The following is a 57,671-nucleotide window of genomic DNA, read 5'->3' on the forward strand; positions in this document are numbered from 1 at the left end:
AGATCCGTCGCCGACATCGACCCCACCACACGCACATCAGCCTCAGCATCGACAAACGAGAACATCGACACCTCCCCTGAAGCCGACCGGCGAAAACCTGATGACCACAGACTATCGGCACCCACCGACAAAACCGGCCCGCACCAGCCGCCCCGACGGATCGGTCAGACATCGGTCGCGGTTTCCGAGAGTAATGTCTACCGATTGCACCGGGACACTGGAGATCCCAGACGGACGGCATCGACCCGGCCGCTACCGCCGAGCCCTCGCCGCCGCGGCCGTCACACCCGCGGCTGCCAGGCCCACGCCGGCGAGCACGCGGCCGCGGTGCATCGTCGCCCAGGTCTGGGGGCTGAAGTGCAGGGACCGGTCGTCGAAGTCGCCGTGCGCACCGTGGTCGCCCGCCACCGGCTCGTACAGGTTGTCCGCGAATTGGGGGTTCGGGTCGGAGTCGGTTTGCTGCGCAGAGAATCCCGTACGCCCGAGGTAGCGGTCGAGCAGACCTGCGACGACCCGGTTACCCAAGATGGTGCCAACTGTGCTCTCCCCCACCCACATCCGTGGGCGCGGGTGCTCGGCCGCGTACACCACGGCCCGCGCGGCGACCTCCGGCTGATAGATGGGCGGCACCGGTTGCGGGTGTTGTGGCAACTTCGAGCGGACCCAGCTGAACTGCAAGGTGTTCATCGCCGGCATATGCACCATGCATATCTTGACCCGGCTGTGGTCGTGGAGCAGCTCGGTCAGCACGCTCTCGTGAAAGCCGACCACCGCGTGTTTGGAACCGCAGTACGCCGACTGCAGGGGAATGCCCCGGTAGGCCAGCGCCGATCCCACCGAGACGACGACGCCGCGGTCTCGCGGCTTCATGCGCCGCAGCGCCGCGCGGGTGCCGTTGACCTGCCCGAAGTAGGTGGTCTGCGTGGCGCGCGTGAAGTCCGCCGGCGACACCTCGAGGAACGGCGCGAAGATGCCACCCATCGCGTTGTTGATCCACACCGTGATGGGGCCGAGGATCCGTTCGATCTGTTCGGCCGCGGCGTCGACCTGCTCGTTCTCACCGACGTCGCAGACAATTCCCATACCTCGGCGGCCGGCGCGGCGAACATCGTCGACCGCCCCCACCAGCCCGTCGTGCCCTCGTGCAAGAACCGCCACGTCATAGCCGGCGTCGGCGAAGCCGCGGGTGATCGCTCGGCCGAGGCCGGCCGAACCACCGGTGACGACGGCGATGCCCCTGCTCGATGGGGCGGCAGTTGTCTCCGCGATGGCCTCGGCAGCGAACTGTGTCATGGCACCCTCCACGTCGAACACGCGGCCGCGAACGTCGAGGCCGTTGGGTTCGACTACCCAGGAAGCGCGCACCTGAATCGTCGGGTGCACCACCGACCTACTGGGCGACCACCGACTTACTGGGCACTCACCGACTTACTGGGCCGGCCCGATCGGCTCGTCGCCGCGCAGGGTGATGCGGTGCATGACGCGGCGGTTGTCGCCGTAGTCGCGGTTGGCGTAATGCAAGGTGTTGCGGTTGTCCCACAGCACCAGGTCACCCAGACGCCAGCGATGCCGCACGATGTGCTCGGGCTTGGTGAGGTGTGCGTAGAGCAGATCCAGGATTCCGCGGCTCTCCGCGTCGGAGACGCCGTCGATGTGGGAGGTGAAGCCCGGGTTGACGAACAGCGACTTGCGGCCTGTCTCCGGATGCACCCGCACGACCGGATGGCTCACCGGCGGGAGTTCGGTGACTTCTTTTCCGTCCCAAAGGTTTCCGTGACCACCGCGGCGCTGCTTGAGGTAGTAGCCGAATTCGCGGCTGCCGTCGTGGACGGCGGTCAGCTTCTCGACGAGTTCTCGTACCGGCGCCGACAGCGATGCGTAGGCGAGTTCGGCGTCGGCCCAGTTGGTGTCACCGCCGTTGCGGGGCAACACAATCGGACGCAGGATCGAGCCCATCGGAGGGCGCGGCATAAAGGTGACGTCGGTGTGCCAGACGTCGGCGAAACCGTTGTCGGTGCTGTCGAGCGAGTAGACCTCGGCGGGTACGTCGCCACTGTTCCACACGGGGTGTCCGGCGGTCACATCGCCGAGGCGGCGGCCGAATTCGATGTGCGCGGCGTCGTCGAGGTTCTGGCCGCGCAGCACGATCACCTTGTAATCGATCAGGGCCGCGCGGATGGCGCGGACCTCGTCATCGGTCGCCGCGGCGACGTCGACGCCACGAATCTCGGCACCGAAATTCGGCCCGAACTCGTCGATGTCGAATTCGACGCCGGAGGCGACGGTCCCGGCGGGGATCGCCGAGACGGCGGTGTGCTCAGACGGGTCAGTCTGCTCAGAGGTGGTGGTGCCGTGGGTGGAGATGGTCATCGGTGTTCCTACTCGGATCGTGGTGAAGGGTGCGGGTTCCGAGGGTCACCGGCGGCGAACCGTGATGCGAACCGTCCGAGAAGCTCAGCGACCGGCCGGCGAGGTCACTCCGGCGGGGTCGTGCTGCGGCGGTTGCGGTCATCACTCCTGTGTAGTCGCCGCCCGACGACTCACCCAGGGTTTTCCGCACCGTGAGTTGAAGGCCCGATGGGTTGCGGCAAAGGATGCGAGGAGCGTCGTCGGGGGGGTTACGACGCCAAGTCTGCGGGAGACGCGCCGACCGCCGCCGCTTTCACCGCCGAGGCGATCTGGCTACGGAGGACGGTGAACTCGGGCGAGTCGCGCACCTCCTCCGGACCGATCCCGGTCCTCGGTATCGGGGAGGTGATGTCGAGGGCGACCCGGCCAGGCCGTGCGGTGAGCACGACGATGCGCGATCCCAGAAATGCCGCCTCGTCGGCGCTGTGGGTGACGAAGACGTTGGTCCGGCCCAGTTCCGTGCTCACCGAACGCAGATCTTCCTGCAATGTCTCGCGGGTGAGCGCGTCGAGGGCGGCGAACGGCTCGTCGAGCAACAGCAACGACGACTCCCCGGCCAGGGCGCGGGCGATGGCCACCCGCTGCTGCTGTCCGCCGGAGATCTCCCAGATGCGGCGCTTGGCGACGTCGCCGAGCCCCACCCGGCGCAGCAAGGCATCCCGTCGCGCGGGCCGCTCGCCCTTGGGCACGCCGGCGTACTTCAGCGCCAGATCCACGTTCCCGCCGACGGTGCGCCACGGGAACAGGCGGGGCTGCTGGAACACCACCCCGGAGCTTCGCCCGGGGATCGGTTCGTGACCGGCCACCGCGACCTGACCGGCGCTCGGTGACTCGAATCCGGCGATCAGCCGCAGCAGGGTGGACTTGCCGCATCCGGACGCGCCGACCAGAACGAGGAACTCACCCGGCTCGACCTCGAGATCGACGGGTCCGACTGCCGTGATTCGGTCGGCCTTGGACCCGTAGGTCTGCACCACGCCGGCCAGCAAGATCGCCGCCGTCGACGCCGGGCGCCCGGCACCCGGGTCCAAGTCGACGCCCGAATCCCCGTCTACGCCCGACTCACTGTGCGGTGAGGACACCGGGCAGTCCCTTCGTGTAGACGGCCTGCTGGAAGGTCGAGGGCGGCGGCGCGCTCGGGATCTGCTGCTGCTCGGCGAGGAACACCGCTGCGCTGTGCAGGTTCTCGGCGACGTTGCCCGGCTGCCCGTCGGTGCCCAGCCAGGTGGGTGAGCTGATCTCGGCAGCGGTCAGGTAGGTGCCCTGCCGGAGCTGGTTGGCGGCATCCTCCGGTGTCGTACCGAGCTGCGCGGCAACGGCTTTCGCGGCGGCCTGCGGGTCGTCGTGAATCAGTGCGAGGGCCCGCGCCTGCGCCTTGCGCCAGGTGTCGACGACGGTGGGGTTGTCCTTGGCGAACTGCGTCGAGACCACGCCGAGGTCGAGTGTCGGCTTACCGGCGGTGGCGAGCTGGCGGCTTGCGATCAACGTCTTGCCGTCCTTGCGCAGTTGGTCGAGAGTCGGCAGCCAGGTGTAGACGGCGTCGACGTCACCGCGCTGCCATGCGGCCAGCGACGCCTGCGGCTGCAGGTCGACGATGTCGACGTCCTTGGGATCGACATGCGCCTGCGCGAGCGCGGCGAGCAGGCTGTAGTGAGCCGTCGACGCGAATGCGGTGGCCACGCGCTTGCCCCGCAGGTCGGCGACCGTGTTGATCCCGGTGCCGTTGCGGGCGACGAGGGCCTCGTTGTCACCGGCGACGTCGAGGACGAACGCCACCTGATACGGAATGTTCAGCGGCGCCGAGAGACCGCGCGCGACCGGGCTGGAGCCGATGGCACCGAAGTCGATCTGCTTGGCGATGAACGCGGTGTTGATATCGGCGCCCGAATCGAACTTGGTCCACTTGATGTTGTAGTTCGGCAGCGCGTCCTCGAGCCACCGATTGTTCTTCACGATCAGGTCACCACTCGGAAATGACTGGTAGGCAAGGCGAATGGTCGGCTTGCTCGAATCCTGTCCGGACCGATCGACCGAGCAGCCGGCCATCATGAGCACTGCCGGGATGAGGGCGGCGAGCAGGACCAGCAGTGCCCGCACCGGTCTGTGGTGACGAGAGGGTCTGCGATTGCGAGGGGATGTCATGGGATTTCAGGCCTTTCCACGCCACGGCACCGTACGGTGCTCGATGATCCGCAGGATCCCGTCGATGATCAGACCGGAGATGCCGATCAGCGCGATTCCGACGAGTACCACGGGAGTGTTGTTGTAATTGCTTGCATCCTTGACGACACCGCCGATTCCGGGGATGCCGTTGAAAAGTTCGGCTGCCACCACCGACGAGTAGGCGATACCTACCGAAAGCCGGATACCGGTGAAGGTTTCGGGCAACGCCGCCGGGATCACGACGTCGCGCAGCACATCTACGCGGCCGGCACCGAGCGCGCGGGCGGCCTCGACGAGCGCGACGGGGGCGGCCCCGACCGCGGCGGTGGTGGCCACCGCAGCCGGCGGAAGCGCCGCAAGCGCCAGCAGCGTGATCTTCGGCGCCTCGTCGATTCCCAGCCAGATCACCAGCAGGAAGAAGTACGCCAGCGGCGGCAGGGCGCGCAGGAACGTCAGCCACGGCTCGAGCACTCGCCGTACCGACGGGATCGACCCCATCACCAGACCCAGGACCACGCCGGCCGCGACTCCGAGGACCACACCGACGAGTACCCGGCGCAACGTCATGTACAGGTGTTCCCACCAGTAGTAGCCCGCATACCCGATGACGCCGTCGTGGGTGGTCGACATGCCCACGAAGGCTTTCCACACCGTGCCGAGTCGCGGGACGAACACCTCGCTCCACACGCCGCTGACCGCCGCCAGCTGCCAGAGCCCGAGGAAGACGATCAGCGACAGCAGCGGCAGACCCACCTGCAGACCCAGAGTCCGCAGCCGCGATCTGCCGGCGGCCTTCGCAGTGCCGGGGTCACCCTCCTGCTCGGGGGCGGAGGTGATGTCGACGAACAATGTCACCGGGAGTTTGTAGCGATCCAGACATCGATCACGCCACAGTTATCCTCACCGTGAAACAAAGTGCGCCCAGTTCTTGCGGAACATCAGCCCCGTATGCCGAGCCACACCGCCAGCCCCAGCCCGGCGATGCCGACCGCGATCCGCAGCGGACCCGCGGGCAGACGTTTGACGACGGGCGGGCCGCACCAGCCGCCGGCGAGGCAGCCGAGGGTCATCGCGATCGCGGCCATCCAGTGCACCGGCCCGAAGATGGCGAACCCGATCGCGGCCACCAGGTTCGCGATACCGAGGAACAACGATTTCGACAGCGTTGCCCGCCACAGTGGTTCGCTGGTGAAGACCAGCGCCAATGCCAGCATCATGATGCCGGCGCCGGCTCCGAAGTAGCCGCCGTAGATCGAGATGATGCCCAGGCCGACATACCAGATCCATGGCTTGTCAACATGTTTGGACGCGAGGTCGCGCAGCCGCGGCTGGGCGAGCAGTGCAACCGACGCGATCACCACGAGGTAGGGCACCGTCGCCTTGAAGCTGTCGGGTGGCGCGACGAGCAGGATGACGGCACCGACGATGCCGCCGATGAGCGCGGCCACCCCGCCCTTGGCGAGTCGCCTGCGGTCACCGTCGAGCAGGATGCGCCCGGACTGACCGACGCTGCCGACGCCGACCGACACCAGCGCAACGGTATTGGTGACGTTCGCCGCGATCGGACTCAACCCGACGGCAAGCAACGCCGGATAGGTCACGATCGAGGCCATACCGGTGATGTAGCCGATGAGGCCGCCACCGAATCCCGCGACGATGAGCAGAAAGAATTCGAGGACACTCATCGGCCCGCGCGCCCACTCGGCGGGCCGGCGGTCGCGGTGTCAGTGCGCGAAATGCCGCGCACCGGTGAGGTAAAGGGTGATGCCTGCCTCGTTGGCGGCCTCGATGACCTCGTTGTCACGGATGGATCCACCGGGCTGCACGACGGCGCTCACACCGCCGGCGATGAGGACCTGCAAACCGTCGGAGAACGGGAAGTACGCATCGGAGGCCCCCACGCTCCCGCCGGCCCGCTCGCCGGCCCGCTGCACGGCGAGGCGAGCCGAGTCGACCCGATTGACCTGTCCCATCCCGACACCCACGGATGCCCCGTCCTTGGCGAGCAGGATGGCATTGGATTTCACCGAACGGCAAGCACGCCAGGCGAATTCGAGGTCTGCGAGGGTGTCGGCGTCAGCGGGTGCGCCGGCGGCGAGAGTCCAGGCGCTCGGGGTGTCGCCGGCGGCGTCGATGATGTCGCGGTCCTGCATCAGCAATCCCCCGGTGATGGGGCGGGTCTCGATGCCGCCGCGCACCGGCGGCACCGCACGCAGGATGCGGATGTTCTTCTTGCGCTGCAGCACCGGCAGTGCGCCGTCGGCGAAGCCGGGCGCGATGAGTACCTCGGTGAAGATCTCGGCGACCTGCTCGGCCATCTCGACGGTGATCACCCGATTGGCCGCGATCACGCCACCGTAGGCGCTGACCGGGTCGCACGCATGGGCTTTGCGATGGGCCTCGCCGATATCGGCGCCGACGGCAATACCACAAGGGTTGGCGTGCTTGATGATTGCGACGGCGGGCTCGTCGAAGTCGTGTGCGCTGCGCCACGCGGCGTCGGAGTCGGTGTAGTTGTTGTAGCTCATCTCCTTGCCGTGCAACTGCTCTGCCGACGCGAGACCTTCGGGACTCGACGCCGACAAGTACAGCGCCGCAGCCTGATGCGGATTCTCGCCGTAACGCAGGACCGACGAGCGGCGCCACGTCGCGCCCGCCCATTCGGGGAACTCGGTGCCCGTGGGCTCGTGCTCACCCTCGGCGATCGAAGCCGGCGGCGCCACCACGCTCGACATCCACGATGCCACGGCCACATCATAATCGGCAGTGTGCCGGAAAGCCTTGGCTGCCAACTGCTGTCGTTGCGACAGATCGAATCCGCCGGCCGCCACGGCAGCGATGACCGCCTCGTAGTCGTCCGGGTCGACCACGACGGCCACACTCGGATGGTTCTTGGCCGCACCGCGAACCATCGACGGACCGCCGATGTCGATCTGCTCGATGCACTCGTCCGGGGCGGCGCCCGACGCGACGGTCTCGGTGAACGGATAGAGATTGACGATGACGAGGTCGAAGGCCGCAACACCCAACTCGGTCAGCTGGTCGACGTGCGAGGCCTTGCGGGTGTCGGCGAGGATGCCTGCGTGCACCTTCGGGTGCAGGGTCTTCACCCGCCCGTCGAGGCATTCCGGGAAGCCGGTCAGCTCCGACACCTCGATCACCGGAACGCCTTGTGCGGCGATGGTCTTGGCTGTCGATCCGGTCGACACGATCTCGACCCCGGCCCCGTCGAGTGCAATGGCCAGCTCCGCGAGTCCGTTCTTGTCGTAGACGCTGATCAGGGCCCGGCGGATGGGGCGGCGGGAGGCGGCGGTGCTCGGTGCGTTCACGGAATGTGGGCCTTTCGTCCGTCGATGACAACTCCTCGGGTGACGAGATCCGTCACCACGTCGGCGAGCAGCACACGCTCCACCGATTTGATGCGTTCGTGCAGTGTGTCCTCGGTGTCGCCGTCCTCGACGACGACGGGAATCTGGGCGAGGACCGGTCCGGTGTCGACGCCCGCGTCGACGAGATGCACCGTCGTCCCGGTCACCTTGACGCCGTAGGCGATCGCCTCGGCGACCCCATGCGCGCCGGCAAACGCCGGCAGCAACGCGGGATGCGAATTGACGATCCGGCCACCGAATCGTCGAAGAAATTGCGGGCCAAGAATTTTCATGAATCCGGCGGTGACGATCCATGCTGGTTCGACCGCAGCCACCTGCTCGCTCAGCGCGGCATCCCACGCGGCGCGGTCGGCGTATCCGCCGATCGTGCACACGATCAGCGGAATGCCCTCGCGGCTCGCGATCTCGGCCGCCCGGCAGTCACGGTCGACGACGACCGCGGCGACGGTGAACGGTGCGTCGGGCGCGGCGGCGCGGGCGAGCAGCGCCTCGAGCAGTGAACCGGTCCCCGAGGCCATCACCACGATCGCCGCACGACCTGCGGTCGAGGCGTCGGGGGCAGCGGCAGTCACACGTGCGAGCCTAGTTGGCGGGCTCGGCGCCGACCTCGTCGGGGCCGCGGTCAGTGATTCGCCCGGGACCCAGATCCGGGGTCGGCGAATGACCAAGTGCCCTCGTCGACGTCGTCCGGATCGACCCGCGCCGCCGGCGCCCGGCGCCGCGTCGTGCCGTGCCGCTCCTCGGTGGCCGGTTCGACGGCATCGCCATCGGACGCGGCAACGAGATCGGGTTCATCGAGATCGTCATCGCCGTACTCGTACTCGCCGTCGGCCTCGAGATCCTCGAGGTCGCCGTCGTCCTCGAGGTCGTCGAGGTCGGCGGCGAGATGATCATCGTCGTTGGCGGCGTCTGACTCGACCTCGACGTCCAAGCCGGTCTCGTACTCGGCGTCGAAGTCGGTCTCGTTCTCGGCGTCGAGCCAGTCGTCGGCGGTGCGTGCGGTATCAGCTCGCCGGGAACCGGATGTGCGGGTCCGCATCGACGGGAGGAAGTGCTGGACCAGCCACACCGCAAGTCCCAGCGCCGCAATCCACCCGAGCGTGAACACACCCGCAGTGACCAGCGTGATCCCGGTGGTGCCGATCTCGCCGAGCGTTCCCCCGGCCAGCCAGCCGAAGATCACCATGGTGGTGGCAGCAACCGCCGCGGCCATCCCGATCGAACGCGCGTAGTTGAGGGGGTCGGCGGTACGGCACCGCCAGGCCACCCATCCCGCGATCAGTGCGGGCACGAGCAGACCCCACGCCGCCCACCAGACGGAGTGGGCCGGGAGGACGGCAAGTGCCGGTAGCGGTGGCACCGGAGCTCCGCGCACGGCGAACAGATCTGCCGACGCCGGTCCGACGTGTACTTCGGAACCGACGAGTACGGCGGCCGCGCCGACCATCAGGTTGGGCAGGTAGAGGATCGAGAGCAGCGTCAGTCCCAGGTAGCCGTCGAAGTCGTATCCGCCGGCGACGAGGTCGCCGAGCGCGTCGAACCGCAGGATGAGCCGGAGCAGAATCAGCAGTCCGCCCGCGGCGACAAGCCCCAGCACCGCGACGAATCCGTAGCGGATGCCGCGCCGATCGGTGACGCTCAGTCGTGACGCCAGCAGTTCGGACCGACCGATCACCACACCGGCCGCGGCGGCCAGGCCCTGGACGACAAAGGTGAGGCCGAATGCAGCCAGCGCGTTGGGGCTCTGGATCGGCAAGACCGATGAGCCGTCCATCACCACGGCCAGCGCGATGGCGGTGACCAGTAGGGCACCGGCGATCGCCGAGCACACGACTGCCACGAACTCCGAGATCGTGTGCCGCGCTCGGCAACTCGACGCCACCACGGCTGCGGTACCGCCGGCCACCAGCAGGGTCGGCAACATCGGCAGGACGCCGATGGTGACGCCTGCGACGGTGATCGGCACCTGGTTGATCGCGAGCCAGCACGCGGCGACGGCGCTTGCGACTCCGGAGAGCCCACTGCCGGCCATGAGCAGGACCGCCAAGACGACCACCAGCGCGAGGACGACCGTGACCACGGGTACGGCGAACGCGACGAGGATCAGTTCGCGCGGACCGCGTTCGGGCCGCTCATGATGGGCACGACGGGCCTGCCGAGCGTCGCGAAGTCTGGTCGCGAGGTTGTCGGTGGAGGCAACGGTTCTCAACGTGGGCATTGGTTCGAGCGTGGCACGTGGGGTCCCTGAGGTGTAGGAGACGCGCCGCAGCCGCCCGCAGAAAGTACCCGAAACCACATGGCCGGTGCGACCTCCTCAACGAGGTCGCACCGGCCATGGGTCAGCAGTGTGTGGCGGTTCAGCCGTTGGCCTGCGGCGGCTCCGGCTTCTGGAAGATCGACGTGGCATTCTCCGAACCGGACACCGGCTCGGAACCCGGCGAACCCGACTGCGGATTCGCCGAGGCGCCCGGGGTGGACGGCGACGACGGCGCGGCATGCGCACCCTGGCCGTATCCCGTGTAGGCCGACGGCTCGTAGGTCGGCGGCTGGTAGGTCGGCGCGGCGCCGGACGGCTGGACACCGGCCGACGACTGCGCGCCGGGCTGCGACGTGGCGGCCGGGTAGGCGGTGGTCGCCTGGGTGGCACCCGGGAACGCCGAGGTCGCCTGCGGCTGCGAGACCGCGCCCTGCGGCTGCGACACCGCGCCCTGCGCCGCCGAACCGTAGCCGTATGCCGACTGGTCGGCAGCAGAGCCGTAGGCCGACGACTGGTCGGCAGAAGTGGTGTCGGTGTCGGCCTTCGACGTCGACGCCGGGCTCTGCGCGGTCTTGACGAGGCCGAGGTCGATGACCAGCCACGCCACGGCGATCAGGAAGATCAGAATCGAGAGGACCAAAAGGATGATGGCACCCGCGCCGTGCCCGACCGAATAGTTCGACGAGGAGGGCGTCTCGAACCCGGCATAGCTGACGATGGTGACCAGCACCCCCGCAGTTGCCCCGGCGGCGACGAGCGGCGCCACCCGGTAGGACTTGATCAGACCGGTGAAAGCGATGAAGCCGGTGGCCACCACAAGGACGTAGGCCCCGACGAACTCGGTCTGGAAAAGTCGCTGCGAAGTCGCGACGGCGCTCGGCCCGCTGATCGTCCAGCCGGCCGCGAATCCACAGAAGAGCAGGACGACGCCGAGGAAACCGATGGTGGCGGCGAGGACGGGCGCCACGATCGGCGGCAGCTCGAACGGCTGTGCGGGAGCTGCGGGGGCCCCGTAACCCTGCTGGCCGTAGCCCTGCTGGCCGTAGCCCTGCTGGCCGTAGCCCTGCTGCCCATAACCTTGCTGGCCGTACTCCTGCTGGCCGTAGCCTTGCTGGCCATAGCCCTGCTGACCGTAATCCTGCTGACCGTAGCCCTGCTGGGCAGCGCCTTGGTCCGGCTGACCGTAACCCTGCCCGTAGGACTGCGCAGAGCCCTGCTGGGCCGGCTCCTGCTGGGCCGGATCCTGCTGGCCGTAGCCCTGCCCGTAGGAGGGTTGCTGCCCGTATCCCTGCTGCCCGTATCCCTGCGGTGAGGACGTCTGCCCTGGCTGCGGATATCCCGCGGCCGGCTGACCGTAGGGCTGTCCCGGCTCGGGCTGCTGCCCGTAGCCGGAACTTCCTGGCTGGTAGGTCATGAGATTCTCCTGCCGATTACGTGTAGGTCGCTGGTCCCCGGGCGCGCACACAATTGCTCACACCCCCGAGCACACTCCGGGACCACGCTAATACATTGCGCGATCCAGCCACAGGGGTCGGTGTATTCGGCTGTGTACCCGGCAGCCACGGAGCCGGGCGCGCGTCATCCGGCTGAACGACGCACACAGCGCGCTCACCAGGTGTGTGCCGCACCTTGTTTCTCGTACCAGGTGATCAGCGCGGGGTCGTCGACCGAACGCGGGTCGATGTCGACGGGCCGGCCGGCCAGGACCGAGGTGACCGGCACCTCGAGCTTCTTACCGGTCCGGGTGTGCGGGATGCCGGGGGCCTCGACGAGTTCGTCGGGAACGTGCCGGGGCGACAGTCGCGCGCGGATCTGCGCGACCACCCGCCGGCGTAGGTCGTCGTCGAGTACGGCCCCGGGGACGAGCGTGACGAACAACGGCATCCAGTAGGCACCGGCGGGCCCGTCGACGCCGAGAACGAACGCCTCGGCGATGTCGTCGATGCTCTCGACGACCTCGTAGATGTCGGCCGATCCCATCCGGATTCCGTGCCGGTTCAGGGTTGCGTCGCTGCGGCCGTGGATGATCAGCGATCCGCGGTCGGTGACGGTCACCCAGTCTCCGTGCCGCCAGACGGGCGCGGTCGGGCCGACCCCGCTCCACTCATGTTCGAAATACGCGGCACGGTAACGAGACCCGTCGGGATCGCGCCAGAATTCCACGGGCATCGACGGCATCGGCGCGGTGATCACCATCTCCCCCACCTCCTCGGTCAGCGGCGTACCGTCGGGCGCCCAACTTTCCAGCGCCACACCGAGATAGCGAACCGACAACTCACCCGGCACCACCTCGACGCCCACCGAGCCACCGGCGAACGCCGACACCACGTCGGTACCACCACTGATCGAGGACACCGGGAGCCCGTGCGCCACATTGCTTTCGATCCAGTCGAACAGGTCACCGGCCAAGGCCGAGCCGGTACTGCCGATGGTGCGCAACGCCGAGAGACCGTGATCACGGCCAGGGGTCAGTTCGACCTTGCGTGAGGCCTGCAACTGCCCGGGGCTGGTGCCGAAGTAGGTCACCCGCTCGTCGGCGACGATCTGCCACAACCGATCCGCGTCCGGATACAGCGGGGAGCCGCTGTAGCAGACGATCGTCGAGCCGCACAGCAATCCGGCGACCTGGAAGTTCCACATCATCCAGCTCAGCGCCGTCTGCCAGAAGAACACGTCGGCGTCGCCGAGGTCTGCATGCAGCGCACCGGCTTTGAGGTGTTCGAGGACGACGCCGCCATGGCCGTGCACGATGCCCTTCGGCCGCCCGGTGGTGCCGGAACTGAACAGCACCCACAACGGGTGATCGAAGGCAACCTGCACCGGCTCGACGGCCGTCCCGACGGCGATGGCCTGTTCGAAAGCGATGTTCTCGGCACTCGATTGCAGGAGGCGCGTGGCGTCACCGACGACGATGTGCCCGGCCAGGTCCGGCAGCGCGGCGGCGAGCTCGGCACTGTCGGCGCCCTTGTCGATGTCCTTGCCGCCGTAACGGTAACCGGTGGTGGAGAACAGCACCTTCGGATGCAGCTGACCCAGGCGGCCCGCGGCCCCCTCGGGCGCATAGTCCTGGCCACACCCGGACCAGATGGCGCCGAGCGACGCAGTGGCGAGAAAAGCGACGACGGACTCCGGGACATCGGGCAGATACGCGGCGACCACGTCACCTTGCCCGACGCCGAGGCCGGCGAGCGTCCCGGCCAACGCCCCGACCATCCGGGGCAGCTCCGACCAGGTGATCACCGACCGGCTGCCTGCCTCGTCGACTCCGACGATCGCCGGGCGGTCGGGCTCGTCGCGTAGCGCGATCGTGCGCGCGTGCCGCATCACCTGATCCACGTAATTCAGCCGGACGTCGGGAAACCAACGCGTACCGGGCATATCGACAGATGCCAGGACCGCCGCGTCGCCGTCACCGAGTGGCGTGGCGATCTCGTCGAGCCCGAAGAAGTCCCAGACCGAGCGCCAGAACGCGGCCGGCTCCGCCGTCGACCACGCCCACAACGCCGGGTAGGAGTCGCCCACCTCGATGCCGTATCGACGTGACACCATGTCGGCGAAACGTGCCATCTGCGTGCGACGTTCAGACGGCACGACCGCGCCCACCTCGTCGGTCACCGCAGCGAACCGAGGATCTCGACGGATTCCTCCCGCATCGCCACCTTGCGCACCTTGCCGGTGACCGTCATCGGGAACTCCTTGACGACGTGCACGTATTTCGGGATCTTGTGCCGGGCGATCTGACCGGTGGCGAATTCGCGAACGTCGGCGGCGGTCAGCTCGGATGCGCTCTCACGCAAGCGAATCCAGGCCATCAGTTCCTCTCCGTACGTGTCGTCGGGGACGCCGATGACCTGTGCGTCGAGGATGTCGGGATGGGTGTAGAGGAATTCCTCGATCTCACGCGGATAGATGTTCTCCCCGCCCCGGATCACCATGTCCTTGATGCGCCCGGTGATGCGGACGTAGCCATTCAAATCCATCACCGCGAGATCGCCGGTGCGCATCCACGGCGGCCCCGACGGGTCGGCCGGATCGGCGACGAGCACCTCCGCGGACTTGTCGGGCTGATTCCAGTATCCACTCATGACGCTGTAACCACGGGTGCAGAATTCGCCGGTCTCGCCGCGCGGCAACGTTTCTCCGGATACCGGATCGATCACCTTGATCTGCAGATGCGGCCCCACCCGCCCGACGGTGCCGACCCGCAGCTCCAGCGGATCGTCGACGCGCGTCTGCGTCGACACCGGTGACGTCTCGGTCATGCCGTAACAGATCGACACCTGATCCATGTGCATCCGGTCGACGACCTGCCGCATGACATGCTCGGGGCACGGCGATCCCGCCATGATGCCGGTGCGCAGGCTGGACAGATCGAACTCGGCACCCGAATCGAGCAGGGCGAGTTCGGCGATGAACATGGTCGGCACCCCGTACAGGCTGGTGCAGCCGTACTCGGCGACGGCGCGCAGAGCCGCGGCCGGCTCGAAGGTCGGTGACGGGATCACCATGGCCGCACCGTGACTCGTGGCCGCGAGATTGCCCATCACCATCCCGAAGCAGTGATAGAAGGGCACCGGCAGGCAGATCCGGTCGTCGGCGGTGTAGCCGACCAACTCTCCGACCATGTACCCGTTGTTGCCGATGTTGCGATGCGAGAGGGTGGCACCCTTCGGGAAACCGGTTGTCCCCGAGGTGTACTGGATGTTGATGGGGTCGTCGGGGTCGAGACCCGCCGCACGCTCGGCGACCGCCGCGAGCTCGTCGGCGCCGGGTTCGGCCGTCAGCTCGGCCCAGGCGTCGCTCTCGAACAAGATGACCTCGCGCAACCGGGGCGTGTTCGGTCGCGCGGCGGCGAGCATCTCCGCGTAGTCCGAATCCTTGTACCTGTCGGCGGCGAGCACCACGCAGGTCTCCGAATGGCCCAACGCGAACTCGATCTCCTGCTGGCGGTAGGCCGGGTTGAGATTGACCAGGATCGCACCGATCTCGGCGGCCGCGTATTGCGTCAGGACCCATTCGGCGCGGTTGGGCGACCACAATCCGACCCGGTCACCGGCGCCGACCCCGCGCCGCAGCAGCCCGGCCGCGAGCGCGAGGACGTCGCGCCGGAACTGCGTGTAGGTCCACTGCCGTGCCGACGGCGCGTCGATCAGCGCGATCCGGTCACCATGGCGCGCGGTGATCGACGCGAGCGTCGCACCGATGGTGCCGGTCAACAGTGGCGGCTCGAATTCGCCTTGGGCGTAGGACAATTCGGTCATGGTGGTTACTCTTCCGTGCTCGGTTGCGAATCTGGCGGTCGGGTCGATGCCGCGGCGCGGGCGAGCACTGCCTCGGCCTGCCGGAACACCGGTCCGTCGATCATCTGTCCTTCGATGCTGAACACCCCGCCGCCGAACTCCTCGGAGCCCTCGATGACGCGGCGCGCCCAGTCGATCTCGTCCTCGCCCGGCGTGTAGCCGGCGCGGATGGTGGCCACCTGCGCGGGGTGGATGCAGGCGGTGGCGGCATAGCCGAGCGCGACCGCGTCGGTCACCTCGGCCGCCAGTCCTTCGTCGTCCCGGAAGTCCAGGTGCACGGCGTCGACGGCGAACTTGCCGTTGGCGGCGGCCGCCAGCCGGACCGCGGAGCGGGTGAATCGGACGACGTCGCGGTAGGTCCCCGGACGCAGTTCCCCCGGCCCGAACCGGCTCGACTTGCCGCCGAGTCCGGCGACCAGATCCTCGGCCCCCCACATCAGGCCGATGCAGTTCACCGCGGCGGCGATCTCGTTGACCCGCACGGCGCCGGCCGGCGTCTCGATCAACGCGATGGTCTGCAGGCCCGTCTCGGTGATCGATTCCACCGATTCGGTCTTCGCCTGCATCACCACCCGATAGTTCGTCTCCGACAGCGCCGCCAGGTCACGCCGATGGTCGCCGGTGCCGGTCGGGTTGATGCGCACCACGACCCGGTCGGGATCGAGCGGATTGGCGATCATGGCCTCCCGGGCGTCGGCACGGTTCTCCGGCGACACCGCGTCCTCGAGGTCGAGGATGACGACGTCGGCCCGGTCGAAAGCCTTGCGGTAACGTTCCGGGCGGTCGGCGGGACAGAAAAGCATCGCGGGTCCCGCTGGGGCCCAGGCATTTCCGAATGGCTGCGGGGTGGGTGCGGTCATGGTCTCGTCACAACTCCTCGGTCGACGATGTCGGTTGCGGGGTCGGCCTCGGCGTACTCAGTCCACCGGGCGCCTCCGTACCAGTGTTGCGCGCGCCGCCCGCGCCACCACCACCCCGTCCTGGTTGCGTCCGATGTGGAGCAGGCTGACCACGCCCTCGCCGGGACGCGAACGCGACTCGCGTTTGCCCGTGCACTCGGTCTCGGCATAGATAGTGTCACCGGCGAACAGCGGGGCCGGGAAGGCGATGTCGGAGAACCCGAGATTGGCCACCAGCGTGCCCTGGGTGAGTTGGGAGACCGACAGTCCGACGATCGTGGACAGCGTGAACATCGAGTTGACGAGCCGCTGCCCGCCGAATCCGGGCTGGGTCGCCGACCACGCCGCGTCGAGATGCAGCGCCTGCGTGTTCATCGTCAGGGTGGTGAACAGGACGTTGTCGGCCTCGGTGACCGTCCGCCCGGGGCGGTGCTCGTAGAGCGTCCCCTCGGCGAACTCCTCGAACCAGAGTCCGCGTTGGACCACCCGATTCGTCATCTGCCCGGTGGCGGGCTCGGTACTCATGAGAATCCCAATTCGCGGGCGATCAGCATGAGCTGCACCTCGGTGGTGCCCTCACCGATCTCGAGGATCTTCGAATCCCGGTAGTGCCGGGCCACCGGATACTCGTTCATGAATCCGTAGCCACCGTGGATCTGGGTGGCCACCCGCGCGTTGTCCATCGCGGCCTCGCTCGCGATCATCTTGGCGATGGCGGCCTCCTTCTTGAACGGCTTGCCTGCCAGCATCTTTGCGGCCGCGTCGTAGTAGGCGGTGCGGGCGACGTGGGCGCGCGCCTCCATCCGGGCGATCGCGAACGACACCGACTGGTACTCGCCGATCGGTTTGCCGAAGGACTGACGTTCCTTGGCGTACTTCACGCTCTCGTCGACGCAGCCCTGCGCCACGCCGGTGGCGAGCGCCGCAATCGCGATGCGCCCCTCGTCGAGGATGGACAAGAAGTTGGCAAAGCCGCGCCCGCGCGTACCGAGCAGATTCTCCTTGGGGACACGCACATCGGTGAAGGTCAGCGGATGGGTGTCCGAGGCGTTCCACCCAACCTTGTTGTAAGCGGGTTCGGCGGTGAAGCCGGGGGTTCCGGCGGGAACGATGATGGTCGAGATCTCCTTGCGGCCACCATCTCTGGTGCCCGTCACCGCGGTGACCGTCACCAGTGAGGTGATGTCGGTTCCGGAGTTGGTGATGAACTGCTTGGAGCCGTTGATGATCCACGTGTCGCCGTCATCCACGGCTGTGGTGGCGGTGGCCCCGGCATCGGACCCGGCACCCGGCTCGGTCAGCCCGAAGCCGGCGAGCGCGCGGCCCGCGACGAGATCGGGCAACCACCGCTGTTGCTGCTCAGGCGTGCCGAACTTGTGAATCGGCATGGCGCCCAGGCCGACCCCGGCTTCGAGGGTGATGGCCACCGACTGGTCGACCTTGCCGAGTTCCTCGAGTGCCAGCGCGAGGGCGAAGTAGTCACCGCCCATACCGCCGTGTTCTTCGGGGAAGGGCAGTCCGAACAACCCCATCTTGCCCATCTGCGATACCACGTCGTACGGGAAGCTGTGCTCGGCATCGTGTTCGGCCGAGACCGGCGCCACCACCGACTGCGCGAAGTCGCGCACCGTGTGGATGAGGTCGGTGTATTCCTGGGTCAATTCCATGCGTGAAGGCCCTTTCCCGAGGACGTCGGAAGTGAAAGATGAATGGGCATATCGGGGTGCATCATGATGCGTCCCGCTCTTGCGGTGGATCGATGTGGGCCAGTGTCGCCCCGGCGGCGACCTTGTCTCCCACCGATACCGAGATCATTGCTGTCCCGTCGATCGGAGCGCTCAGCGCGTGTTCCATCTTCATCGCCTCGACCACCACGATCGGTGCGCCCGCGGCGACCGGCTCGCCGGGGGTCGCGGGTATCGCGACGACGGTGCCGGGCATCGGGCTGACAATGGTGCCTGCGGCCTCGCCGGCATCGACGTCGAGGACTGTCCGGGTGAGTTCGACCACCCAGGTGCCCGGCGGACCGGATACCCACCACTGATCACCGATCCGGGCGATGGACCATTGCGCACTGATGCCGTCGACGATCAGGCGCGCCGTCCGGCCCGCGGACGTCGCCTGCTGCGCAAGGTATTCCACGCGAGCAGTCCACGGCGATGCCGACTCGTCGGCGGCGGCCGTGGCGTCATCTCCTTGTGCGGTGATGGTGACGTCGGCGCTCACCCACCGCTCGTCGGCGCCACGGACCTCTGCCGACACGGTGCTCCGGTGCTCACCCGCCGAGAGCCGGCTGATGACCGGGGCGTGGGCGCCGAGACGGAACCCGACGGCACTGTCCCAGACGTCGTCGGTGCACCGGTTGCCGACGCGGGCCAGGCCGACCAGCGCGAGCGCCTCCGGAACCGGCTCGGGCGCAGCATAATCAGCGGCCAGGCGGTCGAGCAGTTCGGTGTCGAGCCGGGCCTCGATGACCTCCGGACGCGCCAGCACGAAGCGGCAGAAGTCGATGTTGGTGACCACACCGAGTACCCGGGTCTCGCTGAGGGCGTGATCGAGTCGCTCGATCGCCTCACCGCGGTCGGCACCATGGGCGATGACCTTGGCGAGCATCGGATCGTAGTCACTGCCGACGACGAGTCCGGGCAGCATCGCCGAATCGAGCCGAATCCCTTGCCCGGTGGCCGTATCGGGCTCGAGCAGCGACACGATCTCGCCGCCGGTCGGCAGGAATCCCCGCGCGGGGTCCTCGGCGTACACACGTGCCTCGATCGCGTGTCCGCGCATCTGCACATCCTGCTGTGCGATCGCGAGGACTTCGCCGCGGGCGACGCGAATCTGCTGTTCCACCAGGTCGATTCCGGTCACCATCTCGGTCACCGGGTGCTCGACCTGGAGCCGGGTGTTCATCTCCATGAAGAAGAACTCGTGCGGGCGGTGTGCGGAGACGATGAACTCGACGGTGCCGGCGCCGGTGTAACCGACACTGCGCGCCGCATCGCAGGCGGATCGACCGATGCGCTCGCGGGTCGTGGTGTCCAGTAGCGCCGACGGCGCCTCCTCGATGACCTTCTGGTGCCGGCGCTGCAGGGAGCACTCACGCTCACCGAGATGAATGACGTTGCCGTGGTTGTCGGCGAGCACCTGCACCTCGATGTGGCGGGGGGTGTCGACGAAGTGCTCCAGGAACAAGGCGTCGTCGCCGAACGCGGCCGACGCCTCGCGCCGGGCGGCCGCCAGTGCGTCGGGCAGTCCGGCGGGATCGTCGACGCGGTGCATCCCCTTGCCGCCACCACCGGCGCTGGGCTTGATCAGCACCGGGAATCCGATCTCGGGTGCGGCGGCGACGAGGTCGGCGTCGGTCAGGCCGGGCCGGGACAGCCCCGGCACCACCGGCACCCCGCGCTCGGTGACCGCGGCGCGCGCGGTGATCTTGTCGCCCATCGTCGCGATCGCGGAAGCGGGCGGGCCGATGAAGGTGATCCCCGCCTGGGTCAGCGTGTCGGCGAATCTCTGGTTCTCCGAAAGGAATCCGTAGCCGGGGTGCACCGCGTCGGCGCCGGCGGCCTGCGCCGCACGCACCACCGCGGCAATGTCGAGATAGTTGCCGGGGCTGCGCGCGGCCGATCCCAGATGTACGGCGGTGTCGGCCTCGCGGACGTGCCGGGCGTGCGCGTCGGGGTCGGTGTAGACGGCGACACTGCGCAGCCCCAGGCGGCGCAGCGTGGCGATCACGCGGCACGCGATCTCACCGCGGTTGGCGACCAGGACGGTACGGATGGGCCGCGGTGTCGGCGGCATGGGTTGCCGGTCGACGGAATCGGTGGCCGACGCATCACTTGTGGTGGCGGCCGAACCCAGGTCAGGAGTAAGTGTCATGTCGCCTCACATCCGGAAGACGCCGTAGCGCGGTTCGGGCATCGGGGCATACCGGCACGTCTCCAGGGCCAGTCCGAGCACGGTCCGGGTGTCGGCCGGGTCGATGATGCCGTCGTCCCACAGGCGTGCGGTCGAGTAGTACGCGTCGGATTGCCGGTCGAACTGATCGCGGATCGGCTCTTTGAAGGTCTCTTCGTCGCCGGTCGTCCATTCGCCGCCGGAGCGTTCGATCTGGTTGCGCCGCACCGTGGCGAGGGTGTCGGCGGCCTGTGGGCCGCCCATCACCGAGATCCGGGCGTTGGGCCAACTCCACAGGAAGCGGGGCGAATACGCTCGTCCGCACATCGAGTAGTTGCCTGCCCCGAACGAACCGCCGATCATCACGGTGAGCTTCGGCACGCGCGCACATGCCACCGCGTTGACCATCTTGGCGCCGCTCTTGGCGATGCCGCCCTCCTCGTACGCGCGTCCCACCATGAAGCCGGTGATGTTCTGCAAGAACACGAGTGGGATGCGGCGCTGGTCGCAGAGCTCGATGAAATGCGCTCCCTTGAGAGCGGATTCGCTGAACAGCACACCGTTGTTGGCGATGATGCCCACCGGGTGCCCGTGCAGATGGGCGAACGTCGTCACCAGGGTGGTGCCGTAGTTCTCCTTGAACTCGGTGTGCTCACCGCCGTCGACGAGGATCTCGATCACCGCGCGCACGTCGTACGGGGTGCGCGAGTCGGTGGGCACGACGTCGTAGATGTCGGTCTGGGGCCGGGCGGCCGGGCGCGCTGCGGAGCGTTCCCATTGGGCGGGGTCGCGCGGCCCGAGGGTCCCGACGATCTCACGCACCCTCGCCAGCGCCTGCTCGTCGTTGTCGACGAGGTGATCGGTCACCCCCGACACCGACGAGTGCATGGCCCCGCCGCCGAGGTCCTCGGCGGAGACGTCCTCGCCGGTGGCGGCTTTCACCAGCGGCGGACCGGCAAGGAAGATCGTGCCCTGATTGCGCACGATGACGGTCTCGTCGCTCATCGCGGGCACATACGCCCCGCCGGCCGTGGACGACCCGAGCACCGCCGAGATCTGCGGGATGCCCGCCGCACTCATGGTGGCCTGGTTGAAGAAGATGCGGCCGAAGTGATCGCGGTCGGGGAACACCTCGTCCTGCTGTAGAAGCATCGCGCCCCCGGAATCGACGAGGTAGATGCACGGCAGCCGGTTGGCCGCGGCGATCTCCTGTGCCCGCAGATGTTTCTTCACCGTCATCGGGTAATACGTGCCGCCCGAGACCGTCGCGTCGTTGGCGACGATCATGCATTCGCGGCCGGCCACCCGACCGACCCCGGCCACCACACCGGCAGCGGGCACCTTGCCGTCGTACATGCCGTGCGCGGCGAGCGGCGCCACCTCGAGGAAGGGCGATCCGACGTCGAGCAAGCCGTCGACCCGATCCCGCGGCAGCAGTTTGCCGCGCGACGCGTGCCGCTCGCGCGCCCGGTCACCGCCGCCACGTGCCGCGGTCTGCAGCTGCGCGCGCAGCGTGGCGACGTTGCGCCGGTGCGTGACACCAGACGTCGTGACACCGGACGTCGTGACACCGGGAGTCGTGGTCGTGACAGTCACCGACCCGCCTTTCAGTTACTGGTCATTAACTGAACTGACTGTAACGCACATCACGGCCGGTGTCACGCCCCCGGACTTCACCGCATGAAGGTCGGCGTGACGCCCGTCACCATTTTTCGTATGGTGATGGTGAGCCCACCACCCCCGGGCTCACCACCGGACGCCCCCACCCACGGGGCGCAACAATTTCAGAAGGCCAGGAGAAACCATGACCCTCGCCCCGGATGCCCGCCCCGTGAGCAGTCTCGAAGACCGTTACGTCCGCGAATCGGGCACCGTCTTCCTCGGTGGCATCGCCGCACTGGTCCGCATGGTGCGCGATCGAGCGCTCGTCGATCGCCGCATGAACCGGCCGACTGCCTCGTTCATCTCCGGCTACGAGGGCTCACCGCTGGCCGGTTACGACCTCGAACTCGCGCGCCGCCGATCGTTGCTCGAACCCCTCGACATCGTGCATCGGCCCGGCCTCAACGAAGAGCTGGCCGCGACATCGGTGATGGGATCGCAGGTGGCCGCGCAGGTCACCGGACTGGCTCCGGACGCCGCCGGCCGTGCCCGCTCGGGCATCGTCGGCTACTGGTACGGCAAGGCGCCCGGTCTCGACCGCGCCTCGGATGCACTGCGGCACGCGAACATCATCGGCACACACCCCGACGGCGGGGCGGTCGTCCTCGTCGGCGACGATCCGGGCGCGAAGAGTTCCACCGTGCCGTGCGCCTCGGAGATGGCGCTGGCCGACCTCTACATCCCGACGCTGTATCCGGCCGACTCCCAGGACATCCTGGATCTCGGTGTCCACGCGGCACATCTGAGCCGCGTCAGCGGTCTGTGGACGTCGATGAAGATCTCCGCGCATGTCGCCGACGGCGCGTCCACCGTGCACCTCGACCCCACCCGCATCACGCCCGGATACGGCGGACTGGGTCGGAGCCCGCACATCCCGTCCGGGCGGCTACTCGGCGCCAATCTCATGGAGCTCGAACAGAATCAGCTCACCATCCGGATGCCACGGGCGCACGAGTACGCGCGACTCAACGGCCTCAACCGAATCGTGGTGCGCAGCGGCGACGACCGTATCGGCATCGTCGCCGCGGGCAAGACGTACCTCGACGTCCGCGAGGCGCTGCATCTGATGGGGCTGACCGAGGCAGACCTGAACCGCCTCGGTATCCGCATCCTCAAGTTGGGCATGATCTATCCGCTCGAGCGGGACATCCTGCGCCGCTTCATCACCGACACCGCCGCCGGGCGCCTCGACGAGGTGATCGTCGTCGAGGAGAAGCGCGACTTCATCGAGACGATGATGCGCGACATCCTGTTTCGTGACCCCGTTGCACCGCACATCGTCGGCAAACTCAACGAGGACGGCTCAACGCTGTTCTCCCGGTTCGGTGAACTCGACGTCGACGCCGTCACCCGCGGCCTGGCCACCCGGCTCGCACGTCACCATCACGTCGACGCCGCCATCGACTGGCTGGACCGCAGCAGCCGTCGCCCCACGCGTATCGAACTGCCGCTCGCCGCGCGCACCCCGTACTTCTGCTCGGGCTGCCCGCACAACAGCTCCACCCAGGTGCCCCACACCGCAGACGAGGGTGCGCCGGATTCCGGGCACACCCTCGTCGGTGCCGGAATCGGTTGTCACGCCATGGTTCTGTTCATGGACCCCGATCAGGTCGGTGACGTCACCGGCGTCACCCAGATGGGCGGCGAAGGCGCGCAGTGGCTGGGGATGGCGCCCTTCGTCGCCGCCGATCACTTCATTGCGAACCTCGGTGACGGCACGTTCACCCATTCCGGGTCGCTGGCCGTGCGCGCCGCCGTTGCCGCCGGCGCGCACATCACCTACAAACTGCTCTACAACGGCACCGTGGCGATGACCGGCGGACAAGACCCGGTCGGCGGATTCGGTCTGCCCCAGTTGACGAAACTGCTTCTCGCCGAAGGAGTCAAGCGAATCGTCATCACCTCCGACGACGTCGCACGCACCAGATCCGCCGCCCTGCCGTCGCAGGTGCACGTCCGCGGCCGCGCCGATCTCGCCGACGTGCAACGCGAACTCGCGACCGTCGACGGTGTCACCGTACTGATCCACGACCAGCAATGTGCGGCGGAGAAACGCCGCAAACGCAAGCGCGGCACCATGGACACCCCGACGACCCGGGTGATGATCAACGAGCGCATCTGCGAGGGTTGTGGCGACTGCGGTGCGAAGTCCAATTGCCTGTCGGTACACCCGGTCGAGACGGAGTTCGGCCGCAAGACCCGCATCGATCAGAGCTCGTGCAACCTCGACTACTCATGCCTGCAAGGCGATTGCCCGTCATTTGTCACCATCACCCCGGGCCCCACGGAGGCAGCGGCCACCGCCGCACCCCTGCTCGCAACCGCCCTGCCCGCAACCGCCCTGACTGCACCGGCCGGCGGCCGCGATCTCCTGGACTCCGCCGATGGTGTCGCGACCATCCGGATCACGGGTATCGGCGGCAGCGGCGTGGTCACCATCTCCCAGATCCTGGCCACCGCAGCCACTCTCGACGGCCATGCCGCGCGCACCGTCGACATGACCGGGCTCGCCCAGAAGGGCGGCGCGGTCATCAGCGACCTGAAGATCTCGCGGGCGCCGATCGAGGTGGCGGCCAAGGTCGCCACCGGCACCTGCGATCTGTATCTGGCCTGCGATTCGCTGGTCGCCGCCGACGCCACCAACCTCAAGGTCGCCGCGCCCGAACGCACCACCGCGGTGGTGTCGACGACCCGCGTACCCACCGGAAAGATGGTCGTGGACACCGCCGTCGGCTTCCCGTCGGACACGCAGATCCATGACGTGATCGACTCTCGCGTCGCGCGGACGATCTACCTCGACCCGGGCGCATTGTCGAGCGCGCTGTTCGCCCACGAGCAGTATGCGAACATGCTCGCAGTCGGCGCCGCCTACCAGGCGGGCGCACTACCGATCAGCGCCGAATCACTCGAGCGTGCAATCACTCTCAACGGCGTCTCGGTCACCGAGAACATCGCGGCGTTCCGGCGCGGGCGGCAGGCGGTCGCCGACCCGGACGCTGTGCGCACCGAGATCGCCCGGTTGCATCCCGCCGCCACCGAAGCGAAGCCGAGCGCCTGGGCGAGCGGGCTGGTCGCGGCCTTGGCCCGGGTGGATGCCGAACCGATGGACGCCGAGTTGGCCCGCACCATCGCGATCCGCGTCGACGATCTCGTCGGCTACTCCGGAACGCGTTGCGCGCGTGACTACCTCGACACCGTGGCGCGGGTACACCGGTGCGGTGCGGGCCCCGAGCTCACCGACGCCGTGGCCCGCAACCTGTACAAGCTGACCGCCTACAAGGACGAGTACGAGGTGGCGCGCCTGACCGGCGACCCGGGGTTCGAAGCGCAGGTCACCGATCGGTACGGATCCGGTGCGACGACCGCCATCCGGTTGCACCCGCCGACGATTCGGTCGCTGGGCATGAAGGACAAGATCGCGCTCGGCCCCTGGGCGCGACCGGCTCTGCACACCCTGGCCCGGATGAAGCGGCTCCGCGGGACCCCGCTCGACCCGTTCGGCCGCACCGAGATCCGCCGCACCGAACGCGCCCTCGTCGACGAATACCGCGGCCTCCTCGACTCCGTCATCACCGCGTGGGAGACGGGAAGGGTCGGGCCGCAACAGTATTCGTCGCTGGTGGAGCTCGCCGGCCTACCCGATGCGGTACGCGGCTACGAGAGCATCAAGATGGCCAACGTCGCCCGCTACCACGAGACGCTGAACCGGATGCGGACCGAACTCGGGGTGTGAACGGCCCGCAGCCGTATTCAATTCCTCGACAACCCGCCGAGTACCGCAGCACCGATGAGGAAGGCCACCTGCAGGAATCCGAAGATCAACGCCACGATCGCGCCGGCGCCGACGCCGATGACCGGCACCGATGTGGTGATCACGGCGGCGGAGAACAACGCCAGCCAGGCACCGGCCGCGATCACCGCGAGGAACGGCACCGCCCGGCGGAATCGCGGCACCAGTACCAGTGCCGCCGCGATCGCCACCGCACCGAGCAGGATCAGGAACTTGCCGGGGTTGAGCACGATCTCGTAGGAGGCGAATCCGGGGATTCCGGAGTTGCCGGACTCGTAGTTCTGCGACCAGTTGTCGAGCTCGGACTCGCTGACGCCGGTGTTGGGCACCACCCAGCTGACGAAGCCCATGAAGTAGGTGATGAGCCCGGCCACCGTCGACGCGACGAGCAGAATCGCCGGTAGTTGCGCACGCACGTCGAATTGGCGTGGCGGCGGTGGCGGCGGTCCCCACTGCTGTCCTGCCGTCGACCACTGCCCCGAGGGCGTACCGGGCTGCGGATAGAAGCCCTGGGTATTGGGACCCGGCGCAGGTTGCGGCCCGCCGTGCTGCCCGTGCACAACGGTCGGCTGACCCTCGGTCGGGGGCTGACCGGCGGCCCAGCCCGGCTGGGGATTGTTCGGGTCACCTGGATTCACTTGCGTGCTCGCTTTCGCCTCGGCCGGAACGGGTCATTCACGGCATTCGTGTGCGTGTCAGCGTAGAGGCAGCCGACGGGGAACGGGGACACAGCGGCGCGGATTCATCCGACGGAACGGCACGGTTCCCGCTCGATGATTTGCTTCCCGCTCACCGAGATCGTCGAGCGCGAAGCAAATGGTTGAGCGGGACGCTCGCTCAGACCCGGGCGTGCAATGCGGCCGCTGCCATCGCGGTGAGCAGGCCGCGCAACCGGTCGGCGTCGAAGTCGGGCAACCGTGGTGAGGAGTTGAGCAGGCCGAACATGGCATGTACCCGGACGCGGGCCTCGGCCCGGTCGAGCCGGCCCGCGCCCGCGTCGACGGCGGCCATCGTCACCTCGACCCAGTCCTCGACGTAACGGCGCTGCAGGCGACGCACCTCATGGTTGGCCGCGGGCGTCAGCGACGACAGGTCGCGGTCCTGCACGGTGATGAGATCGGGCTTGGTGACCAGGACGTCGATGTGGAAGGCGATCAGCGCGTCGAGCGTCTCGTCGGGCGTGCCCCCGCGCGCCACCACCTCGTGGCCCCCGGCGTAGAGGCGGCGCGAGATGTCGAGGAGCATCTCGTCGAGCAATTCGGTCTTCGACGAGAAATGCCGGTACATCGCGGGCCCGCTCACCCCGACCGCGCCGCCGATGTCCTCGAGTCGCACCCCGGCGAAGCCGCGTTCGGCCATCTGCCGGGCCGCTGCCGTCAGCAACTCCGCGCGGCGCGCGGCCTTGGCCGCCCTACGACGGGTGGCCGGGCGTGGACCCGTCCCGGCCGCCCCGGCGCCGCCGTCCGGCACGGTCACCACTTGTCGGTCACCACCTGTCGAGGTGGAGTACCTCGTCGAGCGGCTTGCGCCCGGCCGGTTTGAAGTCGACGCCCAAGGTGTAGGCGACGGGCAACAACACACCCTGATGCACGGTGGGCGGGATGCCGAGGAGTTCGGCGACCTCCTTCTCGTACGTCAGGTGCAGGGTCGTCCACGCCGATCCGAGCCCACGGGCGCGCAGCGCCAGACTCAGGTTCCAGGCCCCCGGCAGCAGCGAGCCCCACACCCCGGCCTGATTGCCCTCCGGGAGGTCACCGCCGGTGTAGAGGGCGCCGATCACCAGCACCGGGACCTTGCCCATCACATCGGCGAGGTATTGCGCGCTGGAGGCAACGCGGCGGGCGGTGTCGTCGGCGGCGGCGCGCTGCTGGGCGTAGGCGGCAAAGGACCGCGCGTACAAGGCGGCGACCTTCTCCTTGATCTCCGGGTCGGTCAGCACGATCCAGTGCCAGGTCTGGCTGTTGGAGCCGGTGGGCGCCTGCAGGGCGACCTCGAGCGCTTCTTTGATCACCTCGATGGGCACGGGCCGGTCGAGGTCGAGGCGTTTGCGGACCGTTCGGGTGGTGGTGAGCAGCTGGTCGGGGTCGAGGGGCAGGAGCTCGGTCATGGGTGCCTCATCTCTGTCGCGACGGTGCGACGGTCGGAAATTCGGGTCGGTCGGTTCACGTCTCGATTCACGCGTCTCGGTTCACCCGTCTCAGCGGTGCCGTGCGCGCCGCGCCAGCCAGTTGCCGAAGTACTGACCCACCTGTACCAGGATCACCAACAACGCGATCACCACAACGGTCAATTTCCAGTCGAACTGCTGATAACCGTACTGGAAGGCGAAGTCGCCGAGGCCGCCGCCGCCCACATATCCGGCCATCGCCGACATGTCGACGATCGCGACGAAGATGAAGGTGTAGCCGAGGACGAGCGGGGCGAAGCCCTCCGGCACCACGATGGTCACCAAGGTGCGCAGACGACTCGCGCCCGACGCACGGGCGGCCTCGACGACGCCCGGGTCCACCGACACGAGGCTCTGTTCGACGACGCGGCCGATCACCACCATCGCCATCAAGGTCATCGGGAAGATGGCGGCCTCGGTACCGATGCGGGTGCCCATCACCGTCTTGGTCAGCGGCGCGATCGCGGTGATGAAGATGATGAACGGAATCGGCCGGACGATGTTGACGATCACGTTGAGTCCGTTGAAGACCCACCCGTTCGACCACAGATTGCCCGGGCTGGTCGCATAGAGCACCACCCCGATCAGCAGGCCCAGTGCACCGCCGATGAGCAACGTGAATCCGACCAACTGGAAGGTCTGCCCGATCGCCTCGAACAGCAAGGGCCGCAGTTCGTCTCCGAACACCCGGGTGAAGCCGCCGTCGGCGACCGTCGATGTCACGCTCATCGTGATCGGCTTTCGTGGACGACGACGCCTGGCGCCGAACGACTCTCGCCGACGATCTGCTCGATTGCGTCGTCGGGGGCAGTCACCTCGTAGGTCAACGCGCCGAACGGCCGCCCGCCGAGATCGGCGATCCCGCCGTGGATCACCGATGCACTGCCGCCGTGGGTGGCCGCGAGTGCCGGCAGATCGAAACGCGCCGAATCGTCGCGGATCTCCACCGTGAGCAGCCGTCCGCGGTGCCGGGCGCGCAAGGTGTCGAGGAGATCGGTGTCCGGCACGCCCGCGACGGCGTGGCGCACGAGCCCGCGGGTGACCGCGGAGTGCGGGTGCGCGAACACATCGTAGACCTCGCCGTGGTCGACGAGACGGCCGTCGGCGAGTACGGCGACCCGGCCGCACACCTCGCGCACCACATCCATCTCATGGGTGATCACCACGATCGTCGTGCCCAGATCGGAATTGATGCGGCGCAACAGTTTCAGGATGTCGTCGGTGGTCTGCGGATCGAGGGCGCTCGTCGCCTCGTCGGCGATCAGGATCGACGGCGAGGTCGCGAGCGCGCGAGCGATACCCACACGCTGTTTCTGTCCGCCCGACAACGCCGACGGCCACGCCTTGGCCCGGTCGGCGATGCCGACGAACTCCAGGAGTTCGGCCACCCGGGCACGCCGACGCGATTTCGCCACACCCGCCACCTGCAGCGCGAAACCCACATTGCCGGCGACCGTTCGGGAATTGAACAGGTTGAATTGCTGGAAGACCATCCCGATCCGAGTCCGCAGCTCGTTGAGTTCGTGTTCGCGTGCGGTGCCGTGATCGCGGCCGTCGACGAGGACCTGCCCCGTCGTGGGACGTTCGAGGCCGTTGATCAAACGCGCGAGCGTCGACTTCCCGGCACCCGACGGGCCGATGATCCCGACGATCTCGCCGGCCCCGATGCGCAGGCTGACGTCGTCGAGCACATTCGGCGCATTCTTGCCGAAACGTTTGGCCACGCCGATGAATTCGACTGCGGCCGGCGTCACGTCCGGCCCGCGGGTCGCGACCTCAGGAGCCATTGGCCCGGACGTCGGCCTCCAATTGCTTCAGCGTCTGCTGGAGGTCGGACGGGGCGTTGTCCTTGATCACCCCGGCATCGCCGAGCGACTTCTTCACCGCCGCGATCACCTCGGGATCGTGGTAGATCTTCACGAGCTTCGCGTAGGTCGCGTTGTCCTTGTCGCCGGCACGGGCGACGAACGCATTGATGTAGGGCTTGGCGCCCGCCGAGTTCGGATCGTCGGACGCGATGATCTGATCGCTGGTCAGCTTGGCCGACGTCGCGTAGTTGTTGTTGACGATCGCGGCCGCCACCGAGTCGAGGTTCGCCGCGGTCTGCCCGGCGTCGACGGGCACCACCTTCACCTTGGACCGGGCCTCGTCGACGTCTGCCGGGGTCGAGAAGACGTTGCCCGGCTTGGTCAACGTGACCAGGCCGGCCTGCTCGAGCACCAACAGGCCGCGGGCCTGATTGGTCGGATCGTTCGGGATGGCCACCTGCGCGCCCTGCGGGATCTCGCCCACCGACTTGTACTGCTTGGAGTACAGCGGCAGCGGGTAGACGGCGGTCGCGCCGATGGGCACCAGATCCTGGTTGTTCTTGGCGTTGTAGGTCGCCAGGTACAGCAGATGCTGGAACTCGTTGAGGTCCAGTTCGCCCTCGGCCAGGGCCGGATTGGGCTGGTTGTAGTCGGTGAAGTTGACCAGCTTCACATCGATGCCCTGCGCAGAAGCCTTCTGCTTGAAGACATTCCAGTACGACTCCGACGCATCGGCGACACCGATCTTGACGGAGTGGGCGTCGTCGTCACTGCCACACGCCGTGATCAGCGCCCCGGCGAACACGAGTGAGAGCAACACGACCAGAATTCGCGAACGCACGCCGATACCTCCAAGAGTCCGAAACCGACGTGTCGAACGTTAACGCCCGTTTTCGTCGCCGAACGCACCCGCGCATCACTCGATCGTCGGTCGTCGGCGGATGACCTGCGGCGATGGCCGTCCGAACCGATTACGTTCACCCTGCCTGCAATGCGGCCACCGGCCGCGTGCTCACAGCAGCCCGTGGCGGAGAAGGTGCTCGACGAGTCCGGGCGTCAGCGGCAGGGCGCGCATCTCCTCGGGCGAAAACCATCCCGCATCGGCGGCATCGTCACCGGCGACGACGTCGGTCGTGCAGGCGACGGCGACGAAGTCGTGGACCTCGAAGATCGCACCACGTCCGTCGGGGATGTCGAGCGCCCACACCTCGCGCCCGACCTCGACCTCGATTCCGGTCTCCTCGCCGATCTCGCGGATCACGGCCTGCGGCAACGTCTCCGGAGGCTCGACCTTGCCGCCGGGCACCGACCACAGACCCGCCTGCGGCTCACGTCCGCGCTGCACGAGCAGGAACCGGCCGTCGTCGTCGCGCACGACCGCTCCGACGGCGAGAATACGGTCGGTCATCGCGCTTGTCCGCTCCCGGGTACGGGCACCCGCACGCGAGATGCGGGGTCCGGGGCGGCGATCGCGTCGAGTTCCTCGGCGATCGCCGCATGTACCAGTCGTGCGATCGATGCCGCATCGGCACTGGGAACGATCCGATCGATGACACCGGCCCCGGCCAGCTCGGCCGCCAGAATACGTTGGCCCGAAGCAACTTCCGCAGCATGTTTGGTGTCGTGGTGGACGATCAGGCTGGCGCCTTCGGGCGGCAGGGGTGACAACCAGGCGTCGTCGAGCGCGATTCGCCGGTCGGTCGGGAACAAGGCGAGCGCCGCGGCACCGGCACCCTGCCCGAGCAGCACCGACACGGTGATCACCGGCAGGGAGATGAGTTCGGCTGTGCAGCGGGCGATCTCGCCGGCCAGCCCACCCTCCTCGGCCGCGACCGACAGTTCGGCGCCCGGGGTGTCGATGACGGTGACCACCGGCACACGCAGTTCGGCGGCGAACGTGAGCGCGCGGCGCACCATCCGCAGATGGGCCGGTCCGATCAGCGCACCGGCTCGTTGACGCTCGGCGTCCTGGCCGACGACGAGGACCGTGGCGGCACCGAAACGGCTCAGCGCCAAGACGATCGGACCGGTGTCGCCGAGGATGGCGGTGTCTTCGGTATCGATCAGTGCGTGCACGCCCGGACGTCCGGCGCTGCGGGTGGCCGTCACCGCCGTCCACACCCGATCCGGACCGCCGGCGGGTTCGGCGGCCGGCTCGGCGAGGTGATCGCCGACAGGGACACGCGGTTCGGCCGTGCGTGGCGAGCCGCCCCGGTCACCCAGCGCGGCGAGCACTCCGTGAATCCGGTCGCCCAGATCGCCCAGCGCGACGACGTCGTCGATGAGTGCGTGCGCGGCCAGGTTCTCGGCACGCTGCACATCGTCTGGCATCGGTGCGCCGGCGAGTCCGGCGACGACCCGCGGCCCCAGAAAGCCGATCAACGCACCGGGTTGCGCCCAGGTGAGCTGCCCGAGCGATCCCCAGGATGCGAACACCCCGCCGGTCGTCGGATGACGGAGGTAGGTCAGATAGAGCAGTCCGGCGGCACGATGATCGAGGACCGCACCCGAGATGGCCGCCATCTCCAGGAAGGCCGGGGTGCCCTCCTGCATGCGCGTGCCGCCCGAACACGGCAGGCCCACCACGGGAACGCCGTCGCGGGTGGCGCGGCGGATCGCCGTGGTGATGCGGTGACCGGCGACGCGTCCGATCGAGCCGCCCAGGAAGCCGAATTCGCTGACGATCAACACCACCGGCCATCCGCCGATCCGCACCCGGCCGGTGCGCACCGACTCGTCGGCGCCGGATCGCTCTGCAGCACGGCGCAATTGATCGGCGTATCCGGCCGGCACCGCGACCGGTGGCGGCGTGTCGTCCCACGACTGCCACGAATCCCCGTCGGCCAGCATCTCGATCAGCGAAGCGGCCGACGGGCTTTCGCGGCCGGTCACCGTGAATACACCACCCGCGTGCGCACCACGAGATCGGCCACCGATCGCCGGCGCCGATCGACGGCCACCCACAGGAGGCCCACGGCGAAGAACACGCACAGCAGCGCACGCAGAAACGCGATCGGAAGCCGCACCCGCGGTTTGTTCTTGCGGCTCACCAGCCGCAGTCCCATCACCACCGCACCGAGCGTCCGCCCGGACACACTCCAGCACACGGTCAGGTAGAGCACCGACACGCCGACGAAGGTGGTCGCGGTGAAGAAGGGGTTGGCATTCGGGAGCGAGAACCGATGCACGTCCACGACCAGCCGCGCCATCACCCAGCCCAGATACAGCGCCCCCATGACGGCGAGCACCAGCAGAAGATCGATGACCGCGCCGCACACGCGGCTGACGACACCCGCCGGCCGATCGGTATCCAGCACGACGTGCGGCCGGTCTGCCGAAACATGCTGCGAATCAGTCATCTTCGCGTCCTGCTGCGACGTCGTCGGCCGGCCGGTCGCCGTCGCGGACATCGTCGGCGACCTGAAGGGCCGTCTTGCGCCGCAGCATTCGGTTGACGAGCGTGGCGACGGCATCGTCGGCGCGTTCGCTGCTGCCACGCACATCGGTCATCACGTCGGCGGTGACCGACGTACTCGCCTCCCGGATGATGCCCGGCAGATTCACTCCCTCGATGATGTCGTCGGCGAGGCCGATCAGATCGATCCGGCCGATGATCGCATCGATGTTTACGCGTTCCACCGCGCCGTCGAGATCGACGCGCGCGACGATCGTGTCGAGGTCGAGGTTGTCGAGGACGGCGTCGAGATCGAGTTCGGCGATGATCGCCGACAGATCGACGCGGCCGATCAGCGCCGCGATGTCGACCCGGGCGAGGAGCGCGTCGAGGTCGAGACGCGCGAGGACGGCGTCGAGATCGATCGCCCCGAGGATCCGATCCAGGTCGATGGCGGCGACGAGCGGCGTCAGGTCCAGCGCGCTCAACTCGTCGACGATCGTGCGGATCAGCGCGGCGATCGAGTTCTCGGTGGTGGCGACGGCGAGGGTGCCGACGCCGTCGATGACGTCGTGCGCGGTGCGCCGGGCCGCGGTCACCGCCCCACCGGCGACCGGGACGCGTTCGGCGGCGTCGGCGGCCGCCGATGCCAGCTGCCAGGGCAGGCGCAAGACTCCCTGCAGTCCGCTCGCTGCCGAAGCCGTGTCGCCCACCGACGGATTATCGCACGAGCCACGCCATCCACCGCGGCGTCGGCGATCCGGGCCGAGACGGTGACTTCTCGACGCGGCGTCAGTCATACTTCCGACAACCCACAGACAACGACCCGGACAGGGGACCGCCATGGCCGACACATACACGGTCACACGCCGCACCACTATCGCCGCTCCCGCGGCCCACATCCATGCGCGGGTCGTCGACCTGCACCGCTGGGTCGACTGGTCCCCGTGGGAGGGCGTCGATCCGGACCTGACCCGCACCTACACCGGACCGGAGCAGGGCGTCGGCGCACAGTACGCATGGTCGGGCAACCGCAAGGCGGGCGTCGGCCGGATGGAGATCATCGAGGACACCGCCCCGTCGCACGTCGCGGTCCGGGTGGACTTCGAGAAACCGATGAAGTCCAGCAGCGTCAGCACCTTCGACATCGCCGAGGACGGCGACAGCAGTGAGGTGACGTGGACGATGACCGGTCAACACTCCCTGTTCAGCCGCGTTGCCGCGCCCCTGGGGTTCTTCGACAAGCTGCTCGGCAAGGACTTCGCCAAGGGCCTGGCCGCGCTCAAGACGGTCAGCAAGGGCTGACGCACCTGCCGCCGAGAAGTGCCCCGGAAATGACGAACTCCCACCGACGCATGAACACTCATGCGCCAGTGGGAGTTTCGACGAACTCACCCAGGGGTGGCCTACAGCGACTGGTAGAGCTCCCGGGCCAGCGTGGCGGTCTCGCTCGGCGTCTTACCGACCTTGACGCCGGCGGCCTCGAGGGCCTCCTTCTTGGCGGCCGCCGTGCCCGAGCTGCCGGACACGATCGCGCCGGCGTGGCCCATCGTCTTGCCCTCGGGCGCGGTGAAGCCCGCGACGTAGCCGACGACCGGCTTGGAGACATTGGCCTTGATGTAGTCGGCCGCACGCTCTTCGGCGTCACCGCCGATCTCCCCGATCATCACGATGACCTTGGTCTCCGGGTCCTTCTCGAACGCCTCGATGGCGTCGATGTGGGTGGTACCGATGACCGGGTCACCACCGATGCCGATGGCGGTGGAGAAACCGAGATCGCGCAGCTCGTACATCATCTGGTAGGTCAGCGTGCCCGACTTGGAGACCAGGCCGATCGGGCCCTTGCCGGTGATGTTGGCCGGGGTGATGCCGACCAGCGACTCGCCGGGGGTGATGACGCCCGGACAGTTGGGCCCGATGATCCGGGTCTTGTTGCCCTTGTCGACGTTGTAGGCCCACGCGTAGGCGGTGTCCTGCACCGGGATGCCCTCGGTGATGACGACCAGCAACGGGATCTCGGCGTCGATCGCCTCGATGATGGCGTCCTTGGCGAACTTCGGCGGCACGAAGATGATCGAGGTGTCGGCCCCGGTCTCCTTGATCGCCTCGGCCACGCCACCGAATACCGGCAGCTCGACGGCCGAGCCGTCCTTGGCGGTGTGCGAGACGGTGGTGCCGGCCTTGCGCGCGTTGACGCCGCCGACGATGTCGGAACCCGCCTTGAGCATCAGCGCGGTGTGCTTGGTGCCCTCACCGCCGGTGATGCCCTGGACGATGATCTTGTTGTCTTTGTTCAGAAAAATCGACATTGGCCAATCCTCACTTGCTCGCCAGTTCGGCGGCCTTGTCGGCGCCGGAGTCCATCGTGTCGGCGAGCGTCACCAGCGGGTGATTCGCATCGGCCAAGATCTTGCGGCCCTCGTCGACCTTGTTGCCGTCGAGGCGCACCACCAGCGGCTTGCTGGCGGTGGCGCCGAGCTTGTTCAGTGCGCCGACGATGCCGTTGGCCACCGCGTCGCAGGCGGTGATGCCGCCGAAGACATTGACGAACACGCTCTTGACCTGCTCGTCACCGAGGATGACGTCGAGACCGGCGGCCATCACCTCGGCCGAGGCGCCACCACCGATGTCGAGGAAGTTCGCGGGCTTGACACCGTCGTGCTTCTCACCGGCGTAGGCGACGACGTCGAGGGTGGACATGACCAGGCCCGCCCCGTTGCCGATGATGCCGACCTGGCCGTCGAGCTTGACGTAGTTGAGATTGTTTTCCTTCGCCTTGAGCTCCAGCGGATCAGTGGCGTCGCGGTCGGCGAAGGCCTCGTGATCGGGGTGGCGGAAGTCGGCGTTCTCGTCGAGGGTGACCTTGCCGTCGAGGGCGAGGATCTGATCGTCGGGGGTGCGGACCAGCGGGTTGACCTCGACGAGGGTGGCGTCCTCGCCGACGAAGACGTCCCAGAGCTTGGCGATGGTGACCGCGGCGGCGTCGAGGACCTCCGCAGGCAGGTGGCCCTGCTCGGCGATCGACCGCGCGGTCGCGACGTCGACACCCTTCACCGCGTCGACCGGCACCCGGGCGAGCCGTTCGGGCTTGGTCGCGGCGACCTCCTCGATCTCCACGCCGCCCTCCACCGAGCACATCGCGAGGTAGGTGCGATTGGCACGATCGAGCAGGAAGGAGATGTAGTACTCCTCGGCGATGTCACTGGCCTCGGCGACCAGGAGCTTCTTGACGATGTGGCCCTTGATGTCGAGGCCCAGGATGTTCTCGGCGTGCGACTGTGCGTCATCGGGGGTCGCGGCATACTTGACGCCGCCTGCCTTGCCACGTCCGCCAACCTTGACCTGCGCCTTGATCATCACGGGCTTGCCGATTTCTTCGGCAATCGCCCGCGCATCGGCGGCAGTATCGGTTACCCGCCCGGGTGTGGTGGGAACCCCATGCTTGGCGAACAGTTCCTTCGCCTGGTATTCGAAGAGATCCATTCAGCTCACCATTCGTTGATTTGCCCGCTCGTCTGGGTGTAACGCGGGCCATAGGCGACTCTAAACCCGCCGCGTGGCGGCGTTCAGGACACCTCCTCCGCTTGTGCGACAGATCACTCGCTCGGTCGGCGGGCCTACTTTCGTCTTCCGCCGGCCCCCTGAATGCAGACGTTGCACGAAAGTCACCACCCTGTGACTCAGCTCACTTTATCGAGCCAATTTTCACCACAGGGTTGGACTTGTCGCAATCATTTCGTTACCGTCGGCAGGCAGTCCCGGGCGAAGAAGTGGTTCATCTGCCATCTCTTCCGAGCATTCGGAAAACCCTGGGCGCACAGCAGAGGTTAGTGAGGTGGACGACTTGGCGGAGCGGGACTTTCCAGGCCGGTCGGTATCCGGTACCGCGGTGGTCGGTGGACGTCGACGCCGTGACGAGCGGATCGATGACCTGACCGCCGAGGAGATGACCACGATCATCCCGGTCGTGCACACCGATACCACCGACTTCGAGTGGGACGCTCCCGACTGGGACCCCACCGACTGGAACGGCCCGCAGCGCAAGACCTCGACCTCGGAGGTCACTCAGGACATCCTGATCCCCGAGGGCGAGTTCGACGAGTACACCCACCACGAACCCTTCGATGTCCTCGGCGCCGAGGTCGACGAGTTCTCCGACGACGACCGCGTCGGCTCGGTCTCCGAACAGCCTGCCTTCCGGCGCGTTCCGGCCGGCAAGACCAAGCGCTCGGGCGGCAAGCACCGCATCGCCGCTCCCCCGACCGCTCTTCGCAGCGGCCGCGTCGCGCTAGTGGCCGTGGCCGCAGGTGCTGCCGTCGCCGCGGCGATGACACAGGCCGAGTCCTCCGATGACGCCACCCCGGCCACCCCGGTCCCGGCGGCCACCGTCGGCGATGCGGCAGCCGGTGCCGCCGACACCGGGCCGGGCGTCGCGCCCGCGTCCACCCAGCATCCGCAGGACACCGGTATGTACAGCAGCCAGTTGACGGTCGGCAAGCAACTCACCGACGCCGAGGCGGCCCGCAAGGCCGCCGCGTTGCTGCCCGAGTACATGTCGCCGATCCCGCTCGGCCAGTATCAGCTCACCTCGCTGTATGCGATGCGCTGGGGCGTGATGCACGGCGGCTTGGATTTCGCGGCGCCGCTGGGCACGCCGATTCACGCGGTCACCGACGGCGTCATCCGCGAGGCCGGTCCCGCGTCGGGATTCGGCAACTGGATTCAGGTCCAGGCACCCGACGGCACCATCACCGTCTACGGACACATGTTCTCCAACGGGGTCCTCGTGCACAAGGGCGAGCACGTCACCGCCGGCCAGGTCATCGGTCTGGTGGGTAGCGACGGCCAGTCCACCGGCCCGCACTGCCATCTCGAGGTGTGGAAGGACGGCAAGACCAAGATCGACCCCGCCCCGTGGCTCGCCGAGCACGGCGTGCGCATGTCCAACTACACGGGCTGACGCCGGCTCGTTCTCACCAGCAGTCGCCGGGCCGTTCTCGTATCTCTCACAATTTGTCGCCGGGGATGCCGCCTGCCGTCAGCAGCGTGACCCGTCCCGTCTTGCCGCCGTAATCGATGACGACGCGTTCGGTGGCACCGCTGCCCTCGCGCGCAACGACCTTGCCCATCCCGTATTTCGGGTGATTGTGCCGATCGCCCACGTCCAGGTGGATCTGCTTGTTGCGACCCCGATTCGGGTCGGTGGAGAACGACGAGCGACCCAGCGCACCATGGGAACCCGACGCGTCGCCGCGGCCGAACACTCCGCCCGACAAGCTGCCCGAGGAGCTGCCCGACGAGCCACCGCGGCCGGATCGGCGCCGCCCGCTCTGCCTCCACTCGAGAAGATGCTGCGGAATCTCTTGCAGGAAGCGCGATTCCGGATTCGACACCGGCTGTCCCCATGATGCACGGGTGACCGCGCGGGTCAGGTAGAGACGCTGCTTGGCGCGGGTGATGCCCACATAGGCCAGGCGCCGCTCCTCGCTCAGCTCCGCCGGGTCACCGAGTGCCCGCAGGTGCGGGAAATGCCCGTCCTCCCAGCCGGTGACGAAAACCACCGGGAACTCCAGGCCCTTGGCGGTGTGCAGGGTCATCATGGTGACCACCCCGGCACCCTCATCGGGGACCTGATCGGCATCGGCGACCAGTGAGACGCGCTCGAGGAACGCCGCGAGCGAACCCGGTTCGGGCTCGCCTTCCCGCATCTGCGCGGCCTCTTCCGGGTCGTCCTCGGCGGCGGCGGCCTCGGCGGCATCGCGGCTGAATTCCATTGCCACCGAGATCAATTCGTTGAGGTTGTCCAGTCGGGCGCCATCTTGGGGATCATTCGATCCCGCCAACTCCGCGCGGTAGCCGCTGCGGTCGATGATGGCGTCGACCAGTTCGCCGATATCGGCGCCCTCATCGGTCGCGTCGGCGACGGCGACATCGGCGCCCTCGCCACCACCTTCACCGAAGGTCGCCAGAAAGGTGTTGCGCAGACCCTCGATGAGATCGACGAAGCCACCGATCTGCTTGACCGCGCGCGTGTTCAACAGCGGCACCTGGCCCTGCGCTCCCTCGAGCAGCGCCTGGTAGAACGAGATCCCCCGGTTCTCGGCGTGTACGGCCACACAGGCCTCGGCGCGATCCCCGATACCACGGCGCGGGGTGTTCAGGATGCGCCGCAGACTCACCGAATCCTCCGGATTGGCGACGACGCGCAGGTATGCGACGACGTCGCGCACCTCCTTGCGTTCGTAGAACCGGGTGCCGCCGACCACCTTGTACGGGATGCCGTGGCGGACGAAGACCTCTTCGAGCGCCCGGGATCCGGTGTTGGTGCGATAGAACACGGCGATGTCGGAGTAGGTGTTCGACTGCGCGCCGCCGATCGTGTGGTCGGTCAGCCGCTCGATCTCGGTGGCGATGAACGTCGCCTCCTCACGATCGGAATCGGCGACATACCCGACGATGAGCTCGCCATCGCCCGAGTCGGTCCACAGCCGCTTGTCCCGGCGATTCGGGTTGCGGGCGATGACGGCATTCGCAGCCGAGAGGATGGTCTGCGTCGACCGGTAATTCTGTTCCAGCAGGATGGTTTCGGCGTTCGGGAAGTCCCGCTCGAACTCCTCGATGTTGCGGATCGTGGCACCGCGGAACGCGTAGATCGACTGGTCGGCATCACCGACGACACACAACTCCGACGGCGGCACCGCCGACCCGGACTCCTCGCGCCCCACCAATTCCCGGACCAGCACGTACTGGGCGTGGTTGGTGTCCTGGTACTCGTCGACGAGGACGTGCCGGAAGCGGCGGCGGTAGTACTCGGCGACCTCGGGATGCCGCTGCAACAGGGCGACGGTCTCGCCGATCAGATCGTCGAAATCGAAGGCGTTGGCGGTCCGCAGGCGCCGCTGGTACTCCGCGTAGATCTCGGCGACGGTGCGGGCGGTCGGCTCGTCACCGGCGTCGGCGTGCGCCTGCTCGGGCTCGGTCAGCTCGTTCTTCAGATTCGAGATGCTGACCGCCAGCCCGCGTGGACTGAATTTCTTGGGGTCGAGGTCGAGATCGCGGATGATCATGCCCAACAGACGTTTTGAATCGTCGGCATCATAGATGGAGAAACTGGAATTGCGATTACCCAGCAGAGCCGACTGGGCCCGCAGGATTCGGACACAGGTGGAGTGGAACGTCGACACCCACATGTAGGCCGCCCGCGGACCGACGAGGCCGATGACACGCTCGCGCATCTCGGCGGCCGCCTTGTTGGTGAAGGTGATGGCGAGGATCTGGCCGGGCGTGACGTCACGAGCCGCCAGGAGGTACGCGATGCGGCGGGTGAGGACGGCGGTCTTGCCCGAGCCGGCGCCGGCGACGATCAACAGCGGCCCTCCGCTGTGCACGACGGCGGCACGTTGCTGCGGATTGAGTCCGTCGAGGAGTTGTTCGATCCGGTCGTCGGACGCCGCGGCGCCGGTCGCCGGGACGGGTGCGGCGGTGCCGGCGGGGCGCAGATTCCGGGTGCGGGCGTCGGGTGCAGAGCTGGTGGTCATCGATATGTCAGGCTACTCCGGCCCACCGACACCGATTCCGGCCCGCAAGGGCGCGGGCGTGGCCTGGTCCGGGCGGACGGGGTGTACCGGCTACGATGACCGCGCAGGCGATTAGGCGGGGGCCTGCGAAGTCTGCGGTGGACCGGCCGCGTGTGGGCAGGGGGAGGCCGAGTGAGCGAGTCAGCAGCACAGCGTTCGCGCGTGGGCGCCACCACGCCCCGGCGAGCAGGAACGCACCTACCCCCGGATGCGTCATTCAGTCATCACAGGCGGTTTCCCGGACGTAGCCCGACGATGTCTAGTGTTGTCACCATTCGGCCGAAAACGGACATCGTCGCGCTGCGCGGTCCGATGCCCACTGCCCCGGGAAGCGAGCGATGAAGAACACCTCGAAGGTCATTGGCCTGGTCCTCTCCAGCGTCGGCGCGGTGGCGGTGATCGTCGCGCTGGTCCTGTCGTTCATTCCGTGGAGCCTCTCGGGCGCGGCCGAACCGACCGCAGCCTTCCGCGCACAGAAGAGCCTCGATCAGACCGCCTTTCAATACGGCAGCAGTCCGGGTGCGCGGTACACCGGGTCGCTGACCCGCAAATATGCCAGTGGCCGCACCCTGAGGGTCGACTTCTCCGATCTGCAGGTGGCGCTGTCCGGCAACGTCGACGGCACCATCCGGGTCAACGGGCAGCAGGGCGCCTACACCCAGATCGGCAACTACTACTTCACCAAGGCCCCGGTTGCGTTCTGGAAGACGATCCTCGGCTCGTCGCAGCCGAATGTGGATCTGGCGCCGACGGACAACAAGTGGGCCAGCGGCGAATGGGCGCTGCCGAACCTCGGCTACGCACTGTCGCCGATCGTGCTGGCCGGACGCATGGGCAACAACGATCTGGTGCATCCGCCGGCCCTCGGCGCGCAGCTGCCGGCACCCAACCGCGACACCCCCGACGCCCGCTACTGGCCCACCTCCGATCCGGTGATCCAGCAGCTCGCGGACAACAAGGTCAAGGCCGGGGCCTGGGAGATCACCTTCGATGCCGGTACCAAGGCGATCACCCATCTCAAGGGCGACTACAAGGAGGGCGACGTCAGCACCTCCATCGACACCGACGTCACGCCGATGTCCTTCGACCAGGTGTCCCCCATCTTCACCAAGCAGCACGGCCTGATCGCCGATCTCGCGTCGGCGCCGCTGCCCGGCATGACGATGGACAAGCAGCCCGGCCTGCAGCTCGACCAGGTCGGCTGGAAGCAGACCGGTGACTGCTCCAACGTGGCGTGCGGATACGACATCACCGTGAGCGGCAAGCCCTACAACGGCTCGGACAACAAGACCGGGCACGTCAACTACGGACTGACCGTCAATTTCGTGGTCAACGGCCGCCCGGCCGGGGCGCTCGGCGGCACCTGCACGCCGGTGATCCGCGTGGACTTCGATCGCACCGCCACCACCCGCTGCACCGCGACCAACCTGGGTTCCGGTGGGGGCTCGATCCGGCCCAACGTCACCTTCTCGTACCTGCCGTTCCTCGACTACGGCGCCGACACGCTGAACAACTACCTCGACGACAACAGCGAGGCCACCAAGCGTCAGTTCACGATGGTCCGCACCGGAACCAAGCAACCACCCGCGGCCACCTACGCCTCCGAGCACACCGGCCTGCCGAGTAGCTACGCGGTCAAACGCGGTGACTACCTCTTCGATGGTTACGGACCCGCCGGCGCCTATCTGATCACCTTCGCTCCCGGGTACGCCCAACATGTCACGGGCATCAGCTTCGATTCGAGCTGGGCGGGCACCGCCACGCTGCGCGACCAGATGGCCAAGCAGGTCGCGGCGATCGGCGACGACGGGCGCATCGCCTACTACGTGGCCGAACAATCCACGGCCGACGCGTTGAAGGGACTTGTCCTCCAGTCCGGCCAGTCGAGCAAGATCTCGGTCTACTTCGACCCGCCCGAAACGGGTCAGGGTAGCTGAGGTAGGGGAAGCTGAGGCCGGATAGCCGAGCGGGGGCGTCCGACCCGTCCGGCTACTGGCCGAGCAGCCGGGCGTCGACGACCTCGCCGACCCGTCCGTCACCGGTGTGCACCGCCAATGATGGTGTGACCGGCCGGATTCGGACCTCGGTACCGTGGCCGTCGAGCTGCACGTAGAGAACGTGCAGGCCGGCGGCCAATCGCACCCGGACCGCATGCCCGCCGGCCAGCGACATCTCGGCGTCGCCGGTGATGTTCGAGCAGTAGCCGAGCGCTATCGTCCACCGCCAGTCGATCAGCGGGCCGTCGAGCCGCAGCGCGGCGGGACCGGTCACCTCGGGCCGCGCACATGTCCCCCGCCCCGCCTTGATGGTGCGGCGCGGGGTGACCGCACCCGGCGTGAGGTTGCCCGCGTTGTCGAGCACGAACAGGCGGTCGGTGCTGTCGCCGAACGTCGGACGGTCGTCGAGGCGGCCGAAGGTGGCGCTGATCTGGTTGTACGGATACGCCACCGGCAGCAGCACCTCGAGGGGCAGTGCCTGATCGAACATCGTGTTGTCCCGGTTGGCGGCCAGCGCCCGTTTCGCGTTGGCCAGGTAGGCACCCGTCGGGTCGTCGGTCCACGAGGATTGATACGACGCCGTGGAGATGAGCGACGACGCGAACGCCAGCGCCGCGGCCACGGCGAGGGCCACCCCGGCCGCCGTCGAAACCCTGCCGATATCTGAAATCTGTTGCGGCTCTCCAGCTTTCCGACGGACCGGTGCCGCGATCAGCAGGGCGAGCGCGATGGTGAGCACCAGCGCCGCATCCGGTAGGTACCGTATGGTCTGGGCCAGTTCGAGGGCGGTGTTGGCCGACGACCGATTCCACATCACCGGGATCTGCGCGGCCACGAGGTAGAGCGCGGTGCACACGAGCACCGCCACGGCGCCGACCCGTGCGCGGACCGCCCAGATCACGACCGCGGCGACCAGCAGCCACCCGAGGACGACCATCCAGGTCGCGGAGAATCCCATCGGCGGGCTCGGCACCCAGCGTTCCCAGTTCCACGGACCGCCGACGAGCGCGGGGATCACTCCGCGATTGATCGAACGCCACACCAATTGCGCGGTCTGTGACACGGAGTGCTGGCCGGCCGTCGCATCCGAGACCGAGAAGAACAGCAGTCCCCACGCCACGAAGATCACCGCCAGCGGCGCCCACAACCGGCGGCCGTTGACGAAGGCCACGCCCAATGCCCCGGTGCCGTGCGCGGCGGCGTCGTCATCGGGACGGCTGTTCGCGCGGCTCACCAGCACCGCGACGACGAACGCGACCGGCAGGATGAACAGCGACTTCTCGAAGAAGGTGAGCGCGAGCAGAAAGATCAGCGACGACCGGATGACGATGCGCCGCACCCGCCGCGGGTCGGCGACACCACGGGCCAGCAGTACCGCATCGGCGACGATCCATGCCATCGCCGCCTGCATCGGCAATGCATTGAGTCCGGCCGCCCACCACACGAACGACGGCACCGTCATCGGCGTGAACAAGTAGAACGCCAACGCGCCGACGGACGCGAGTTCGACGAGCCCGCGGCGCGGACCACCGTCGGCGGGCGCGGTCAGGACGCGGATCATGCGCCATACCGACACCGAGGCCAGCGCCTGCAACACCAGCAGCGTGATCGCGGGGGCGACCCAGTGCACCGGCGCCAACACTGTCGAGATGCCGGCCACCAGGAACGCCGCGGGCATGAAGTGACCGTCGTGGCTGTGCCCGAGGTAGTCCCACGACAGGATCGGCATCGTCGACGCACGCCCGATGAGGATGAGGTCGTCCCAGTAGAAGTTTCCGGTCGCCACCATCCAGCCGCGCACGATCAGCTGCGCAACGATCAAGATGATCGCCGCAGGCACTGCCACCGACGCCCACCGATGCACCGACGAATCCGACGCCCCCGAAGCGGGCCGCGTGGATGGGGCTGTCGTCTCCCGGTGTCTCGGCATGGCGACCAGTGTCCACGGCGCGGCGCGCGCGTGGCAAAATCGGCACGGTGACCGACCCCAGCGACTCGTCGAGCCCCGACCCGACCCGTCCGGCGACCACCGGGCCGGACAAATCCGGGCCGGACAAGAGCACGGGCGCGTCGTTCGCCGATTCCATCGACCTCGGCTACTACGGGCTCGAGGCCGACGTCTCGGGTCTCGCCGACGACATCGATGTGTCGCGCCGGGAGATCGATCGCCTCGATGCGATCATTCTTGCCGCGGTGAAACGCCGGTCGGCGGTGTCGAAGAAGGTCGGCGCGGTCCGCATGGCCTCGGGTGGGCCGCGGCTCGTCCACAGCCGCGAGGTCAAGGTCCTCGAGCGGTTCGCCGAGCTCGGCCAGGAGGGACACACCCTCGCGATGCTGCTGCTGCGACTCGGGCGAGGGCCGCTGGGTCGCTGACGCGGCCGCATATCCATCGTTCGTCGGACGTCCGGTCCGGCAGCCATTGACAGCGTTTCCCGCCCGGGCGTTGGGTGGAGCCATGGGATTCACCTCCCCTGCCGAGAACTACGACCGGTTCATGGGGCGCTACACGCGCACCCTCGCGCCGGCGCTCGTCGATGCCGCGGGCGTGAATGCCGGCGCGCGCGTGCTCGACGTGGGTTGCGGGCCGGGCGGACTCACCGGCGTGCTGGCCGAGCGCGTCGGCGCCGGCAACGTCGCGGGCATCGATCCCGCACCACAGTTCGTCGACGCCTGTCGCGAGCGCGTCCCCGGCGCCGATGTCCGCCAGGGCGCGGCCGAGGACCTGCCGTGGCCGGATGCGGTCTTCGACGCCGCTGCCTCCTGCCTGGTCGTCGGGTTCATGACCGACGCCGATCAGGGTCTGCGGGAGATGGCGCGGGTCACCCGGCCGGGCGGCGTCGTCGCCGCCTGCATGTGGGATCTCGTCGAGGGCGGGATGACGATGCTGGCCGTGTTCTGGCAGGCCGCCCGCGAACTCGATCCCGATGTGGTGGGCGAGCAGATGAATGTGGGTGTCTCCCGGGGTGACATCGCGCGGCGACTGCGCGTGGCAGGACTCGACGACGTCGTCGACGGCGAGCTGTTGGCGCACGCCGAATACACCGACTTCGACGACTTCTGGACACCGTTCACCTTCGCGGTCGGCCCCGCAGGCAACCATCTCGCGTCGCTGCCCGCCGATCGGCAGGAGCGACTCCGGGAACTGTGCCGGCCCAAGCTTCCCGAGGGCCCGTTCACCCTCACCGCCCGTGCCTGGTACGCCCGGGGGACGGTTCGTTGACCTTCACGCGACGCGCCAACCGAATAGGGTGGCATCCATGAGCGACGTCTCCGACAGTGGCCTCGACAGCAGCGACCTCGACACCAGCGGTCACGACATCACCGGCACCCGGTCCTGGCAGGCGTTGGCCGCCCACCAGGATCACGTCCACTCGATGCATCTGCGGGAGGTCTTCGCCGCCGATCCGGACCGCGGCCGAGAGCTCACCGTCGATGTCGGCGACCTGCACATCGACTACTCCAAACATCGTGTGCTGCGCGAAACCCTGGAATTGCTGTTCGGTCTCGCTCGGGAAGCCGGCCTCGAACGGCGACGCGACGCCATGTTCGCCGGCGTCCACATCAACACCTCCGAGGATCGGGCCGTCCTGCACACCGCGTTGCGGCTGCCCGCCGACGCCGAACTCGTCGTCGACGGGCAGCATGTGGTCGCCGACGTACACGAGGTACTCGACGCCATGGGCACCTTCACCGACCGGCTCCGCAGCGGAGAATGGAAGGGCCACACCGGCAAAGCCATCACCGACGTGGTGAACATCGGCATCGGCGGCTCCGACCTCGGCCCGGTGATGGTGTATCAGGCGTTGCGCCACTACGTCGATTCACCGATCCACTGCCATTTCGTCTCCAACGTCGACCCCGCCGACATGGTGGCCACCCTCGCCGGTCTCGACGCCGAGACGACGCTGTTCATCGTGGCGTCCAAGACTTTCGGGACGCTGGAAACCCTCACCAACGCTGCCGCCGCCAAGCGGTGGCTGCTGTCGGAGCTCGGTGCCGCCGACGATGCGGTGGCCAAACACTTTGTGGCGGTGAGCAGCAACGCCGACCGCGTCTCGGCCTTCGGGATCGACACGGCCAACATGTTCGGTTTCTGGGACTGGGTCGGCGGCCGGTATTCGGTCGATTCGGCGATCGGCCTCTCGGTCATGGCCGCGATCGGCAAGCAACGGTTCGGCGAGTTCCTGCACGGATTCCACGTCGTCGACGAACACTTCCGGACCGCGCCGCTCGAACAGAACGCACCGGTCATCCTGGGCCTGATCGGCCTGTGGTACTCGAACTTCTTCGATGCCCAATCACGGGTGGTACTGCCCTATTCCAACGACATGGCACGCTTCGCCGCCTACCTGCAGCAGTTGACCATGGAGTCCAACGGCAAGTCGGTCACCGCGCACGGGCACCACGTGACGACCGACACCGGCGAGGTGTTCTGGGGTGAGCCGGGCACCAACGGACAGCACGCGTTCTACCAGTTGCTGCACCAGGGCACCCGGATGATCCCGGCCGACTTCATCGGATTCGCCGTGCCCACCGACGATCTGCCGACAGCCGACGGCACCGGCTCGATGCACGACCTGCTGATGAGCAACTACTTCGCGCAGACCAAGGTCCTCGCATTCGGCAAGACCGCCGACGAGATCGCCGCCGAGGGCGTGGACCCGGATGTGGTGCCGCACAAGGTGATGCCCGGAAATCGGCCGTCCACGTCGATCCTCGCGCCGGAGCTCACGCCGTCGGTGATCGGCCAGCTGATCGCGCTCTACGAGCATCAGGTCTTCGTCGAGGGCGCGATCTGGGGCATCAATTCCTTCGACCAGTGGGGTGTCGAACTCGGCAAGACCCAGGCGATGGAACTGCTCGGGGTCATCACCGACTCCACACCCCCTGCGCCACTAGGTGACTCGTCGAGTGACGAGCTGGTCCGGTGGTATCGCTCCCACCGCGGTCGGCAGGCCTGACGGCCAGTGCACCGTGCCGTCACTCCCAGCGCGTGGAATCGAAGATGTCCTCGGGAATCTCGTCGCCAGGGGCCAGTCCGAGTTGCTCGATACGCCCCATGAGTGCGGCGCAGCTGGCGATGTGGGAGACGAGCGACGTCGGTTCGGTGACGCGTTCGGCGGGATCGCCGCCGATGAACTCGGGCATCACCGGCGGCACGCACTGACCGACCGCGATATCCGCCGTGCCGGTGGCGCTGCGCCACGCGTCGAAGCTCTCGGCATCGACCGCCTCGGCGATGTCGCCGTCGCCGAGGGCGGCCATCACCTCGTCGACGGTCGCGAGCGGACCGGAATTGCCGCTGGAGGCGTCGAATCCGATGACCGCGTTCGCGTCGATGTCCGGATCGTCAGCGAGAGTGAAGTAGACGATGCCGCGCCAATCGGCGCCCACCGTGGCGATGTCATCGCGTCCGAACACGTCGCGGAGCAGCTCGTCGACGGACTCGGCATCGGCGGATCCGAGGAGCTGGAATGCGCCACGGGCTACCAGTTGACTGTGGTGAATCGACACATCGGTTACCTTACGCAGGTGAGAACGTCTGTGCCGTCGCGTGCGCCGCGACTGTCGAATCGGGCGCAACGGCGCCATCGCATGGTGACCGGCCGCCTTCTGGTGGGACTCGTGGCAAGCGTGTCGGCCGTGTCGGCACTCAGCGCGTGTTCCTCATCGACGCCGTCCTCGGCCCCGGGTACCTCGTCGTTTCCGACGTCGGCCTCGGTGTCGGTGCCGCCGGGTGCACCGCCGCGCACGTCCCCGGGTGCGGCGCTGGCCTTCGGCGGTTCGGCGGTCCTGCCCGCCGACGCCTTCGCACCGAACGGGCCGACCGCGATGTACACGGTCACCGGCATCACCCCGGGCGAAGGGGTACCGGATTCGGCCACGCAGGGCGGCAAGGCCTACTTCATCTACGTGACGGTGACCTCGCTGGCCGCGCGGCCGGCACCGGCCCCGAAGGTGGTCGGGCTGGCCGGCAGCGTCGACGGGAAGACTCCGGCGCTGACCTTGCCGCCGCCGGTGTCGCTGGCCGCGTGCGCGAATCCGTCGCCGCCGGAGACGATGAAGCGGGGCGATGCCTACGCCACCTGTCTGGTGGCCTACGCCGATTCCGAGCAGAAGCTCGGCAGCGTCATCTACTGGGCCGACACCACCACCGCGGACGGATTCGACTTCAAGGCGTCACCCGTCGTGTGGGGCACGCCCGCCCCGCCGACCTCGAGCGGTGCGCCCTCATCTGTCAGACCATCCGGCGCGTGATCGCCGACGGCAGGAATCGCAGTGCCGCCGCGATCGGGACCCACGGCCACCCCGGGACGGGCGCATAGGCCTTCTCGGCCTCGATGGCCTCGACCATCGCGCGCACACCTTTGTCGGTGTCGGTCATCATGGCGGTCTTGACGCCGCGGTTGATGTCGGTCTCGATGTAGCCGGGCAGCAGGATCGACACCGTGATGGGCGAGTTCGCGAACTCGGCCTGCAGCCCCTGCCCGAGCGCCGTCAGACCGGCCTTCGACGCCGAGTACGCGGTCTGCGCCTTGGGGAGACCGCGTACCCCACTCATCGAGCTGACCAGCACCAGGTGGCCGTGCCCCTGGGCGCGGAAGATCTCCAGCGCCGCCTCCACCTGGGCCAGCGCGCCGACGAGATTGGTCTGGACCGTCTCGATGTTGGCGTGCATCTTGCCGGTGCCGAGCGGTGCGCCCTTGCCGAGTCCGGCATTGACGATGACGCGGTCGAGACCGCCGAGTTCGTCTCGCAGCTTCCGGAAGGCCACCGGCACCGCGTCGACGTCGGTGACGTCGAGCCCGGCGGTGGCGACCTGTGCTGCGCTGCCCCGCAATTCGCTCGCGAGAGCGTCGAGGCGGCCGGTCCGCCGAGCGGCCAGCGCCAGGGATCGGCCCTTGGCGGCGAACTCGCGGGCCATGCCCTCGCCGAGTCCCGAGCTCGCGCCGGTGATCAGGATCTTGTCGCGTCGACTCACGGTCGCCAACCTACCGGACCTCGTCCCCACCTCGGTTCGGCCGGGCGAACGTCAGACGCACGACGACGGTGTGCGAGTCGTCGTCGGCGAACACGGTGAGTTCCGCGTGCGGCGCGCGGGCGATCACCGCGGGCATCTGCTCGGCGTTCAGCTCCATCGCGAGGACGCCACCGTCGACGAGCCACTGCGGAGCCTGCGCCGCGAGCGTGGTGAGGTGGTCGAGGCCGTCGGGACCGGCGAGCAGGGCGCGGTGCGGCTCGTGGTCGGCGGCCTCGTGCGGCATCAACGCCAGCGCGGTGTCGGGGACGTAGGGCGGGACCGCGACGATCACGTCCACCGAACCACGCAGTGCCGCAGGCAATGCGGTCAGATCCGGCCCGGCGTACACGCTGGTGGGGTCGCCGAGGTTTCGGCGCGCGTACCGCAGTGCGGTCTCGTCGACATCGGTGGCGTACACCCGCGCATCCGGCAGCCAGTCGCGGATGGTCGCCGCCAATGGCGCTGCCCCGCAATAGGGTTCGACGATGACCGGCCGCACCCGTTCGGCAGCTGCGGCGATACCCACCGCGGCCAGGAGTTCCGAACGCTTGCGCGGCACGAACACCCCGGGGCCGACGGCCAGGCGCCGGCCGGCGAATTCCACCCATCCGACGATGTGCTCGATCGGCTCCCCGGCGACCCGGCGCGCACACATTCGCACCAGGTCTTCGTCGTCGGTGGCGGCCTCCCGCAGGATCGACGCCTCCTCCTCGGCGAACACACATCCCGCCGCGCGGAGCCGGGTCACCAGCGAATCCTCCGCGGCCGGGGCGCTGGTCATTTCGGCCCGGGTCATTTCAGCCCCGGTCACTTCAGCAGCCGTGACATCCGGCGGTCGGCGAGCACCTTGCCGCCGGTCTGGCAGGTCGGGCAGTACTGGAACGAGCGGTCGCTGAAGGCGACCTCCCGGATCGTGTCACCGCACACCGGGCACGGCAATCCGGTACGGGCGTGCACCTTGAGCCCGGTGCGCTTCTCCGACTTGAGTTTCGCGACTCCCTGGCCTTCGAGCCGGCCGATCGCGTCGGTCAGGATGTCGCGCATCGCCTCGTAGAGGGCATCGACCTGTTCTGCGGTCAGGGTTTTCGCGGTCGCGAACGGCGACAACCGGGCGGCGTGCAGGATCTCGTCGGAGTAGGCGTTGCCGATCCCGGCCAGCACCCGTTGATCGGTGAGCACGTTCTTGATGCGTCCCGACGCGCCGGCGAGGATGTCGGCGAACTCGTCCCGGTCGAGTGCGAGCACATCCGGTCCCAGTGAGGCGATCCGCTCGACGTCGGTGATATCACGGACGATCCACACCGCCAGCCGCTTCTGCGTGCCCGCCTCGGTGACGTCGAATCCCTCGCCCGGTAGGCCGCAGTGCACGCGCAACGCGATCGGGCTCTTGCCGCCGGGGCGCAACGGCCGGGGCGAGAGCTCCTCGCTCCAGCGCAGCCAGCCCGCACGCGACAGGTGGACGACCAGGTTGATCACCGGTTCGGGATCGGTGTCGGCGCCCGGGACGGTGCGCACGATCAGGTACTTCCCCACCCGGCCGACCGATTCGACGATGCGGCCGGTGAGCGCGGTATACGGCGGATCGGCGGACTTCAGGACCGACAGGGAGGCGACGTCGACGCGCCGGATCGGGAATCCGGCGGCACGTCCGTCGACGAAATCGGCGATCGCGGCAACCTCGGGCAGTTCGGGCATGACACCAGTGTGCTCTAGTGAACAGATGAGTTCCGCCCTTTCCGACGCCGAGCTGGCCGCGCGCATCGCGGCCGGGGCCGGAGAAATCCTGCTGGGGGTCCGTTCGGGCGACCTGCTGGGCGGTCGGCTGTTGGGCGACGCGGGCGATGCGCTCGCGCAGGCATGGATCGGGTCGGTGCTGCGCCGGCACCGGCCGCATGACGCCGTGCTCAGCGAGGAGGCGGCCGACGTCGGCGACCGTACTGCGGCGCAACGGGTCTGGATCATCGATCCGCTCGACGGAACCAGCGAGTTCGCCGCGGGCAGCGACCACTGGGCCGTGCACGTCGCACTCACCGAGAACGGCGCCGTCACCGATGCGGCCGTCGGACTGCCCGCGCTGGGCGAGGTCTTCCGCACCGACACCGTCACGCCGCCGCCTGCGCAGCCATCGGGTTGCATGGCGGCCTCGCGGTGGGGCACCAGCTACGAGGTCGCGGCGGTGGCACAGCGACTGGACCTGCGCCCGACGCCGATCGGTTCGGCGGGGGCCAAGGCGATGGCCGTGGTCCGCGGTGACGTCGACGCCTACGTGCATTCCGGCGGCCAATACGAGTGGGACAACGCCGCCCCGGTCGGGGTGGCCCTGGCCGCCGGGCTGCACTGCAGCCGCCTCGACGGCTCGCCCATCGTCTACAACCAGCCGCAGCCGTACATGCCCGACTTCGTCATCTGCCGGCCCGAACTCGCGGCGGGCATCCTCGAGGTCGTCGGCGAGGTGTGGTGGTGAGGACTCACCGGTGGTGGCGGGCTACCGCGCCTTGCGGAGCAGGTAGATGTCCATGATCCAGCCGATCCGTTCCCGCGCTTCGGTGCGGGCGGCGGCGATGTCGTCGGCGACCTCGCCGACGCGTCCGCTGATCAGGATCTCGTCGCGGGTGCCGAGGTAGGCGCCCCACCAGATGTGGTCGTCGGCGTCGGCGGTGTGGCGGAAGGCGAGGTCGGCGTCGAGCATGACGATCTGGTTGGTGTCGGCGCCGGGCGGGGTGTCGGCGAGTCGGCGGCCGGTGGTGATGTGGATGGGTTCGCCGACGCGGTTGGCCACGATCGCGTGCGCGGCGGTCAGCGCCGACGCGCTGGTGACGCCGGGGATGACCTCGAGCGCCACGTCCAGATCGCCGCGGGCGGTGAGGTCGTCGACGATGCGCAGGGTCGAGTCGTAGAGCGCCGGATCACCCCAGACGAGGAACGCCGCGATACCACCGTCGGGCACGTGCTCGGTGATGGTGCGGGCGATCAGCTCGGCACGCGCCGCGTGCCAGCGCCGCACCTCGGCGGCGTAGTCGTCGGGGTGCCGATCACGCGGCGGATCGGGCACCTCCACCATCGAATACCCTTGTGGTGCATGGCGTTCGAGAATGTCGCGACGCGCTTGCAGGAGCCCGTCCTTCGTCTCCCCCTTGGCCAAGGCAAGAAAGACGTCGACGTCGGCCATCGCCTCGATCGCCTGCAGGGTGAGCTGTCGCGGATCGCCCGGACCGATGCCGATGACGCGGATGGTGATCTGCATGGCTCAGAGCTTGATTCGGGGCAGGCCGTGTTTGCGCGCGGTGAAGTCGAGGATGATCTGGCGTGGCAACAACCGACGCAACGCGAAGACGATCTCGGCGCTGTTTCCCTTGGCGTAGAACGGCTTCGGATGTTCGGCGAGCGCCGCGTCGACGATCACCCGGGCCATCGTGGCGGCATCGATACCCGACTCCTCGTTGCGGCGGGTGGCCGCGGCGAGTGTCTCGAACTCCTCTGCGTACGGCGAGCCGTCGGCGATGTGGATGCTGCGGCGATCGCCGATACCGGTGGCGATGGTGCCCGGTTCGACGCTGATCACCCGGATTCCGTAAGGCGCCACCTCGCGCCGAGCCGCCAGCGCGAAGGCCTTCAGCGCCGACTTGGTCGCCGCGTAGTCGGAGCGGAACGCGACCGGGAAGCTCGACAGCATCGACCCGACCATGATCACCGTCCCGTGCCGGCGGGCGCGCATGCCGGGCAGGACCGCCTTGGTGAGCGCGATCGGCCCGAACACGTTGACCCGGAACAGGTCCTCGATGGCGCTCATGGGCGTGTCCTCAAGGGCACCCGCCTGCGATTCGCCCGCGTTGTTGATCAGGATGTCGACGTCGCCGACCTCCGCGGCGCACGCGGTGGCCGAGGCGTAGTCGGCGTTGTCGAGCCGCACGTAGGTGACACCGGGGATCGGGTCGGCGACCGTGGCGGGATTGCGGGTGGTGCCGAACACCCGATGCCCCTTGCCTGCCATCTGTCGCGCCACCTCGGCCCCGATTCCGCTGGTCGCACCGGTGACGAGAACTGTCTGAGCTTTCTGGGAGACCACGGCTGCCACCGTAGCGCAGTGCGCAGGGGCCGGTGCGGGCCGTCGGCGACGGAATCGGTACGACATCGCAAGCGGTTTCCGAGAGCAATGTCTTACGGATTCCGGTGGTGGACCGCAAGGATGTCACCGTGCCCCAGGCAGGATTCGAACCTGCGACCCTTCCTTTAGGAGAGGAATGCTCTATCCCCTGAGCTACTGAGGCGCGGCCGGCGCACCGACCCTGTCGACCCGGCGGGCCCGTGGCCGACACGGGGAGTCTAACGCGGGCGTTCACCGGGTGGGGCAATGCCCTCGAGCCCAACGTTGATATGTGTAACGTTACGCGTTACGCTCGGTCCGTGATCCAGTCCTTCGCCAACAAGGACACACAGCGAGTCTGGGCGCGCATGTTTGTTCGCCGCCTGGGTCCAGAGGTAACCCGGATGGCTCACCGCAAGTTGCAAGCACTCGACGCTGCGCAGGTCCTCTCAGACCTCGCGTCTCCGCCCGGCAACCGACTCGAGCCGTTGGCCGGCAACCGAGCCGGACAACACAGCATCCGGATCAACGATCAATACCGCGTGTGCTTCATCTGGACGCCGACCGGCCCCGCCGACGTCGAAATCACCGACTACCACTAACCGCAGACAGGAGAACCCGATGCCCGACTTCGACCCGATCCACCCCGGCGAGACACTCGCCGCCGACTACCTCCCGGACTACGGCCTCTCGCAGCGCAAGCTCGCCGAGCTCATCCACGTGCCGCCGCGCCGCATCAACGAGATCGTCCACGGCCGCCGCGCAATCACCCCCGACACGTCCATCAGGCTCGGGCGCCTCTTCGGACAGTCCGAAAGCTTTTGGCTGAACATGCAACTCCGCTATGACCTCGAAGTCACCCGATCCACGACCGACGTCTCCGACATCACCCCACTGGCAAGTTGAATCCTTGCCGGAGGGAGTATCGGGCTGCGCCATCCCAGGTTGGTCACTCACGACGAGCGCGAGGCGTACCCGCAGTAATGTCCTCGGGCGCCGGATCAACCTGGTCGCTGCGCGCCGCAGAGCCGTCGGCGACCGCGGCAGCCACCGCCCACCGCTGCTCGAAGCGCCCGATCCGCCACACCACCACGGCGACGACCCAGGTGACGATGAACAGGCCGACGATGGCGTATCCGACGATGTTGAGGTCGATGCCCGACACGTCGTCCCAGAACGGTCCGCTCCACCCGAACTGGTCGGTGAGCAGTCCGAGGATCTCGATGGTGCCGATGATGACGGCAACCGCGACCGACAGGCCGGTGATGGTGAGGTTGTAGTAGACCTTGCGGACGGGGTTGGCGAAGGCCCATCCGTAGGCGAAGTTCATGAAGGTGCCGTCGATGCTGTCGAACAGGCTCATCCCGGCGGCGAACAGGACCGGCAGGCACAGGATCGCGTACCAGGGCAGCCCGGCGGCGGCGCTGGTGCCCGCGAGGACGAGGAGTGCGACCTCGGTGGCGGTGTCGAAGCCGAGGCCGAAGAGCACGCCGAGCGGATACATCTGCCACGGCCGGGTGATCGCCTTCATGAACCGGCCGAGCAGCCGATTCATGAAACCCCGGTTGTTCAATTGCTTTTCGAGCTCGGCCTCGTCGTAGACGCCGTGACGCATCGACCGGAACACCTTGATGATGCCGACCAGGATCACGATGTTGATCGCGGCGATGAGGTAGAGGAATCCGCCCGACACCGTCGTGCCGATCAGTCCCGTGTAGTGATGCAGGGCCGACGAATCGTCATCGACCGAGCCGGCCAACGCGCGGATCCCGAAGGCGAGCAGAATGGCCAGGCCGAACACGACGGACGAATGCCCAAGGGAGAACCAGAATCCCACGGTCAGCGGCCGCTGCCCGTCGCCGAGCAGTTTGCGGGTGGTGTTGTCGATCGCGGAGATGTGGTCGGCGTCGAAGGCGTGCCGCATCCCGAGGGTGTAGGCGGTCACCCCGACGCCGAGCCCCAGGGTCTTCTGTCCGACGGAGAAGTCGTGTGGTGCGACGAACACGACCAGGGTGACCCACCCGATGACGTGCAGGGCGCCGATCACCGCGACCATGCCGCCGATGCTGCCCCACTCCGCCCGTGTCAGGGACCGACGCAGCTGCGCCGCACGATCCCGCAGCGACCGAGGTCCGATATGTCCCTCTCGGGCGTATTGCGTTGCCATCCAGCCGAACTCCTCATCCGATTACCTGTTCATCTCAACAGATGAAGCGGCTGGACGCACGTGTATCCACCGACGGGTCTCGGTGGTGCCTCAGTTCCGCGGTCGAGCAGTGGAAGCACGAACCACCAACTCGGCGGGCAACAGCACCGACGACTGAGCCATGTCCGGGTCGGCGTCCAACGCGTCGATCAGCATCCGGGCCGAGCGGCGGCCGATCTCAGAGGTGTTCTGCCGCACCGTCGTCAACGGCGGCGTGACGACTTCGGCCATGTCGATGTCGTCGTAGCCGGTCACCGAGACATCGTCGGGTATCCGGCGCCCGGCTTCCACGAGACGCCGGATCGCCCCGACGGCCATCAGGTCGTTGCAGGTGAGTACGGCGGTGAAGTCGGCATTCTGGGCGAGTAGGTCGGAGATCAGCCGATACCCCGAGGACATCTCGAAGTCACCGTGGAGAACCAACGCGTGCGGGAACACCTCCCGCATCCCCCGGACACGTTCGACTTGGGAGGCCAGGCCGGGGAAGCCGCTGATGATCACCACCCGGCTATGCCCCAGAGACGCGAGATACGTTGCGACACAATGCCCGCCATGGTGGTCGTCCGAGGTCACCGAGGGCACGGCGCCGAGGGACGGAATGGCCTCGTCGGCCAGGACGATATGCGAGCGCGACGCAGCCCGTGCGAGCTCGTCGGTGGGTACCCGCTCGCGCGACGCGGTGTAGATCAGGCCATCGATCAACCCGGTCCGCAGCATGTTGAAACAGCGCTTCTCGCGCCGTGGATCGGCATTGAACGTGCTTGCGGTGATGACACCGTAGTCGAGCTCGTCGGCAGCCTCTTCGACCGCCTTGGCGATGTGGCTGAAGTAGTAGTGCGAGATGTCCGGGACGGCGAGCCCGATCACCTGGGTGCGCCCGGTCTTCAGTTGTTGCCCACTGGCATTGGGCGCATAGCCGAACTCGTCGACGATCCGACGGATGCGCATGGCAGTGGATGGACTCACCGGCCGCTTGCCCGACAGCGCATGCGACACGGTCGTGACGCTCACTCCGGCCGCCGTGGCGATCTGCTGCATCGTCCAGGGGCGCTGCTTGGATTCCGACACAGCCGTGAGGCTAACATCCCCGACCGTTTGCGGTATGCAAACCGGTTTGTATGAGGGTAATGAGCCCCTACCAGGGGTTCACGGTCCGTTAACATCGCGAAATAGTGGCGAAACAGGGGCGACGTAGCGTTCCCGCAAACATCATGCAAAACGATTTGGATACGGAGAACCATGGCCAGCTTTCTTCTCCCGCGTCGCCTGTCCACACGCGTCGCCGTCGCACTGATCAGTGTGGTGACCGCAGTGTCATTGGCCGCCTGCTCATCGGGCGGCGACAGCGGTGATTCGGCGGCAAGCGGCAATCTCAAACTGCAGACGTCCTGGATCCCGCTCGTCCAGTTCGGCGGCAGCTACCTCGCCGAAAAGCACGGCTTCTACAAGGCCAACGGCGTCAACGTCGACATCCTGCCCGGCGGACCCGAGGTCGACTCGATGGCGGCTCTCGCCTCCGGCCAGGCCGACATCGCGATGGGCAACGCCGACACCGTCGCGCGAGCAAACGCGCAGGGCGCCGACCTGGTGATCATCGCGGCCGGTTTCCAGAAGAACCCGCTCGCTGTGCTCTCGACGCCGGACAAGCCGA

General features: G+C 67.9%; 51 protein-coding genes and 1 tRNA gene (1 of these 52 running past the window's edge). 12 read left to right on the forward strand and 40 right to left on the reverse strand.

Annotated features, from left to right (window positions below; genetic code table 11):
• Positions 1–252: 252 nt before the first annotated feature.
• The 17 genes from ACLQ3C_RS18305 to ACLQ3C_RS18385 all read right to left on the reverse strand — a co-directional run bounded on the left by ACLQ3C_RS18305 (position 253) and on the right by ACLQ3C_RS18385 (position 21,910).
• The gene (locus ACLQ3C_RS18305) at positions 253–1,293 is read right to left on the reverse strand and encodes an SDR family oxidoreductase (protein ID WP_425706523.1); all 1,041 of its coding nucleotides are present in this window, start codon (positions 1,291–1,293) and stop codon (positions 253–255) included.
• A 135-nt stretch (positions 1,294–1,428) separates the two neighbouring features.
• Positions 1,429–2,370, reverse strand: coding sequence for a TauD/TfdA dioxygenase family protein (locus tag ACLQ3C_RS18310; RefSeq protein WP_425706524.1), 942 nt, complete (start codon positions 2,368–2,370; stop codon positions 1,429–1,431).
• Positions 2,371–2,618: 248 nt separating this feature from the next.
• The gene (locus tag ACLQ3C_RS18315) at positions 2,619–3,491 is read right to left on the reverse strand and encodes an ABC transporter ATP-binding protein (protein ID WP_425706525.1); all 873 of its coding nucleotides are present in this window, start codon (positions 3,489–3,491) and stop codon (positions 2,619–2,621) included.
• Positions 3,472–4,551, reverse strand: a complete 1,080-nt coding sequence (locus ACLQ3C_RS18320) for an ABC transporter substrate-binding protein (protein WP_425706526.1) — start codon at positions 4,549–4,551, stop codon at positions 3,472–3,474. The genes ACLQ3C_RS18315 and ACLQ3C_RS18320 overlap by 20 nt, the downstream gene beginning before the upstream one ends.
• Before the next feature lie 6 nt (positions 4,552–4,557).
• Positions 4,558–5,427 (reverse strand): ABC transporter permease, encoded by an 870-nt coding sequence (locus ACLQ3C_RS18325; protein ID WP_425706527.1) that lies wholly within the window; start codon positions 5,425–5,427, stop codon positions 4,558–4,560.
• 83 nt (positions 5,428–5,510) lie between these two features.
• A complete protein-coding gene (locus ACLQ3C_RS18330; RefSeq protein ID WP_425706528.1) occupies positions 5,511–6,257 on the reverse strand; it encodes a sulfite exporter TauE/SafE family protein in 747 nt (248 codons plus the stop codon).
• A gap of 39 nt (positions 6,258–6,296) precedes the next feature.
• Entirely contained in the window at positions 6,297–7,901 is a 1,605-nt protein-coding gene (purH, locus tag ACLQ3C_RS18335; protein WP_425706529.1) for a bifunctional phosphoribosylaminoimidazolecarboxamide formyltransferase/IMP cyclohydrolase, read from the reverse strand.
• A complete protein-coding gene (gene purN, locus ACLQ3C_RS18340; RefSeq protein WP_425706573.1) occupies positions 7,898–8,479 on the reverse strand; it encodes a phosphoribosylglycinamide formyltransferase in 582 nt (193 codons plus the stop codon). Before purN ends, purH begins: the two co-directional genes overlap by 4 nt.
• 104 nt (positions 8,480–8,583) lie before the next feature.
• Positions 8,584–10,179 (reverse strand): DUF6350 family protein, encoded by a 1,596-nt coding sequence (locus ACLQ3C_RS18345; protein WP_425706530.1) that lies wholly within the window; start codon positions 10,177–10,179, stop codon positions 8,584–8,586.
• A 139-nt stretch (positions 10,180–10,318) separates the two neighbouring features.
• Positions 10,319–11,632: a DUF5336 domain-containing protein gene (locus tag ACLQ3C_RS18350; protein ID WP_425706531.1), complete on the reverse strand. Its 1,314-nt coding sequence runs from the start codon at positions 11,630–11,632 to the stop codon at positions 10,319–10,321.
• 194 nt (positions 11,633–11,826) lie between these two features.
• The gene (locus ACLQ3C_RS18355) at positions 11,827–13,785 is read right to left on the reverse strand and encodes an acetoacetate--CoA ligase (protein ID WP_425706574.1); all 1,959 of its coding nucleotides are present in this window, start codon (positions 13,783–13,785) and stop codon (positions 11,827–11,829) included.
• Between the two features lie 44 nt (positions 13,786–13,829).
• Entirely contained in the window at positions 13,830–15,479 is a 1,650-nt protein-coding gene (locus ACLQ3C_RS18360) for an AMP-binding protein (RefSeq protein WP_425706532.1), read from the reverse strand.
• A 5-nt stretch (positions 15,480–15,484) separates the two neighbouring features.
• The gene (locus tag ACLQ3C_RS18365; protein ID WP_425706533.1) at positions 15,485–16,378 is read right to left on the reverse strand and encodes an HpcH/HpaI aldolase/citrate lyase family protein; all 894 of its coding nucleotides are present in this window, start codon (positions 16,376–16,378) and stop codon (positions 15,485–15,487) included.
• A gap of 57 nt (positions 16,379–16,435) precedes the next feature.
• Positions 16,436–16,942 carry a MaoC family dehydratase gene (locus tag ACLQ3C_RS18370; RefSeq protein ID WP_425706534.1) on the reverse strand — a complete coding sequence of 169 codons (507 nt, stop codon included), beginning with the start codon at positions 16,940–16,942 and terminating at the stop codon, positions 16,436–16,438.
• Positions 16,939–18,084: an acyl-CoA dehydrogenase family protein gene (locus tag ACLQ3C_RS18375; RefSeq protein WP_425706535.1), complete on the reverse strand. Its 1,146-nt coding sequence runs from the start codon at positions 18,082–18,084 to the stop codon at positions 16,939–16,941. Before ACLQ3C_RS18375 ends, ACLQ3C_RS18370 begins: the two co-directional genes overlap by 4 nt.
• Before the next feature lie 61 nt (positions 18,085–18,145).
• On the reverse strand, positions 18,146–20,218 hold the full coding sequence (locus ACLQ3C_RS18380; RefSeq protein ID WP_425706575.1) for an acetyl/propionyl/methylcrotonyl-CoA carboxylase subunit alpha: 2,073 nt from the start codon (positions 20,216–20,218) through the stop codon (positions 18,146–18,148).
• A gap of 84 nt (positions 20,219–20,302) precedes the next feature.
• On the reverse strand, positions 20,303–21,910 hold the full coding sequence (locus tag ACLQ3C_RS18385) for a carboxyl transferase domain-containing protein (RefSeq protein ID WP_425706536.1): 1,608 nt from the start codon (positions 21,908–21,910) through the stop codon (positions 20,303–20,305).
• Between the two features lie 208 nt (positions 21,911–22,118).
• Between ACLQ3C_RS18385 and ACLQ3C_RS18390 the strand changes: the two genes are divergently transcribed.
• Positions 22,119–25,709: an indolepyruvate ferredoxin oxidoreductase family protein gene (locus ACLQ3C_RS18390; RefSeq protein WP_425706537.1), complete on the forward strand. Its 3,591-nt coding sequence runs from the start codon at positions 22,119–22,121 to the stop codon at positions 25,707–25,709.
• A gap of 17 nt (positions 25,710–25,726) precedes the next feature.
• On the opposite strand, the gene ACLQ3C_RS18395 is transcribed toward ACLQ3C_RS18390, so the two are convergent.
• From ACLQ3C_RS18395 to ACLQ3C_RS18440, 10 genes are all read right to left on the reverse strand, one after another.
• A complete protein-coding gene (locus ACLQ3C_RS18395) occupies positions 25,727–26,404 on the reverse strand; it encodes a DUF5336 domain-containing protein (protein WP_425706538.1) in 678 nt (225 codons plus the stop codon).
• Positions 26,405–26,603: 199 nt separating this feature from the next.
• A complete protein-coding gene (locus tag ACLQ3C_RS18400) occupies positions 26,604–27,242 on the reverse strand; it encodes a TetR/AcrR family transcriptional regulator (protein ID WP_425706539.1) in 639 nt (212 codons plus the stop codon).
• Positions 27,243–27,252: 10 nt separating this feature from the next.
• A complete protein-coding gene (locus tag ACLQ3C_RS18405; RefSeq protein ID WP_425706540.1) occupies positions 27,253–27,873 on the reverse strand; it encodes a nitroreductase family protein in 621 nt (206 codons plus the stop codon).
• 90 nt (positions 27,874–27,963) lie between these two features.
• The gene (locus ACLQ3C_RS18410) at positions 27,964–28,662 is read right to left on the reverse strand and encodes a methionine ABC transporter permease (RefSeq protein WP_425706541.1); all 699 of its coding nucleotides are present in this window, start codon (positions 28,660–28,662) and stop codon (positions 27,964–27,966) included.
• Positions 28,659–29,720, reverse strand: a complete 1,062-nt coding sequence (locus tag ACLQ3C_RS18415) for a methionine ABC transporter ATP-binding protein (RefSeq protein WP_425706542.1) — start codon at positions 29,718–29,720, stop codon at positions 28,659–28,661. The genes ACLQ3C_RS18410 and ACLQ3C_RS18415 overlap by 4 nt, the downstream gene beginning before the upstream one ends.
• A complete protein-coding gene (locus tag ACLQ3C_RS18420; protein ID WP_425706543.1) occupies positions 29,710–30,582 on the reverse strand; it encodes a MetQ/NlpA family ABC transporter substrate-binding protein in 873 nt (290 codons plus the stop codon). Before ACLQ3C_RS18420 ends, ACLQ3C_RS18415 begins: the two co-directional genes overlap by 11 nt.
• 171 nt (positions 30,583–30,753) lie before the next feature.
• Positions 30,754–31,149 carry an NUDIX hydrolase gene (locus ACLQ3C_RS18425; RefSeq protein ID WP_425706544.1) on the reverse strand — a complete coding sequence of 132 codons (396 nt, stop codon included), beginning with the start codon at positions 31,147–31,149 and terminating at the stop codon, positions 30,754–30,756.
• The gene (locus ACLQ3C_RS18430) at positions 31,146–32,633 is read right to left on the reverse strand and encodes a carboxyl transferase domain-containing protein (protein WP_425706545.1); all 1,488 of its coding nucleotides are present in this window, start codon (positions 32,631–32,633) and stop codon (positions 31,146–31,148) included. The genes ACLQ3C_RS18425 and ACLQ3C_RS18430 overlap by 4 nt, the downstream gene beginning before the upstream one ends.
• On the reverse strand, positions 32,630–33,100 hold the full coding sequence (locus ACLQ3C_RS18435; protein ID WP_425706546.1) for an RDD family protein: 471 nt from the start codon (positions 33,098–33,100) through the stop codon (positions 32,630–32,632). The genes ACLQ3C_RS18430 and ACLQ3C_RS18435 overlap by 4 nt, the downstream gene beginning before the upstream one ends.
• Positions 33,093–33,848 (reverse strand): hypothetical protein, encoded by a 756-nt coding sequence (locus ACLQ3C_RS18440; RefSeq protein WP_425706547.1) that lies wholly within the window; start codon positions 33,846–33,848, stop codon positions 33,093–33,095. The genes ACLQ3C_RS18435 and ACLQ3C_RS18440 overlap by 8 nt, the downstream gene beginning before the upstream one ends.
• A gap of 130 nt (positions 33,849–33,978) precedes the next feature.
• Here ACLQ3C_RS18440 and ACLQ3C_RS18445 point away from each other — a divergent pair, with 130 nt between their 5' ends.
• On the forward strand, positions 33,979–34,440 hold the full coding sequence (locus ACLQ3C_RS18445) for an SRPBCC family protein (RefSeq protein WP_425706548.1): 462 nt from the start codon (positions 33,979–33,981) through the stop codon (positions 34,438–34,440).
• 101 nt (positions 34,441–34,541) lie between these two features.
• Here the strand turns inward: ACLQ3C_RS18445 and sucD are convergent, their stop codons facing one another.
• Positions 34,542–35,444 carry a succinate--CoA ligase subunit alpha gene (sucD, locus tag ACLQ3C_RS18450; protein WP_425706549.1) on the reverse strand — a complete coding sequence of 301 codons (903 nt, stop codon included), beginning with the start codon at positions 35,442–35,444 and terminating at the stop codon, positions 34,542–34,544.
• A 10-nt stretch (positions 35,445–35,454) separates the two neighbouring features.
• The gene (sucC, locus tag ACLQ3C_RS18455; RefSeq protein WP_425706550.1) at positions 35,455–36,618 is read right to left on the reverse strand and encodes an ADP-forming succinate--CoA ligase subunit beta; all 1,164 of its coding nucleotides are present in this window, start codon (positions 36,616–36,618) and stop codon (positions 35,455–35,457) included.
• Between the two features lie 352 nt (positions 36,619–36,970).
• Between sucC and ACLQ3C_RS18460 the strand changes: the two genes are divergently transcribed.
• On the forward strand, positions 36,971–38,095 hold the full coding sequence (locus ACLQ3C_RS18460) for a M23 family metallopeptidase (RefSeq protein ID WP_425706551.1): 1,125 nt from the start codon (positions 36,971–36,973) through the stop codon (positions 38,093–38,095).
• A gap of 46 nt (positions 38,096–38,141) precedes the next feature.
• Here the strand turns inward: ACLQ3C_RS18460 and ACLQ3C_RS18465 are convergent, their stop codons facing one another.
• The gene (locus ACLQ3C_RS18465; RefSeq protein WP_425706552.1) at positions 38,142–40,673 is read right to left on the reverse strand and encodes a UvrD-helicase domain-containing protein; all 2,532 of its coding nucleotides are present in this window, start codon (positions 40,671–40,673) and stop codon (positions 38,142–38,144) included.
• A 377-nt stretch (positions 40,674–41,050) separates the two neighbouring features.
• Here ACLQ3C_RS18465 and ACLQ3C_RS18470 point away from each other — a divergent pair, with 377 nt between their 5' ends.
• Positions 41,051–42,649: a hypothetical protein gene (locus ACLQ3C_RS18470; protein ID WP_425706553.1), complete on the forward strand. Its 1,599-nt coding sequence runs from the start codon at positions 41,051–41,053 to the stop codon at positions 42,647–42,649.
• Positions 42,650–42,701: 52 nt separating this feature from the next.
• Here ACLQ3C_RS18470 and ACLQ3C_RS18475 read toward each other — a convergent pair whose 3' ends face one another.
• Positions 42,702–44,498 carry a hypothetical protein gene (locus ACLQ3C_RS18475; RefSeq protein WP_425706576.1) on the reverse strand — a complete coding sequence of 599 codons (1,797 nt, stop codon included), beginning with the start codon at positions 44,496–44,498 and terminating at the stop codon, positions 42,702–42,704.
• Between the two features lie 296 nt (positions 44,499–44,794).
• Between ACLQ3C_RS18475 and ACLQ3C_RS18480 the strand changes: the two genes are divergently transcribed.
• From ACLQ3C_RS18480 to pgi, 3 genes are all read left to right on the forward strand, one after another.
• Positions 44,795–45,082, forward strand: coding sequence for a chorismate mutase (locus tag ACLQ3C_RS18480; protein WP_425706577.1), 288 nt, complete (start codon positions 44,795–44,797; stop codon positions 45,080–45,082).
• Between the two features lie 82 nt (positions 45,083–45,164).
• The gene (locus tag ACLQ3C_RS18485; protein ID WP_425706554.1) at positions 45,165–45,929 is read left to right on the forward strand and encodes a class I SAM-dependent methyltransferase; all 765 of its coding nucleotides are present in this window, start codon (positions 45,165–45,167) and stop codon (positions 45,927–45,929) included.
• Between the two features lie 37 nt (positions 45,930–45,966).
• Entirely contained in the window at positions 45,967–47,670 is a 1,704-nt protein-coding gene (gene pgi / locus ACLQ3C_RS18490; RefSeq protein ID WP_425706555.1) for a glucose-6-phosphate isomerase, read from the forward strand.
• A 19-nt stretch (positions 47,671–47,689) separates the two neighbouring features.
• Here pgi and ACLQ3C_RS18495 read toward each other — a convergent pair whose 3' ends face one another.
• The gene (locus tag ACLQ3C_RS18495) at positions 47,690–48,223 is read right to left on the reverse strand and encodes a hypothetical protein (RefSeq protein WP_425706556.1); all 534 of its coding nucleotides are present in this window, start codon (positions 48,221–48,223) and stop codon (positions 47,690–47,692) included.
• A gap of 18 nt (positions 48,224–48,241) precedes the next feature.
• Between ACLQ3C_RS18495 and ACLQ3C_RS18500 the strand changes: the two genes are divergently transcribed.
• Positions 48,242–48,967 (forward strand): hypothetical protein, encoded by a 726-nt coding sequence (locus ACLQ3C_RS18500; RefSeq protein WP_425706557.1) that lies wholly within the window; start codon positions 48,242–48,244, stop codon positions 48,965–48,967.
• Here ACLQ3C_RS18500 and ACLQ3C_RS18505 read toward each other — a convergent pair.
• Genes ACLQ3C_RS18505 through ACLQ3C_RS18515 form a run of 3 tightly spaced genes read right to left on the reverse strand, consistent with a single transcriptional unit; the run spans position 48,948 to position 51,425 of the window.
• Positions 48,948–49,691 carry an SDR family oxidoreductase gene (locus ACLQ3C_RS18505; protein WP_425706558.1) on the reverse strand — a complete coding sequence of 248 codons (744 nt, stop codon included), beginning with the start codon at positions 49,689–49,691 and terminating at the stop codon, positions 48,948–48,950. The two genes, ACLQ3C_RS18500 and ACLQ3C_RS18505, sit on opposite strands and share 20 nt — an antisense overlap.
• 10 nt (positions 49,692–49,701) lie before the next feature.
• Positions 49,702–50,511 (reverse strand): SAM-dependent methyltransferase, encoded by an 810-nt coding sequence (locus ACLQ3C_RS18510; protein ID WP_425706559.1) that lies wholly within the window; start codon positions 50,509–50,511, stop codon positions 49,702–49,704.
• A gap of 26 nt (positions 50,512–50,537) precedes the next feature.
• Positions 50,538–51,425 (reverse strand): Fpg/Nei family DNA glycosylase, encoded by an 888-nt coding sequence (locus tag ACLQ3C_RS18515; RefSeq protein ID WP_425706560.1) that lies wholly within the window; start codon positions 51,423–51,425, stop codon positions 50,538–50,540.
• Between the two features lie 25 nt (positions 51,426–51,450).
• Between ACLQ3C_RS18515 and ACLQ3C_RS18520 the strand changes: the two genes are divergently transcribed.
• Positions 51,451–52,194 carry a 3'(2'),5'-bisphosphate nucleotidase CysQ gene (locus tag ACLQ3C_RS18520; RefSeq protein ID WP_425706561.1) on the forward strand — a complete coding sequence of 248 codons (744 nt, stop codon included), beginning with the start codon at positions 51,451–51,453 and terminating at the stop codon, positions 52,192–52,194.
• 21 nt (positions 52,195–52,215) lie between these two features.
• Here ACLQ3C_RS18520 and cobF read toward each other — a convergent pair whose 3' ends face one another.
• The 3 genes from cobF to ACLQ3C_RS18535 all read right to left on the reverse strand — a co-directional run bounded on the left by cobF (position 52,216) and on the right by ACLQ3C_RS18535 (position 53,998).
• The gene (gene cobF, locus ACLQ3C_RS18525) at positions 52,216–52,974 is read right to left on the reverse strand and encodes a precorrin-6A synthase (deacetylating) (protein WP_425706562.1); all 759 of its coding nucleotides are present in this window, start codon (positions 52,972–52,974) and stop codon (positions 52,216–52,218) included.
• Positions 52,975–52,977: 3 nt separating this feature from the next.
• Entirely contained in the window at positions 52,978–53,796 is an 819-nt protein-coding gene (locus ACLQ3C_RS18530; RefSeq protein ID WP_425706563.1) for an SDR family oxidoreductase, read from the reverse strand.
• Positions 53,797–53,925: 129 nt separating this feature from the next.
• A tRNA-Arg gene (locus ACLQ3C_RS18535) sits at positions 53,926–53,998 on the reverse strand.
• A gap of 136 nt (positions 53,999–54,134) precedes the next feature.
• Here ACLQ3C_RS18535 and ACLQ3C_RS18540 point away from each other — a divergent pair.
• Entirely contained in the window at positions 54,135–54,416 is a 282-nt protein-coding gene (locus tag ACLQ3C_RS18540) for a type II toxin-antitoxin system RelE/ParE family toxin (RefSeq protein WP_425706564.1), read from the forward strand.
• A 19-nt stretch (positions 54,417–54,435) separates the two neighbouring features.
• Complete coding sequence (locus ACLQ3C_RS18545; protein ID WP_425706565.1) at positions 54,436–54,720, forward strand: HigA family addiction module antitoxin; 285 nt, start codon at positions 54,436–54,438, stop codon at positions 54,718–54,720.
• Positions 54,721–54,763: 43 nt separating this feature from the next.
• Here ACLQ3C_RS18545 and ACLQ3C_RS18550 read toward each other — a convergent pair whose 3' ends face one another.
• Positions 54,764–55,981, reverse strand: coding sequence for a HoxN/HupN/NixA family nickel/cobalt transporter (locus tag ACLQ3C_RS18550; protein ID WP_425706566.1), 1,218 nt, complete (start codon positions 55,979–55,981; stop codon positions 54,764–54,766).
• Positions 55,982–56,071: 90 nt separating this feature from the next.
• A complete protein-coding gene (locus ACLQ3C_RS18555) occupies positions 56,072–57,088 on the reverse strand; it encodes a LacI family DNA-binding transcriptional regulator (RefSeq protein ID WP_425706567.1) in 1,017 nt (338 codons plus the stop codon).
• Between the two features lie 171 nt (positions 57,089–57,259).
• On the opposite strand from ACLQ3C_RS18555, the gene ACLQ3C_RS18560 reads away from it, so the two are divergent.
• Positions 57,260–57,671, forward strand: the beginning of a protein-coding gene (locus ACLQ3C_RS18560) for an ABC transporter substrate-binding protein (RefSeq protein WP_425706568.1). It continues 641 nt past the right edge of the window; only the first 412 of its 1,053 coding nucleotides appear in the window; its start codon is at positions 57,260–57,262; its stop codon lies off the right edge, out of view.

The organism is Gordonia sp. DT30 (genome assembly GCF_049844915.1).
Classification (GTDB): Bacteria; Actinomycetota; Actinomycetes; order Mycobacteriales; family Mycobacteriaceae; genus Gordonia.

Coding starts and splice junctions, on each gene's coding strand:
- ACLQ3C_RS18305 (WP_425706523.1), bottom strand. CDS start 1,293: ATGACACAGTTCGCTGCCGAGGCCATCGCGGAGACAACTGCCGCCCCA.
- ACLQ3C_RS18310 (WP_425706524.1), bottom strand. CDS start 2,370: ATGACCATCTCCACCCACGGCACCACCACCTCTGAGCAGACTGACCCG.
- ACLQ3C_RS18320 (WP_425706526.1), bottom strand. CDS start 4,551: ATGACATCCCCTCGCAATCGCAGACCCTCTCGTCACCACAGACCGGTG.
- ACLQ3C_RS18330 (WP_425706528.1), bottom strand. CDS start 6,257: ATGAGTGTCCTCGAATTCTTTCTGCTCATCGTCGCGGGATTCGGTGGC.
- purN (WP_425706573.1), bottom strand. CDS start 8,479: ATGGCCTCGGGGACCGGTTCACTGCTCGAGGCGCTGCTCGCCCGCGCC.
- ACLQ3C_RS18345 (WP_425706530.1), bottom strand. CDS start 10,179: ATGCCCACGTTGAGAACCGTTGCCTCCACCGACAACCTCGCGACCAGA.
- ACLQ3C_RS18350 (WP_425706531.1), bottom strand. CDS start 11,632: ATGACCTACCAGCCAGGAAGTTCCGGCTACGGGCAGCAGCCCGAGCCG.
- ACLQ3C_RS18355 (WP_425706574.1), bottom strand. CDS start 13,785: ATGGCACGTTTCGCCGACATGGTGTCACGTCGATACGGCATCGAGGTG.
- ACLQ3C_RS18360 (WP_425706532.1), bottom strand. CDS start 15,479: ATGACCGAATTGTCCTACGCCCAAGGCGAATTCGAGCCGCCACTGTTG.
- ACLQ3C_RS18365 (WP_425706533.1), bottom strand. CDS start 16,378: ATGACCGCACCCACCCCGCAGCCATTCGGAAATGCCTGGGCCCCAGCG.
- ACLQ3C_RS18370 (WP_425706534.1), bottom strand. CDS start 16,942: ATGAGTACCGAGCCCGCCACCGGGCAGATGACGAATCGGGTGGTCCAA.
- ACLQ3C_RS18375 (WP_425706535.1), bottom strand. CDS start 18,084: ATGGAATTGACCCAGGAATACACCGACCTCATCCACACGGTGCGCGAC.
- ACLQ3C_RS18380 (WP_425706575.1), bottom strand. CDS start 20,218: ATGCCGCCGACACCGCGGCCCATCCGTACCGTCCTGGTCGCCAACCGC.
- ACLQ3C_RS18390 (WP_425706537.1), top strand. CDS start 22,119: ATGACCCTCGCCCCGGATGCCCGCCCCGTGAGCAGTCTCGAAGACCGT.
- ACLQ3C_RS18405 (WP_425706540.1), bottom strand. CDS start 27,873: ATGACCGAGCTCCTGCCCCTCGACCCCGACCAGCTGCTCACCACCACC.
- ACLQ3C_RS18410 (WP_425706541.1), bottom strand. CDS start 28,662: ATGAGCGTGACATCGACGGTCGCCGACGGCGGCTTCACCCGGGTGTTC.
- ACLQ3C_RS18415 (WP_425706542.1), bottom strand. CDS start 29,720: ATGGCTCCTGAGGTCGCGACCCGCGGGCCGGACGTGACGCCGGCCGCA.
- ACLQ3C_RS18425 (WP_425706544.1), bottom strand. CDS start 31,149: ATGACCGACCGTATTCTCGCCGTCGGAGCGGTCGTGCGCGACGACGAC.
- ACLQ3C_RS18435 (WP_425706546.1), bottom strand. CDS start 33,100: ATGACTGATTCGCAGCATGTTTCGGCAGACCGGCCGCACGTCGTGCTG.
- ACLQ3C_RS18445 (WP_425706548.1), top strand. CDS start 33,979: ATGGCCGACACATACACGGTCACACGCCGCACCACTATCGCCGCTCCC.
- sucD (WP_425706549.1), bottom strand. CDS start 35,444: ATGTCGATTTTTCTGAACAAAGACAACAAGATCATCGTCCAGGGCATC.
- sucC (WP_425706550.1), bottom strand. CDS start 36,618: ATGGATCTCTTCGAATACCAGGCGAAGGAACTGTTCGCCAAGCATGGG.
- ACLQ3C_RS18465 (WP_425706552.1), bottom strand. CDS start 40,673: ATGACCACCAGCTCTGCACCCGACGCCCGCACCCGGAATCTGCGCCCC.
- ACLQ3C_RS18470 (WP_425706553.1), top strand. CDS start 41,051: ATGAAGAACACCTCGAAGGTCATTGGCCTGGTCCTCTCCAGCGTCGGC.
- ACLQ3C_RS18475 (WP_425706576.1), bottom strand. CDS start 44,498: ATGGTGGCGACCGGAAACTTCTACTGGGACGACCTCATCCTCATCGGG.
- ACLQ3C_RS18485 (WP_425706554.1), top strand. CDS start 45,165: ATGGGATTCACCTCCCCTGCCGAGAACTACGACCGGTTCATGGGGCGC.
- pgi (WP_425706555.1), top strand. CDS start 45,967: ATGAGCGACGTCTCCGACAGTGGCCTCGACAGCAGCGACCTCGACACC.
- ACLQ3C_RS18510 (WP_425706559.1), bottom strand. CDS start 50,511: ATGACCAGCGCCCCGGCCGCGGAGGATTCGCTGGTGACCCGGCTCCGC.
- ACLQ3C_RS18515 (WP_425706560.1), bottom strand. CDS start 51,425: ATGCCCGAACTGCCCGAGGTTGCCGCGATCGCCGATTTCGTCGACGGA.
- ACLQ3C_RS18520 (WP_425706561.1), top strand. CDS start 51,451: ATGAGTTCCGCCCTTTCCGACGCCGAGCTGGCCGCGCGCATCGCGGCC.
- cobF (WP_425706562.1), bottom strand. CDS start 52,974: ATGCAGATCACCATCCGCGTCATCGGCATCGGTCCGGGCGATCCGCGA.
- ACLQ3C_RS18545 (WP_425706565.1), top strand. CDS start 54,436: ATGCCCGACTTCGACCCGATCCACCCCGGCGAGACACTCGCCGCCGAC.
- ACLQ3C_RS18550 (WP_425706566.1), bottom strand. CDS start 55,981: ATGGCAACGCAATACGCCCGAGAGGGACATATCGGACCTCGGTCGCTG.